Origin of the sequence: Rhodococcus aetherivorans (assembly GCF_025722975.1) — a bacterium.
GTDB classification, from domain to species: Bacteria; Actinomycetota; Actinomycetes; order Mycobacteriales; family Mycobacteriaceae; genus Rhodococcus; species Rhodococcus aetherivorans.
Genome location: NZ_CP106982.1, coordinates 1537963 through 1594596 on the forward strand (window position 1 = coordinate 1537963; position 56634 = coordinate 1594596).

The window sequence follows — 56634 nt, forward strand, 5'->3', positions numbered from 1 at the left end:
ACCTCCCGTGCCGAGATATTCATGCCTCCCCGGATGATGAGGTCCTTGATTCGTCCCGTGACCCGGAGATAGCCGTCCGCGTCGACGCGGCCGAGATCACCGGACGCGAGGAATCCCCGGCCGTCGACCGCCGCGGCCGTGCGCTCGGGATCACGCCAGTATCCGAGGAAGATGCCCGGTCCTCCGTAGAAGATCTGACCTTCCTCGCCTGCCGGCAGGACGGTCCCCTCTCCGTCGCGGATCTCGAGATCGACACCGTCGAAAGCCCGCCCGTCGGAGGAGAGCACCTTCTCGACGGGATCGTCGACGCGCACGGCCGTCACCAGAAGTCCCTCACTGCTGCCGTACACCGGAAGGAGGGTGCAATCGGGGAGCGCCGCCTTCCAATTCCGCAGTAGGGTTTCGGGGATCGGGGCCCCGGCGCTCACCCAGAGTCGCATCGAGCTCAGGTCGTGAACTGCGCCGGCCTCGATCGCCCCGAGCGCCATCTGGAGGAACGGCGTCGCAGCCATGCTGACCGTGGTCCTGTACTCCGCGATACGTCGAAGTCCCTCGTGCGGCTCCCACACGTCGAGAAGGTGAATTCCGCTTCCGAGGATCAACGGTGTCGCCACTCCCACGGCGAGCCCGGTCGCATGCGTCACCGGGGACGGCATGAAGACCACATCGTCGGAATTCAAGCCCATCACCTCGCGACCGAGACCGTAGACGGTGAAGGACAGGGTGTTGAACGTGTGCTGGCAACCTTTCGGGCGTGATTCCGTCCCGGAGGTGTAGATGATTGCGTGGGCGGCATCCGCCGACGGTGGCGATCCGAGCTCGTCGTTACCGGGCACATGGTCGCCGGCGATCAGCGAATCGAACGCGAGCTCTCCAACGCCTACCGCCCCGCGTACGACGACGACGTGCTCGAGTCCGGTCACCTCGCGGCGTACCTCGGTCAACATGTCGGCATAGCGGAACTTGCGGAATTCCTCGGTGACGAAGGAGATCTTGGCGCCGGAGTGCTCGAGGACGTAGCGCACCTCGTCATGTCGGTAGACCGGCATCGTGGGCACCAGAACGGCGCCGATCCGGGCCACGGCCACATAGATGACGACGAATTCGTTCCAGTTCGGCAGCTGCACCTGCACCCGGTCGCCAGGGGCGACTCCGAGTTTTCTCAGGGACGCCGCGAGACGGTACGCCTGCGCGCGAAGCTCGCTGCGGGTGAGCACGCCGTAGCCGTCGGTGACGGCGACGAAATCCGGATCTGTCTCCGCCCAGCGGTCGATGTGCTCGGTCAGGCATTCGTCGCGCCAGTAACCGTGCGACCGGAACGCGTGCAGAGTGCTCGCGCTGTAGCGGTCCTCGGGGAGGATTGCCCCTGAGTGCTCCATGACATCCATGTGCAGATCCTTGCTTTCAGGTGCCCCTCCGCAGCGGGAGGCGGGCCCAAGTTGGTGGTCGAATCATGATGTCGACCGGAATGAGGGAAAAGAACTGTTCGGCCGCGATCTCAGCCTTCCGGGCGAAGGAAATGCCTCGATGGGATGAGCCGTCGGGTGTGGGCGCGGATATGCCGCATCCCCACCCGCGTGGTCCCAGGTAGATCGACTTCGGGGGAGGTACGCCTCGACTGCTTCGGGGCCCAGCTCGCCTGCACCCGGTGTATCGGTCCCGCCGGGACTACCCGGTCGGATCGTCGAGCGCGCGCCCTGCCGCGTCCACGTCGGCCTCGGCGTCTTCGGGGCCGTGCCAGACCACGTGTACGTCGTTGGGAGATTCCTCGGTGGTCATGACGCGCGAGGTGGGTGCGCGCCACTTACCTCCGATGAGGAAGGCGTAGTTGTTCTCGGTCATGGCCGGTCCCTGTCGTCAGTTCGAGTTGTTTTGTGAATACGCACTTCTGCGGCAGAAGCGACGTGTTCGCGCGCCCGTCCTCCATGTCGGTCCCTTGGCGGTGGTCGTGCACCTTCCGAGGGACGGCGATGTCGAGCTCGGCTCGACACAGGGTCTTGTCGGCTGCTAGTCCTGCATCACACCGGATCCCGGGGAGTGCACCTCGGCCGTCACCGGTCGACCGGCCGTCGTGCGAGTCAGGAAGCGCTCGCGGGCAATAAGATAGAAAGGGAAGGCCATCGACACGCCGATGTAGGACAGGAGCACGAATACCACGCCCCACTTCCGGCCCATGCCGATCCGAGCGGTGTCCGTGAGCACCCACACAACGAATACCGTCCACGCGATCAACATGTCGATACTCAGGAAGGCAGCTGTTCCGCCAGGTGCGAGACCATCACCGAAGAATGCCACCGGGTTGAGGATGTTGCCGCCGTCGCCGATCCAGTCGAACGCGAATGGCCACGTCAAGAGTACTGCAGCGATCCCGACGACGAGGTAGAAGGCGTGCCTGACGTTCATCGTGGTGTCCCCGCGCATCCGAGTCGTCATCGACTCACCTACTGTCTGCGACGCGGATGTGAATCTCGTTGTCGCTGTCGTCGACGACGAGCTGGCAGGACAGGCGGGACTCGTCGTCCGCGGCGTCCAGATACGCGATCAGATCCGTCTCTTCGTCGGTCGGTGGGGTGAAGCAGTAGCTGTACTTCTTGGGGAGGTGAACGTGGCAGGTCGCGCATGCACAACTGCCGCCGCATTCGGCGACGATGCCGGGAAGATTGTTGCGCAACGCGGCGTTCATCAACGTCTCGCCGGGTTCGACGTCAATCCGCGCCGATGTCCCGTCCGGCAGATGGTACGTAACTTTCGTCATGTGCTCCGGGTGCTTTCTCACTTGAGGGTGGTGCGCCGAGTGCGATCATCGCCTCTGCACACCCCCTGGTCAGGCGAAGGTCAGATGGACGGGAAGGTGCCGTAGCCCGCCGACGAAGTTGGTCTGGATCATCTTGGGCTCCCCGGTTACCTCGACGCGGCGAAGCTTCGGCAGCAGTTCCTCGAGCATGACCCGCATCTCGAGCTTCGCGAGATGTTGTCCGATGCACATGTGCGGTCCGTACCCGAAAGCGATCTGCTTGTTCGGACGCCGGTCGATGTCGAAGGTATCGGGGTCGTCGAACACTTCTCCGTCGCGGTTGCCGGACTGAAACAACAGCATCAGGCGGTCGCCGGCTTTGATCGTGCGCCCGCGGAGTTCGTAGTCGCTGAGAGCGACGCGGGTGAACTGCTTCACCGGCGATACGATGCGCAGCGCCTCGTTCACCAGGTGCGGTACCAGGTCGAGATCGCCCCGCACTCGATCGAGGACGTCGGGACGCAGGGCCAGTTGTTGCAGGCATCCCGCGAGTGTGCTCGCTGTCGTGTCGTGGCCCGCGGTCGCAATTGCAACAAACCATCCGTAGGCGAACGTCTTGGGGAAATACTCGCCGTTCGCATCCTTGGCAACCGCGATGAGGGTCGCGAGATCGTCTCGCGGTTCGGCTCGCCTGTTCTCGACGAGAACATCGAAATAGGCGTAGAAGTCCGAGATCGCGGCCGCCCACTGCTGGGCTGCGGCATCGGGAGACACGTTTTCGATATCCTCGCGCGTCGCTTCCGGGTCTGCGACCCCGAAGAGGTCCTGGGTCAGCGCCATCATGCGCGGTTCGTCCTCGACGGGGACACCGAAAAGCGACATGATGACGTGCAGCGGGAAGAACACCGCGAATTCCTGCACGGCGTCCAGATCGTGGCTCCCGGACACGAGGCGATCGACGGAATCCTTCGCGGTCTCGCGAATGCGTTCTTCCCACTTCTTGAGGTTCGCCGGTCGGAACCAATCGAACGCGACATCCTTGATGGTGGTGTGTTCCGGAGGGTCGAGATAGGGCAACGCATCCAGGATGCGGAGACTTCCCCCGGTGAGCTTCTTTGTGAACTCGTCCCCGGCCTGGTTGGCGAGAATGGGATTGTGGGAGCCCTTGGTCTCGCCCCCACCGGCACTGAATATGTGCGGTTGTCGCTCGATCTCCATCAGATCGGCATGCTTGCTGACGAGCCAGAGTGGGTCGTATCCCTCCACCCGTCCCTGCGCGAGCGGCTGATTCTCGCGCAGCCACCGGTAGGCTTCGTGCAGCTTCGTGTCATCGCTGTGTCCCTCGGGGAGCACGATCTGTCGTGCGATCTCGTCTGGAATCGATGCAATTTCTGCGGACTCGATCGTCGTCATGATCAACCTTCTCTCTGGGTGGGGGTTGAACAGTGTCAGGACGTACCGGCGCTCTCGTTGCACGTCCTCTCGTGCTGGACTCGAGTCTCATGCAATTGCGGTGCCGTCGCGTCACCCAGGTGAGGGGTTTTGCCCCCGCTTCGGAGGCAGTTCTCAGGCCGCGGATATTCCCCCGTTGACGCTGATGGCCTGACCGGTGAGCCGTCGTGCAGCGGGGGAGGCGAGGAAGACCGCGAGTGCTGCCAGGTCCTCGGATTCGGGGACGCCGAGGTGCGCTTGTTGGGCGGCCTTGGCGAACAGTTTGGCGCTGAATCCGTCGGAGGTGATCCGCTCGGTCGAACCGGTGCCGGCGACCAGTGACGGGGTCAGGACGTTGGCTCGGATCCCGTTGCGTTTGGCTTCGATGGCGAGGGTTCGGGTGAACATCACGATCGCCGCCTTGGCTGCTCCGATGACCGCTTCGCCGGGCGTGGCGGTCTTCGCGGCATCCGAGGCGACGTTGATGATCACCCCGGACTTCCTTGCAGACATGTGCGGAACGATTTCGCTCGCAAGGTACATGCACGGCAGTGCGAGTTGGTTGAAGATGCGTGCGATGTCGTCGGTGGGGATGTTCGCGAAGAGTTCCGGCCGGGTGTCGGCGGCCGTCGTGGAGACCAGGATCTCGACGCCGTCCAGGACCCGTTCGGCCTCGGACGCGATGTGCGTGGCGCCGTCGACGGTGGTCGCATCGGCGGACAGGAAGGTCACGTCGCACGACGAGTTGGCGGACGAGATGCGTTCTCGGGCAGCAGCTCCACGTTGCGATCCGCGACCGACGATCATGATCCGCGGTACGCCGGTCTGGGCGAGACCCACGGCGGTCGCCAGGCCGATTCCGGCTGTGCCTCCCACGACCAGGGCGCTGCTGTCCTTCAGTTCCTTCGGTGCTGCAATGTCACGCGTGTTCATTCGTGTAGTCCGTTCGGGAGTGGTGGGTCAGAGCGATACCGTGCCGCGGGCGAAGATGTCCTTGGCGATGATGCGCTTCTGGATCTCGGCCGTGCCGTCGGCGACGAGGTAGGCGGTGACGTCGCGGTATCTCTGCTGCAGAGGTGATTCGGTCGAGTAGCCGAGGTTTCCGTGTACCCGCATGGCGAACTCGATCGCGTTCTTGGCCACGACGGGCGGCCACCACTTGCTCATCGACGCGAGGGCGGTGTGCGGTTGAGCGGTTTCCCGAAGCCACAGCGCCCGATAGCAGATCCAGCGAGCGCCCTCGAGGTAGGTGGCGTGTTCGGCGAATTGGAACGCGAGGCCTTGGTGTTCGGAGAGCGGCTGCCCGAAGGTTTCCCGATGCCGGGCGTAGTCGGCGGCCTCCTCGAGGCTCTGTTTCGCGGCTCCGAGACACATCAGCCCGAGGGCGGCACGACTGAAGTCGAAGTGCTCCATGACCGAGTGGAAGCCTTTGCCGAGTTCGCCGACGAGATGCGATTCGGGGACGAAGACGTCGGACAGGTGGATGCTTCCCCAGCCCAGCGGGAGGCAACCCATGCCCGGCATGTGGCTGAGTGTGACTCCGTCCGCGTCGAGCGGGACGACGAAGCAGCTGACGCCCCGCGCCCGCTCCGATCCGGGTTCGCGGGCATAGACGAGTGCCGCGGTGGCGTTCATCGCCCACGAGATCGCGGTCTTCTCACCGGTCAGGCGCCACCCGCCCTCCACGGCGGTGGCGGTGGTGCGAAGGGCGCTCGCGTCGGATCCCGAGCCCGGCTCGGTCAAGGCTATGGCGACGGTCTGTTCGCCGCGAATCAGGGGCGGGAGGTAACGCTCCTGGACCTCGTCCCGGCACAGCGCCAGCTGGGAGGCGACCAGACCGATCTGTACGGGAGCCGATGCCATGTTCACGTCGCCGTATGCGAGAGTCTCGGTGGCGATTCCGAGCAGAATCGGATCTTCGGTGCCGGTCCCGCCGTATTGCTCGGGTAGCCCGATGCCCAGCAGGCCGATGTCGCCGAGTCTTTTCAGGATGTCGAAGGGAAAGTCCGTCGATGCGGCTCGGTCGCGGTAGCCGGGGAGGAGGACGCGGTCGCTGAACGCTGTCAGCGTCTTTCGGAACTCCTCGTGCTCGTCGGTGAATGCGAAGGAAACCATCGGAGTGTGCTCCTGTGCGTGATTCGATCGGGGGTGATCACGGCGAGGGAAGTGCTGACGCACAATGTGAAGGCGAGTGGACCTGTTCCCTGCCGAAAAGAACTCTAGGTTTGAATAGTAGGTCGACAAAGTTCAAGTGGCAAGAGGTGTGCGGTCGACGCAGGGGAGCGCGGCACTCGACGGCTTCGGCCGCGAGGAGCTCAGTCGTTCAGTGGCCGGTCTCGATGTCGCCGACGGCGTGGCGGACGAGTTGCAGGTGTGCGATCAGCGATTCCAGAGTCTCGGTGTCGACCGAGGTGAGACCGAACCGGGCGCCGGCGAGTCGATCGTTCGCTTCCTCGACCACGTCCAAGCCGGCCGGGGTGAGAGTGGCGAGGACGGTCCGGCGATCCGTCGCATGAGCATGACGTTCGACGAGGCCGGCCTTCTCGAGTTGGTCGACCGCCATCGACACCGTGGTGGGATGGACCATGAGGTACTTGCTCAGCTTTCCGAGTGGGCGAGTTCGATCCTCCGAGAGTTGCAGCGACGTCAGAATGAGATAGGCGTTGCGCGACAATCGAAGTGAGCGCAGTTCCCGGTCCATGGCGCGGACGACCCACTGATGCGTACGAAGTAGGGCCATCGTGGTGGCGAACTCCAGTTCGGCCGAATCCCGCCGTTCCGACCACTCGGCGCGCATCCAGTCGATCACGTCGCGGCTGTCGCGGGCAGGCGTCGGCCGTTCACTCGCCACTACGCGTCCTCTCGTCGTCGCCGAACCGTGTCTCGCACCGACAGTCAGTTGTATCGGGATTCGATGATAGCGACAGGGGCGTCGACTGCCGGTGCGCGAACGGCTCTCAGCTGTGCGAGAGAACGATCTTCCCGAACCCGCTTCCCTGCTCGAGGTGCTTGTGTGCGGCGGCCGCTTCGGCGAGAGGGAACACCGCGCTGATGGGCAGTGGGGGGACTGTTTCGGCGTCCAGCAGACGGAGGAGGCCCGTGAAGTCGTGCGGGCTGCCCATCGTGGTCCCGATCAGTTCGTACTGCCCGAAGTAGAACGGGCGGACGTCGAGGGTGGCGTGTTCGCTGCGTGACGCCCCCAGCACGACCAATCGGCCCCCTGGTCGCAATGCGGCGATGGACTGTTCCCACGTCCCGACGGAGTCCAGGACGAGATCGAAGCCCTGGCCATGGGGTGAGAGTCGGCGAGCGGCGTCCGGCCATGTGGGGTCGGTGTACAACACGCCGTTCGTCGCGCCGAGTTCTTGCGCCTGCGCGATCTTGGACGTGGACGAGGAGGTGACGGTGACGCGCGCGCCCACGGCGGCCGCGAGCATCACGGCCATGGTCGCGACGCCGCCGCCGGCGCCGAGGACCAGGAGGTTTTCGCCGGAGCGGAGGCGGCCGCGTGTGAACAGGGCGCGGTAGGTGGTGAGGCCGACGAGGGGCAGTGCAGCGGCCTGTTCCCAGGTGAGGCTGCGCGGCTTGGGCGCGACGCAGTCCTTCGGGACTCGGACCAACTCGGCGTAGGTGCCGCGCTGGTGATCACCGAGGATCTCCCACTGTGCGCCCGGGGCGGCTTCGCGATCGCCCCACCACAGCGAGGGGAGCACGAGGACCTCCTCGCCGGTGTCCGTGCGGATACCCGCGCCGTCCGCGCCGAGGATGTGCGGCAGGGGTGACGAGTACTTGCCCTGTCGCACCAGGACGTCGTGCCAGTTGAGTGCGGCGGCCTTCAGCCGGACGGTGATCCACCCGGGGCCGGTTATCGGATCGGGGACCGATTGCCACCTCAAGACATCAGGCCCCCCGAACTCCTGCATCACCACGGCGTCCATAAAGATCCTTTCGGTCGTACCATTTGCACGATACTGCATACCCCCGGGGTGTTGTAATGGGCAGGCTGCATTCGTCACCGGCGCCGATCTGATGGACGAACCGGTGGATACCGCCGGGATCGGTTTCATTCCGGCCCTAGGCCCGATGGCTACGGGAATCTCCACAGCGGTCGCCGGTGTCGTTTGCGCTCGCTCTCGGTCAGGCCGCCCCAGATGCCGTACTGCTCGAAATGCGCCAGTGCATGCTTTCGGCATCGGAGAAGCACGGGGCATCGCCGACACACGCTCTTCGCCTCAGTTTCGCGCAGCGCTCGTTCGTGACCGCCTTCGTTCTCCGGTCCGAAGAACAGCGAGGGGTCCGCATCTCGGCACCGGCCGTGCCTCTGCCAGTCCGCGCCGGCGACGACGACCGAGGCTGTCATGAGCACTCCCTGGGGCTGTTGCGGGTCGAAAGGGGTGTCCTCGCCGGTCAGTGGACGGCACTGCAGGTGATGGTGGCGGCGGTGCACGTCTTCCCGGCTGCGTTGCGACTGGAGACTTCGACGATCCCGAGGCTGCGACCCCGGTGCACAACCTTCGGTGCGAAGGTGACGGGTTCGTCCGACGGGCACGGCCGCAGATACGAGATGTGGATCGAAGTGGTGCGGAAGTCCGCGTCGATGGCCAGCGCAGCCGAGCCGGCGATCTCGGAGGCGCACAGAAGCACACCGCCGTGGATGTTGCCCATCGGATTCGCGAGCGTCGGAGACGGGCCGAACTCGATCCCACTGGCCCCACACGCGTGTTCGGCTCCCAGCAGTTCGACGATCGAGCGGGCACGGACTCGAGAGTCCAGATCGTCGGGGGAGACCGCTGGTGCGCCCGGTGGGTCGGTGAGCGGCACTGTCTGGAGGCGGGTGGACCCGCAGGCGATCAGGCGGCCCTGCGCGTCGACGACCCGACCACCGGCCAGCCCGGTCCGTGAGCCTCGACCGAGAACCCGGCTCTCGGCGCGCAGAACCGAGCCGTCGACCGGTGGATCCGCTACAAAGTCGAGGTGGATTTCCGTGCTCACCGCCCAGAATCCCTCGGGCGTCATTCCATTGACGGGATGTCCCATCACGTCGTCCATCACGACACCGAGAGTCCCTCGGCACGCTCGTCCGAATTTGTCGGCAAGCCATGGTCCCGTGACCATTTCGGTGTACCCGTGGGTGTCGTCACCGGTCACGTCGGCGACTCGAAACAGCCGTTCGGCGCCGGTGGAGAAGAACCGGAGCGCGGTGGGGTTGTCGGTGGTCATGGCTCTCCTGACGGCCGTGCGGTGTAGCCGAGTGCGGGAACGCGCCCGAGAGCCTTACCGCCGGAGAGTGATTTCCGGCGGTAAGGCCCGTCGGGCGGGGAGCTCAGACGCCGCGCTGGGCCTTGGCGGCCTCGCTTGCGGCTTTGCTGCGTTCGCGTGCGGAGGCCCAGTCCGCATCGGTCATGGAGGTCAGACCGGCGAAAGTGCCGGGTCCGGCGAGCATCTGGCCGCCGTCCATGGCGATGGTCTGACCGGTGAGGTAGTCGCAGGCATCCGAAAGCAGGAAGATCGTCAGGTTGGCAAGCTCCTCGATGGTGCCCATCCGCCCCATCGGGACCTGGTCGGCCTGCGTGGCGCCGACCGAACTCTTGTCGGTGGGGTTGAGCATCTCCCAGGCATAGTCGGTGGGGATGGGTCCCGGGGCCAGGGCGTTGAGGCGGATGCCGTAGCGCGCCCATTCGACGGCGAGGGACATGGTCATCGAATGCACGGCAGCCTTGGCCATGGCGGAGGGGACGACGAACGCCGACCCGCTCCACACCCAGGTGGTCAGCGTGGACAGGACCACGCCCTTCGTGCCGCCCTCGATCCAGCGTCGACCGGCGGCGTGGGTGGTGTTGAACGAACCGTTCATCACCGTGGACGTCACCGCTTCGAAGGCCCGCGGGCTGAGCGATTCGGTCGGTGCGATGAAGTTGGCGGCGGCGTTGTTGATCACGCCGGTGAGCGGGCCGTGCAGGGTCCAGATCTCGTCCATCGCGGCGGACACCATCTCAGCATCGCGGACATCGACGGTCTGCCAGTGGACCGAGCCGGGCCGCGAGACGGACGCCTCGGTGGCGGCTTCCTCGAGGACGGCGGGCCGGCGACCCCAGAGGTGAACCTCGGCGCCGTGGTCGACCAGGTGGCGGGCGACGCCGCGACCGAGGCCGGTTCCGCCGCCGGTGATGAGGATTCGCTTGCCGGCGAGGGCCTCGGACGTGAACGGGGAGGTAGTCATGCCATCGGGTCCTATCGGTCGGGGAACGGGAATCACAGTCCCAGGCTCTTGCTGATGATTTCGCGTTGGATCTCGTTGGTGCCGCCGTAGATCGTCGGTGCGAGGGATCGACGCACCTGCTCTTCCATGCCGTATTCGCGGGTGTAGCCGTAGCCGCCCATCATCTGCATGGCTTCGAGGGTGGTCTTCTTCGCGATCTCGGTGCACTTGAGCTTGGCCATCGAGCCCTCACGGTTGAGATTGTCCTCCTCACCGGCATCGATGCGTTCGGCAACTTCGTAGACGAAGGACTTCGCGAAGGCGATCTCGGTGGCGAGATCGGCGATGCGGTGGCGGATCGCCTGGAAACTGCCGATCTTGCGACCGAACTGCTCACGTTCGGTGACGAACGCGATGACGTCGTCGAGCGCGCGTTCGGCCGCACCGAGCGACATCGTGGCGATGATGAGCCGCTCGACGCTCAGACCGCGCATCAGGTGACGCCACGCCTGGTTCGGGGTGCCGACCACTGCGGTGACCGGGACGGCCACGTCGGTGAAGTAGAGGTCGTTGCAGGTGCGGGCCTCCATGGTGGCGATGCCGTGGATCTCGAGGCCGGGGGTATCGGTGGGCACCATGAACAGGGTCAGACCCTCGTGCTTGGAGCCGGAGGAATCGGTGCGGGCGAGCAGCAGGATGTGCTCGGCGACGTGGGCCGCGGAGATCCACGTCTTCTGGCCGTTGATCACGTAATGGTCGTCGACGAGCTCGGCTTTGATGCGGACGCCACCGAGATCGGATCCTGCGCCGGGCTCGCTCAGGGCGATCGCCTCGAGCTTGCCCGCGGCCATGTTCGAGACGATCGTGCGCTTCTGCTCCTCGGTCCCGTAGCGCAGGTACGTCTGGGCGGCGGTCAGGCCGGTCGAGTAGCCGGTGATGGGGGCGAGGCCGCGGGAGGTCTCCTCGAGGAAGATGCACTCCTCGACCATCCCGGCGCCGCCTCCGCCGTATTCCTCGGGCAACGACACCGCGAGCCAGCCGAGCCCCGCAAACTTGTCGAGGATGACCTGGCTGTTGGCCACGGTGCCACCCTCGGTCAGCGCATCGCGTTGTTGAAGAGTTTTGCACTCGGCGTCGCAGAACTCGCGGACCGCGACTGCGAACTCTCGTTGTTCTCGGCTGAAGCGCATGTCGACAACTGCTCTCTGTGAAGGACCGGGGAGGGCGACGGAATCTGGGGGCAGGTCACCGGGCGGCGGGACGGTGGTGTCCCGCCGCCCGGGAGCAAGGGATGGTCAGGCGCCGCGGAACTTCGAGAAGTCGGGCTTGCGCTTCTCGTTGAACGCGCTGATGCCCTCGAGTGCCTCGGCGGACTCACCGAACAGCTTGAGCGTGGAGTAGGCCATGTTGCCCTGGGCGATGAAGTGCTCGGTGTCGGCGTTGAGTGACTGCTTGAGCACCTTGAGCGAGGTGGGGGAGAGCTGCAGGATCTCGTCGGCCCACGCCCGGACCTCGGCGCGGAGCTGGTCGGCGGGCACGACCTTGTTGACCAGACCCCACTCCAGGGCCTGCTGGGCGCTGTAGCGGCGGCACATGAACCAGATCTCCCGCGCCCGCTTCTCGCCGATGGCGCGGGCGAGGTAGCCGGTGCCCAGGCCGGCGTCGAAGGATCCGACCCGTGGGCCGTTCTGTCCGAAGATGGCGTGCTCGGCGGCAATGGACATGTCGCACAGCAGGTGCAGTACGTGTCCGCCGCCCACGGCGACACCGTTGACGGCGGCGATGACGGGCTTCGGGGTGTCCCGGATGACACGGTGCAGGGCCTCGACCTCGAACAGGCCGCTGTCGGACGGGCCGTAGTCGCCGGTCTCCATGCGCTGCTTCTGGTCGCCGCCCGAGCAGAAGGCCTTCTCGCCGGCGCCGGTGAGTGCGACGGCGCCGACCTCGGGGCTGCCCCAGGCTGCCTTGAAGGCCTTGACGAGCTCGTCGACTGTGCGGGCGCGGAAGGCGTTGTAGCGGTCCGGCCGGTTGATCGTGATCCAGGCGAGCCCGTTGTCGACCTCGTACGTCACGTCCGTGAATGCGGTGAAATCAGTCATCGACCTGCTGGTCCCTTCCTGCTCGGGTGGCTTCGCCGTCGCCGCGAGAACAGGTCGCGGGGACGGGGTCGTCGGGTTTGGTCCGACCGTATGACAAATGTATCCGCGTTAACGATCGTTTTCAAGGGCGAGTTGCTTGCCGCGTCCTGAGCCCGGGTGGGAACCGCGCAATCTGCCCACAGCGAGGCGGGGGGAGGGACGATTCCGGTCGAACTCTCGCACGGGATTTCCGGAGAAGTCGGCATCCGCGACCGGCGCGAGATGCGAATGGTCGTGGGCGACATGCTCGAGCGGCTCGTCCGGCGCAGCCCGGGCAAGGATGCACTGGTCGGCTGGGCCGGGGCGTACGCCACCGATGACTTCCGGCGCCTCGCCTCGGGCCGGGGACCGTGCGTGGACGCTGCTCGATCAGGAGTGGCCGCCGGGCGGCGACGAGGTCACGGCCACGATGAAGCTGCGCCGGCGCGTGATCGCGACAAGTATGCGTCGGTCATCGACCGGCTCTGTTGCGCTGTGACCTGATCCCCATCACGCCGCACACCGGCGCCGGCCAGTCGACCCGCTCGGTGATCGCGAGTTCCCGATCGACCGCCTCCGCGACGTCCGGGGCGAACGGAACGACGCGACGGGTGGTGAGGTCGACATGGGGTGCGACGACCTCGAGCGTGTTCGCCAGTGCCTCGGTCGTGTCGTCGACGAGCAGGGCCATGCCGTGGATGATCTTGTCGGAGCGCTCGACGATCCGGAAGTAGGCCGAGACTCTATGGCCGACGTGCACTTCCGCGTAGTAGTTCAGGTGATGCTCCGCGGTGAAGAAGCCCTGCTTGCGAGTCGCCCGGTAATCGTCGGTGAGGCCGATCCGGCGAAACGCGATGTCGATCGCTTCGGCACCCAGGTCCAGGTAGTGCCGGATATTCATGTGGCCGTTCGCGTCCTCGAACTCCGGCGGGACGACCAGTGGGCCGTACTCGCGGGGAAGACGAACGACCTGGTCGTAGGTGGGCAGGGTGACAGTGTCGGTCACGGGATCTCCTGACGGTTGCGGTCGGTTGCCGGCGCATCGAGATCTGCTCGGCGCGACTGTCGGCCGGCGCCGTTCCTGTCGCCCGGGTCGGCGCCGCATGGCGGGGAGCGTTCCCGGAGTATAACGATCGTTCACGCATCGTGCTAAACTCGCCGAGTGGACAGGAGCCGGAAGATTCTCGATATCGCCGCGGAACTGTTCTACGAGAAGGGATTCCATGGTACGAGCGTCGACGAGCTGGGCGCTCGCGCGGGCCTCACCGGGCCGGCGATCTACCGTCACTTCTCCGGCAAGGACGAGATCCTGGCCACCCTGTTCGACGAAGCGATGGACGAGCTGATCCGCGCCGCGGAACCCGTGGACGAGGACGCCGACTCCGACTTCGAGCGTCTGGTCCGCCATCATGTCGAGTTCGCGATCCGGCACCGGCACCTGGTCAATGTGACCCAGCGTGAAGACCGGTCACTGGTGGACCCGTGGCGTCGCAAGGTCAACCGCCGGCGCAAGCTCTACGTCGGCTGTTGGGAAGCCGCGGTGGCCCGGTGCCTCCCTCGGGCGACGCCGGCGGAGGTCGCCGTCGCGACCCAGACCTGCTTGGGCACGATCTTCTCGATCGCCTACTGGCCGAGCAAGGTCAGCCGCACCCCCGGACTGGCCGACCTCATCGTCCGTCTCACCAACGAGGGGCTCGACGCCTTCCGCGGCTGACTACCGCCACCACCGTCCGCACCCTGGGGCCGATGCGCTTCGGTGCCGCGGCGCTCGGGAGCGGCGCGCACCGAAGTCGAACATCCTGGCGGCGTATGGCGCGACTCCAGATCGTCCAAAGCTCCGGTACCGCCTACGAGTTGACCCAGGTTCCCTCGGCGGCGAGTTTTCGGCTCTGCTCGAGATCTCGCCCCCGGCGCTTGTATTCCTCCGCGTCGAGGACGGTGGTGGCGGCGTCGTCGAGCACCGTGCGGACCGTGGTGAGGGCAGTTCTCTGCCGGACAGTGAACTCGGCGGTGGGATCGGCATCGGTAAGGACGAGGAGGCGAGCGGTGCTTCACCGTCGTCCGACTGTCACAGTAAGCCGCCCGGGCGACGCCGGGGCCGTCGAGGTCGGTTCCGGACAGCGATCGGCCCGATGCGTGGACGGCGTCGGAGGAGTTCAGTGCGCGGCGCACGAGAGGGCAGCCCGAGCGAACGCGGCGCGGTGTCGACACGGATCTGGTGCCGGGTAGGAGCACCCCGCGGGAGTCGTCTGCGACAAGCACGCCGGCGGACGCGAAGCCGGCGTGTGCGGAATCGGAGCCCGAGGTGCGGCGCGATCAGCTCTCGACGAGCAGCTTCCGAACGGCGGCGGCGTGCTCGACGGATGCCTCCATGGAGGTGGCGGCGGGGATGAGCGTGATGCTGTCCGCTCCTGCGTCGACGAACGCGCGCAGCCACTCGGCCACCTGTTCGGGCGTGCCGGCCGGTGCCAGGTGCCGGAACTTGTCCCGGGGCAGGCGGTAGAGCGTCTGCATCTGCTCGCCCACCAAGTGGTCGGCCGTGGCGGCGTCGTCGTCGAGACCGCACCAGACGGTGACCCCGAAAGTGCTCAGAGTGCGGTTCTCGCGAGCGGCGGCCTCGAGAATCGCGGTGCGGGTTTCGCCGAATCGGCGGGGGGTCGAAAAGATGGCGAGCCACCCGTCGCCGTACTTCGCGGTTCGACGGATCGCGGCGTCTCCTCGGCCACCGATGACGATCGGCACGGCCGGTTGGGGCGGGGGCAGGATCCGGGCGCGCTCGAGGGTGAAGAACTCCCCGGTGTGGGTGACCTCTTCGCCGGAGAGCAATGCTCGGAGAACCTGGAGTGTTTCGTCCAAGCGGCGCCCCCGGGTGCGGGGGTCCACCCCGGAGTTGGAAATCTCGGAGCGGTCCTCGCCGCCGACTCCTGCGCCGAGGACCAGCCGCCCTGGGGCGAGCTGCGCGATGGTCGAGATCTGGCGCGCTGCGAGCATCGGATGCCGCAGCCCCAGCAGATAGACCCCGATGACGACGGAGAGCGTGTCGTGGGCCGCGAGCACCGAGGTGGCGGAGACCATACCGTCGAAGCCGGTACCGCCGTGGAAACTGATGTGGTCCCCGACCGTGATGTGATCGAGCCCGGCGTCGGCGGCCGAGTTGAGCAGTCGCCGTCGCGCGGCGGGGTCGGGAACCAACAGGGAATCGGTGATCGACAAACCGACTTGGACCGCCACGAGGACCCCTTTCCGAAGTATTGGACTGACCATAGGTCCGAAATCGTCGAGTGGCAAGGGGGTGCCTCGGGGGCCGAGCTTTCGCGACCTTGACACGCGTCGTTGCCGCGCCCAAACTGACAACGTGCGTAGTCAAAGTGAGCTCGTGCCACTCGGCCCCGACAGCCTGACGTGGAGGTACTTCGGCGGCTGGCGCGGAATGTTGTTCGGCCCGTGGGCCGGATCGATGCAGAACATGCACCCGGGCCTCGGCGCGGCCGTGGAGGAGCACTCGCAGTTCTTCGACGAGCGCTGGGAACGCCTGTACCGGTCGCTGTACCCCATCTACGGCGTCGTCTTCGACGGCCCGCGCGCCCCGGACACCGCCGCCCAGGTGCGTGGCTACCACGACACGATCAAGGGGATCGACAAGAAGGGCCGGCGCTACCACGCCCTCGACCCCGACACGTTCTACTGGGCGCACGCGACGTTCTTCTACAGCCTCGTCGTCTCGATCGAGTGGTTCGACGGCCCGCTGTCCCTCGCCGACAAGCACAGGCTGTTCGACGAGCACGTCCGGTGGTACCGGCTCTACGGGGTGTCGATGCGGCCCGTCCCCGGCAGCTGGGAGGACTTCCTCGCCTACTGGGACCGCATGTGTCGGGAGGTGCTCGAGGACAACAAGGCGACCCGCGACGTGCTGGACCTGTCGCACCTCGACCGGCCGCCGTTCCTGCGGTGGGTGCCCGCGAGCGTGTGGACGGTGCTGCGGCCGCCGATGACGCGCGGGTTCGTCTGGCTCACGATCGGGCTGTACGACCCACCGGTGCGCGAACTCATGGGCTACACCTTCTCCCCACGCGAACAGCGGCTGCATCGGCTCGTCGGCCGCTCGATCGGATTGGGGGAGAAGCTGATTCCGCGTCGTTATCGCTACCACCCGCGGGCCCGGGCGGGCTGGGACCGCGCATCGGGCCGTATCCCGGCGGACGCGCCCGTCGTGCACACGCCCGATCGCAACCTGCCGCCGGCGCATCTGCTGGACAGTCCGATGCACTACACGGGGGCACACGAGAATGTGAGCGGCGGCACGCGCTGAACCGTCGCGGGCGGTGGCGTCATGGCTGGACCGCTCGCAGGGGTGCCGGAATCCGGTCAGGGGCGCAGTGGGACCTTGGTGGCGCGCCGCTTGTCCATGGCTGCGTAGGCTTCGGCGACCAGCGCGAGGGGCGGGGTGAGGTCGAAGACCTTGCCGGGCTCGATGCGTCCGTTCCAAACCCGGTCGAGCAGGTCGGGGAGGTAGGCCCCGCACCGGGGCGGGTCCGCCGCGCAGCCCGACGTTCTTCTCGAGACGGAATCACGGACTCGATAGAAGGTCTTGTTCTTGAGCATTGCGTAGAGGACGTCGCAACGTCGCCGGGCCAGGTAGATCAGGGCGACGTTGTGCTTCTTACCTTCGGCGTGTTTGCGGTCGTAGTAGGCACGGCTGGTCGGGTCGTGCAACGCCGCGAACGCGGACAGGAACAGCGCTCGTTCGAGCTTGTGGTTGCCCGACCGCGCGGGGTGCTCGCCGCGGATCGAGGGGCCGGACCGGTGGGTGACCGGGGCGATGCCGGCGTAGGCGGCCGGATGGGCCGCGGAAGTGAACGCCGAACCGTCGCCGACCTCGAGCAGGATGCGAGCTGCAGTGCTGACACCGATGCCGGGCATCGACATCAAGACTCGGGAAAGAGGGTGGTCGTCGAGCATCCTTTCGACGTCTTCGGCGATGTTCTTGCGCTGTTGCAGAATCTCTTTCGGCGTGTCTGCGCGTTTCGGCAGGACGATCTCGGCGGCGTTGCTGCCTGGCACCGTCACGGTTTGGGCAGCGAGGGCGGCGAGGGACGTGGTGGGGCAGGTGAGCACGCCGCTGACGGTGATCGGTGCGGTGGCCACCTCGTACACCGCCTGCGCCGTCGCCGCCAGGCCGGCACCGGGTGGTGCCGGTATCGGGCAGGTCCACGCGCGCCTCGCCGCGGCGCCACCGACCTCGAGCCAACTTCTTTCCCCAACGCGACGGCGGCGCCCGACCGACCGTGCGAGGCAAAGACTTGTTCCTGAACGTGCTCGCGATCAGTTGGGTGCGGGAGGCCGCCTTGGCCGATGAGACGTCCGGCGGCGCGCTCGAAGACATCATGCGGGCGGGTTGGGCCACGTGACCTCACGGTCAGCGGTCTCGACACGCCTTGTCACGTCGGTCGAGAAGCTTTCGGGTTGCGACCGACAACGCTGCCCGCGGTTCTGGGGGCGGTCTAGAGCCTCGACCGCGCCTGCGGTCCCCTTGCGTGCGGGGCGCGGCGAGATGGTGAGTGACGTGCAGGCCCCCAGCGCAACGCATACCCGCGTAAATGCAGAGCTGGACGTCCGTAGCCTCAAGTGTCATGTACGGCGCAACTCCTCCCGCGCAATGGAGTTGAGGGTGCAGTTTCCGGTGGGTGGGGGTGGTGTGGTCGTGCCGACGTTGGCGGTGTGGGCCCGGTGTCCGAGGTTGTCGGGGCGGTGAGGATCGGTATCGCCGCGCCAAGGCCGTGCTCGTCGCCGGCCGCCGGTGTCGGTGGGGTGTCGGGGGTGCGTGGTCGGGGGCTGGGCGCTTGTCATGAGCGCACGTGCATGCGTTCTCCTTGGGGGCCGAAGATTGCGAGCACTTCGCAGGGGGTGGGTCCGGGGTTGCCGATCCAGTGCGGTGTGCGGGTGTCGAATTCGACCACTTCTCCGGGTTCGAGCACCAGGTCGCGGCTGCCCAGGATCAGGCGCAGTCGGCCGTTGAGCACGTAGAGCCACTCGTAGCCTTCGTGGGTTTGCGGCGTCGGGTGGGCGACGTCGTCCACGGTGGGCAGCACCATTTTGAAGGACTGGAGGCCCCCGGGGCGGCGGGTCAAGGAGAGGAAGGTCCGGCCGTGCCGGGTCACCGGCTTGGACCGGATTCTGGGGTCGCCGGTGTCCGGGGCGTCGACGAGTTCGTCCAGTGCGACCCGGTGGGCGCGGGCGAGGGGGAGCAGCAGCTCGAGGGTGGGCTTGCGCTGTCCGGATTCCAGTCGGGAGAGGGTGCTGAGCGAGATGCCGGTCTCCTCCGCCAGGTCGCTCAGGGTGGCTTCCCGTTCGAGTCGGAGCTGTCGTAGTCTCGGGCCCACGTTCTTCAAGACGTCCTGGTCTTCCATGTCGCTCAGTGTGCCGGAGTTTTGCCAATCCGGCAAGGATGTTTGCCATATCCCGGGAGGGGTCTGCACCCTGGAGGCATGACGGAGAACGAGAGTTTCGATGTGGTGGTGGTCGGTGGCGGCGCTGCCGGTTTGAGTGGTGCGATGGTGCTGGGGCGGTCCGGTCGCCGGGTGCTGGTGCTCGACGCGGGCGAGCCTCGCAATGCCCCGGCCGAGCACGCCCACAACTATCTCGGCCGGGAAGGGGTGCCCCCGCTCGACCTGCTGGCCGACGGCCGGGCCGAGGTGGCGGCGTACGGGGTGGAGCTGGCGAGCGACCGCGTGACGGCCGTGACCCGCACCGAGCACGGTTTCGCCGTGGCCACCGGCAGCGGACGCGAGGTCACCGCCCGGCGGGTGCTGGTCACCGCCGGGGTGGTGGACGAGCTGCCCGATGTCCCCGGCCTCGCCGAACGCTGGGGCCGCGATGTGCTGCACTGTCCCTACTGCCACGGCTGGGAGGTGCGCGGTCGAGCGATTGCGGTACTGGCGACCAGCCCGGTCGCGGGACACCAGGGTCTGCTCTGGCGCCAGCTCACCGACGACGTCGTCCTCGTCGTCGCCGACGGGGTCGAGCTGCCGGCCGCCGACGTGGAGCGGATGGCCGCGATCGGGGTGCGGATCGAGCACGGCACTGCGCGGGAGGTCGTCACCGACGGCGACCGGCTGATCGGGGTGCGCCTGGCCGACGGCTCGCTGCTCGAGCGCGAGGCGATCGTGGCGGCCTCCCGGCCGCAGGTACGCCTCGACTTCCTGACCTCCCTCGGCCTGGAGCCGCAGCACGTCGAGTGGGGCGGGGCGCCGGTGGGGTCGGTGATCGCGGTCGACCCGGTGGGGGCGACCGCGGTGCCGGGCCTGTACGCGGCCGGCAACGCCACCGACATCGGCATGACCCTGATCGGCGCGGCCGCTCACGGCACCCGGGTGGGAGCGTTCGTCAACGCCGACCTGGCCGCCGAGGACGCCGACCGCGCGGTCGCCGAGCGCCGGGCCGAGCTGTTCGAGCAGCCCGCCTGGGAGGATCGCTACTCCGGGGAGCGGGTCTGGAGCGGACGCGTCAACCCCCAACTCGAGGCCGAGGTCTCGTCCCTGACACCCGGACGGGCCCTGGACGTGGGCTGTGGTGAGGGCGCCGACACGGTCTGGTTGGCCGGCCGCGGCTGGTCGGTCACGGCCCTGGACTTCGCGGTCGCCGCCCTGGAGAAGACGGCCGCGCACGCAGCCGAGGCCGGCGTCGGTGACCGTGTCACCACGGTTGCCGCCGACGTCCGCAGCTGGCAGCCCGGCCAGCAGCGATGGGATCTGGTGTCCTCGCAGTTCCTGCATCTTCCCGACGGCGGGATGGTCGAGCTGACCCGGCGCCTCGGCTCCGCGGTCGCCCCCGGTGGCACCTTGCTGGTGGTCGGTCACCACCCCGACGACCTGGCGACCGGGCTGCGCCACGGTCACCACTGGTTCCTCTTCACCCCCGAGTCGCTGATTCCGGCGCTCGAGGACGGTCAGTGGGAGGTCGAGCTCTGCGAGGTCCGGTCCCGGACCACGGCACACCCGCACTCCGGGGAGCAGGTCACCGTCCGCGACTCGGTGCTGCGGGCGCGACGACGCGGCTGAGCCGGAACGGTCGTGACGAGACAGGCCATCGACCGTGCGGTCGACACCCGCGCCGGCGCACCGACGGCCGCCGTTGCCGAGCCCGTGGCACCGCGCGACGGTGCCGCTCGTGTCGCGGCGGACCTCGCCCACTTCGACGAGGTGACCCCACCGCCGGTACCTCCGGCCGGCGGTGCGACCCGCACAGCAGACCATCGCGCAACTGCTGGCGTTCCTCGACAGCGCCGACCTCGCTCCGGTCGTCAAGGCGGCCGCCCAACTCGAGATCACCCACCCGGAGTGGACCTTCGCGGTCTTGGCCGATCAGACCGGGGCCAAGGCGACGAGCACAGCCTCGCACCGGTACAAGAAGGCCAGGACATCGCTCTCGCCGCCGGATTCAGCATCCCGCCGCTGCCCGACCTGGGCGAAACCCTCGCCGGCAAGGGCGTCGTCGATGTGGACGCGATACCGTTCCGGGCGTGCGCGGAGCTGGTGGTGCGCTGACGGCCGGCACAAGAATCCCTATGCCGCCTCGGTGTCCGTCCACGACGAGGACGACTACCGGCGGATGCGGCTACTGGTGACCGACGACGGCAAGGCCGGCGCCGCCCTGCACGGCGACGAGATCGTCTCGGTGTCCGCGCACCGGGACTGCGCCCACCCGCGCGCGGCACGCGCGATGGTCCGGTACGCCACCGCGCTCGATGGCCGCCGTCTGGACTGTGTCGACACCGTGCTGCCGGACCTGTATGCCGACGCCGGGTTCGTGCCCGCCGCGCGAGTGCGGTGGAACGACGACTACGCCCCTGCCGGCTGGGACTACGACAACTTCCGCGCCTTCAACCAGGGCCGCCGGGACGTGGTGTTCCTGGCCGACGACCCCGACCGGGTCGGCGGCAGGTATCCCCGGGGGCTATGAGCTTGCGTCTGCCGTGACGTACCCGCCCGTACCATCCCCCCGTGCACTCGATAGCCGTCCTTCACGCAGGCCAGGTGCGATCGCAGTGACGGGTTCGGGGGGCCGCAATCGGCGACAAGCGAGACCGGACACGGACATGCCGGAGGTGGTTCCTAAGCTGGAGTTGCCCGGTTTCCGTCGACGGGCGGAAGGACGTCCGCAGGGTGAGTGGAGTGGGTGTGGAGCCGAGGGTGAGCGAACCTGAACTCAGGGATCGCGTGCAACGCCTGCTCGCCTTTCTGGCCGAGCTCGTCAAAGCACGGAGCGCACCTGTCCGCACCCTCGACAAACACCGTGCCGTGCTGTCGCTCGACGAGAAAAACCTCGACGTCGGCCTGAGCGCCGATGCCGCGGCAGGAGACGTCGTCCTCCGCGCACGGCGCGTTGTCCTCGAAGATCCACCGCGTCCCCCCGCGCTGGTCGCGAAGTATGTGCAGGGGGCAATCGACAACTCCGCCGCCGAACCCACACTCGACCCACAGGCCCCCGACGCCGTCGACGGTGTCGAGATCTGGTTGGCGCAATGGCGGGCGTGGGCGGCTGTGGATCGGGAACGACGGCCCGCGTCGCAGCTGTACACGTTCCTGCAGCACGCGATGCTGGACCTCGACGCCCAACCGGAATCGCTCGAGCTCGTCGTCGCATCGGGGTTGCTGCACCTCTCCGACGATGTCGCAGGCGCGCGGGTGCACACACACTTGATCACCCAGTCCGCCCTCATCGAGCGGCACGAGGAATCCGGCGACCTGCTGGTCCGGCTGAATCCCGACGCCGTCCCGTCGCTCGAAGACACCCAGCTCCTCACCGGATTGGAAGTGTTCGATCCATCGAGTACCCGCGACCTGCACCAATCCCTCGCGACTCAGGTCGCGTCGCCCCTCGACCCCGCGGCTCGGGTGTTTCTCAAGGACTGGACCGACCGGGCACTTACAGTGCGCGTGGACGTCGTCGACCAGGCGGAGGAGGCATCGTCGCCCGAGGCGTTCGTGAGACCGTCGCCGGCTCTGGTGCTCCGCAAGCGCGGCGCCTATGCGCTCATCGAGTACTACAACCGCATGAGCGAGGCCGTCGCCGACGAGTCGAACCAGGTGCCGCTGGGTCTGGCGCAACTCGTCGAAGCGATCGAACCGGCCGACCGTGTCGCATGGCTCGACCGCATCGGCACACCGTCCGCGCTGTTCGCCGATGATCCGTTGTTCCCGTTGCCCGCGAACGATGAGCAGCGCGACATCCTCGATCGCCTCACCGGCGACAGCGGCGTCGTGGTCGAGGGCCCACCCGGTACTGGTAAGACACACACCATCGCCAACCTGGTGTCCGCGCTGCTCGCGGGTGGCCAGCGCGTGCTGGTCACCAGTGAGAAGGCTCAGGCGCTGCGTGTACTGCGCGACAAACTTCCGCTCGAACTGCAAGAACTGTGTGTGGCGGTGACCGACCCGGCGCGGGGAGGGTCTGCGGAGCTCAACCGCAGTGTCAGCGAGATCGCTACCCGCAAGGCGCAATTCAACGGGCGGCGCGCAGCGCAGCGCATCGACGAACTCACCACGCAACGCAACGACGTGCTCAACCGTCGGGCGATCCTGACGGAACAGATCCGGCAGACGCGCGCGCAGGAGACGGTCGTTCACACCGCGGTCGCCGCCGGTTACGAGGGGACGGTCGCGTCGATCGTCCGGAGGGTCCGCGCACAGGAATCCGGACAGGGGTGGCTGCCCGCACCGCTGTTCACCGACGCCCCACCTCTGAGCGTCGACGAATTCGTCACCCTCCATGCGCTTCATCAGCGGTCGAGCGTCGAGCGGGCGCGTCGCCGGCACCAAGCGTTCCCCGACTTGTCCCTGCCCACCCAGACAGAGGTGCAGGACGCGTGCGCCGCGGTCGCACAGGCATCGCAGGACGTGACCGGCGAAATGCCGGAGTTGCTGCGGGTACTCGAGGGCGCCTCCCCCGACATACTGGCCCGTATCCGCGATCTCTGCGAACAACTGCAGGGCGCTCTGCACGATGCAGAACGGCTCGACCTGGGATTTCAACGCGTGGCCGACGATGTCCTGTCGGGGAGGGCGCAGCACCTGTGGGGAAAGACCGCCGAGTTCGCAGGTCTCGTGCAGGCCGCGCAGGAGGCCGATCGCGTCGTCGGTGCCAGCACGGTGGCAACGCCGGTGACCGGGCGGCCCGCGTTCGAGGCGTATGACGCGCTGGCTCGCAAGCTGGAGGCGGGGGACACATGGCGCAGTGGCCTCTCCCGGTTCCGGAGGAGTGACGAGCAGTCGGCGGTCGAGGCGCTCGGCGAGCCTGCGACCGTCGACGGGGTCGCGGCCACGACCGCCCACTCGGTGCGTATCGTCGCCGAGCACCTCCGTGCGCTCGACGCGGTGCGGGTCGTGGGGATCGTCCTGCGCGATCTCGGTATCGACATCGCACTCGACGAGTCACGCAGCCGTGCCATCGGCACCCTGGCACTGATCAACCGGGACCGTGGCATCGTGGACAACCTTGTCACACGGGTACGGGATGTCGAATCGGCGTTACGAGACATCCACCCTGGTGCGCCGCGGCTTGTGAGTGTCGAACAGGCGCGGTCGGTTGCGGAGTCGGCGCGGGCAATCGCCGCGGTCGGCACTGCGCAAGCCAGCAAGGCCTGGCTCGAATCCGTCGGCCTGTATGTGCGGGGCCAGATCGCCGGGGGAGCGTCGCCCGAAGGGCGCGCCCTGGCACGGGCCTTCCACGATGCGGACTTCGACGGTATCAATGCAGCTTTGGATGCATGGGATCGTGCGGCCGGTGAACAGCGGGAGGAGCTCGAACTCTTGTCGCTGCACGCGCGTTTGACCGACGCCGCACCGGCGCTCGCGCAGGCCATCGCCGAAGATCCGTCGTGGCCGCAGTGGCCGGTTCGTCTGGCAAACATCGAGAGCGCGTGGGCGTGGCGTCGCGCAGAGCAGTGGGTGCGGAACGTCAACGAGGGGCGTGAGGACGGGCAGTTCGAACGTGACCTCGACGCGGTCGAGAAAGACATCTCGCGGTTGACCACGCAGCTCGTCGCGGAGAAGGCGTGGAGCGCGTGTCTCGACCGCACGACCGCCGAGCAGGTCCAAGCCCTGCACTCGTACCGCGACCATGTCGCGAGTATCGGAAAGGGTACCGGGAGATATGCAGAGCGTTATCGGGCTGCAGCGCGTGAGGCCATGCAGGTCGCGCAGGGTGCGGTGCCGGCGTGGGTGATGCCGTTGCAGCAGGTGCTGTCTTCGGTTCCGCCTGTACAGAACCTGTTCGATGTCGTCATTGTCGATGAAGCAAGCCAGGTCGACATCAGTAGCTTGTTCCTGCTGTGGTTGGCGCCGCGTGTGATCGTGGTCGGGGACGATAAGCAATGCGCGCCGAGTGCGGTGTCGTTGGGTGCGCTCGACGGAGTGTTCCGTCGTCTCGATTCATCCCTGCCCGACATCCCGAAGTACTTGCGCGATAGTTTCACTCCCCGCTCGAGCATGTTCTCGTTGTTGCGGTCGCGGTTCGGGAGCATCGTCCGGTTGCGTGAGCATTTCCGATCGATGCCGGAGATCATCGCCTGGTCGAGCGAACAGTTCTATGCAGACGACCCCCTGGTTCCGTTGCGGCAGTATGGGTCCGACCGCCTTCCGCCTCTGCGCACCACCTACGTCGACGGTGGTGTCGTCACCGGACAGAACTCGACGTTGACGAACCGTGTCGAGGCCGGTGCCCTCGTAGACACTGTGGTGCAGTGTGTCGAAGACCCCGCCTACGATGGGAAAACCTTCGGCGTGGTGGTTTTGCAGGGGCAGTCGCAGGTCGACGTCATCCAGAACGAACTGCTCGACCGGCTCACCCCGCACCAATGGGACGAACGCAGACTCCGTGTCGGCACGCCTCCGGATTTTCAAGGGGACGAGCGGCACGTGGTGTTTCTGTCCATGGTGGTCGCGCCCGACCAGAACATCGCGGCGATGACGAGGACCGAATACCAACGACGGTTCAACGTCGCCGCATCGAGGGCACAGGACCAGTTGTGGTTGTTCCATTCGCGGACCGTCGACACGTTGCGGCCGACGGACCTGCGGCATTCGCTGCTCACCTACATGCAGTCGACGTCGCCGATGCCTGCGGCGCCGATGCCGGCGGGTGTGACGGGTGAGGAGCGGCACGAGGCATTCGACAGTCTCTTCCAGCAGGAGGTGTTCCTCGACATCGCTGCCCGCGGATATCACGTGAACCCCCGGGTGGAGGTGAACGGTCACGTCATCGATCTGGTGGTGACCGGCGCGGCAGGCAAGCTGGCTGTGGCGTGCGACGGCGAGCAGTGGCACACCAATCCCGACCGGCAGCGCGCCGACCTCGAGCGTGAACGTGAACTGCGCCGGAGCGGGTGGAGGTTCTGGAGGGTCCGCGAATCCGAGTACTACCTCGATCCGGACGCGTCGATGTCGGGGCTGTGGGGCGAGCTCGAGCGGCGCGGCATTACCTCCGAGGGTGCGGATGTCGTTGCTGTGTCCGACGCCGAGCCTTCCGGATTCACCGAGTCGTCGGTGGCCACGCCGGTGTCGTCATCGCTGGCTGACACCATTGTGGAGGCACTCGGGAGTGAGGAATATCCGGTCGTCGAGCTTGCCGATCGGCTCGAGATGGACTGGACGGTCGTTCTCGCGGTGCTGGAAGAGCTCGTCGTCGCGGGGCGGGTCGACGCGTTCGTTGCGCCAGGGCAACGGACGAACTATCGGGTTGCGGGTGTAGTCGATCGCACTGCCGACGATGGTGCCGGCTTCTGACCGAATCGGATGATCGGACGATTCGTAGGTCGGGTTTCGAGACGTTGGTGCCGCTGACCTCGCGGGGATCGGCGCAATGCCGGAGTTCGACCTCGTGGAGTAGGAGTGGTGACGACCAGTTCGTCCCCCGGCGCTATGTCTTCGTGTCTCGTACTCGAGGCACGCGGGTGTGGACCTACGGTCGTGCCGGTTTCCTGAGCTCAGGACGCGGACGGTCCACCACTGTTTTCTGCTGGCCAAGCTCGACGCCGAACCGGACCGGCGGTCGGTCGGGGACGTCTTCGGCGCCCAACCCGTCCCGGGGTCCGGTCCCGACGACGCGTCAGCAGGCCGAAGCCGAGATCAAGGCCCTGGCCGGCGCCCGGCCCGGGAATGGGTCATCTGGAAGGTCTACGACCGCAGCCGCCGCCAGTTGGCCAGCGTCGTCGCCCGGGACCTGCGCACCGGCAGGATCGCCGCGGTGCGCAGATCCGGGCTGCACATCGACTCCCGCGTCACCCCGACCGCGGACGGCCGCTTCGTCGTGGAGATCGCCCGCACCGCCGAGAACGCTTCCTGAACAGGGAAATGCACGTCCCCTCGCCGTTCGGGGCCAGACCGTCCCCTCCGGGCCGCAGGACAACGGCGCGGGACGTCGGGTGCGGCACCCGGTGCGGGGGTACGGCACACTTTCGGGCATGACTTCTGTGGGAGCCCGGTGTGGAACAGCAGTGCGCCGATGATCATGGACCTTCGCCGAGGGGCTCGACTTCGCCGGCACGAGGGTCCACCCGATCACCACCCACACCGTGAGCGGGCTCGGGAGCGTCCCGGACGATTACGAATATGCTTGTCGCGGAGCAACTCTCGGTGAGGGTCTGGCCGTTCGGGGCGAGGAGGTCCGCGATGCCGGCGCCGCAGTCGACTCCTGGCTGCAGCGCACCGGCCTGCTCTGACTGCCTGTCGCACCCGCGGCTGTCACATCACCGCTCGCAGGGCGAGCCGGATCGAAGGAAACGGAAGATGCGGATCGCCCCGCGTACCCCCACCACGAAGAACCCGCCCGAACAGTTCCACGGCGACGTGTGGCTGGACCCGATTGCCTTCCCCCGCGAGGACGGTCAGCGGATGATCGTCGCGAAAGTCCGGTTCGCGCCCGGCGCCCGCGCCGCCTGGCACTCGCACGCCCGCGGCCAGACGCTGCACGTTACACAGGGCGTGGCGTGGGTGCAGTCCCGTGGCGGGGAAAAGATCGAGGCGTACCCCGGCCGGACGATCTACTGCCCGCCCGGCGAGGAACATTGGCACGGTGCGGCCGCCGACTCGTTCATGGAGCATCTGGCGATGCTCGACAACGCCGACGACCCGGCGACGACCACGACGTGGCTCGAGCACGTCACCGACGAGGAGTACAACGGCTGATGAAGGCGGGGAACGACGTCGAGGCGGCGGTGCGCGACTGCAAACAGCAGCGCGACGCGATGGTCACCGGCGATGCGGTCGCGCTCCGCGAACTGCTCGATGAAGATTTCACGCTCACACACATGACCGCGTACGAGCAGTCGAAGGCCGAATGGTTGGCCGACGTCGCCTCCGGCCGGACGCGGACGGAGGCCACCATCCGGGGCGGGCACGGCACCTGGCCGCTGCAGCTCGAGATCCACTACACTGCCCGCGACGGCCGGTGGGTGGCGGCGTACACCCTCGCGTCCACCTGGGTGGGTCAGCCGCGGCGTAGGGCGCGGCCATCGGGCAGGGTTCGGCCGCTCAGAAGCGCCACCAGGCGTCCGCTGTCGGTCCGCACGACCTTCCCGCTTCCCCAGCTCCAGTCGATGTCGGCAGCCTCGAGCCGGACGTCGGTCAGGTCGACCCCGAACAGTGCGCCGTTCGCGGCGGTGAGCTGGTCGAGGACGGCTATCACGGCCTCGACCGGCGCAACCGTCGGCCGGTCGAGCGCGACCGTGACGTCGAGGGAGTGGATCACTGCATGGCTGAGCGCCCCGGCCGCCCCGCCACCCGGCGGCTGCCACTCGTGCAGCAGCGGCGACCGGAGGTGGGCCAGGTGGTCGGCGACCGGCAGGGAGGCGTCGCGGGCGGCTACGGTGTTGGACAGCAGGGTGAAGTCGCCGCCTGCCGCCGCCATCTCGGCTCCGAACTGCTCGGGTGTGAGCCGCGCCGGCATCGTTACGTGCGCGACCACGTGGCGGACCTGCCACGTCGCGCAGAGCGACGGGGTGTCCCAGGTCTCGGTGGGCGCGGAGTCGAGCAGGTCGGCGAGGCCGTCGTACGTTGGCGGTACCCCGGACTCCAGGTTGTTCACGGTCGGTCCCCTTTCATTCAGTTGAGCAACGTGCCCCGCCGCCGAGCCGGACGTCCTTGCATCGCGCCGCCTGCAGAGGTTGAGACTCCACGGGCCGGTCAAACTCATCGGACACGATCATGCGCTGCAGTACCCACAGGCGGGGAATATCAGGGACCGCAGGGTGCCTCACGATCCTCTGGATGGGTGAGGTGACGACGTCGCCGGATCGCTGTTCTCGACCGCTCAGGGAGAGCACTGCCTCCGCCAACGCCTGCAGGGATTTCGGTAGCCAACGTGGTGTCCCGGTCGGCGGTCAGCCGGCGCACAACTGCTCGCGCACGATTCTCTCGTAGTGCTCGGCCGTCAGGCATGCCTGACGACGCAATCGGAAAGGGGGCCAGAGCCGACTCCGGCCTGCCGTCGACAGGCCGGATCTACCATCCGGAAAACGGCATCGATCTGGTGACCGGACTACGTAGCGACACGCCGTCCTGCCGACACCGGACTCGTTGCACGGCCGCGTAGGTATCTCTCAAACACGGAGGTGAGGGACGTTGTCCGACGAGACGCAGCGGGATATCGGGTCGATCAGACTGCCGCAATGGGGCCGTGTCGAGCGAGGCGGTGGCATTGTGGGCTCTTCACAGTTGAGGGTGTAATCGCTGGCTGGATGTTGGCTGGCGCGTCGGTCCCGGGGCAGCGATGCGCAAACGCAGCCGGAGGCCCGATCTTGTGTCACCGTTCGCAGTGGACTTCTTCGAGTACCCGCTCAGATCGGTCAACGGCGCACCCGATAGCGCAGGTGAAGCACCCGGTTGCCCTGAATCACCACGTCGGGATCCTCCAACAGGTGCTGTACGTGGACGGACCCGAAGTAGCGCTTGCCGGACCCGAACACGACGGGTACGACGTCCATGCGCACCTCGTCGACCAGGCCCGCGGCAAGCACCTGGCCACCGACGTCGCCACCGGCGACCTCGACGATGCGGTCACCCGCGAGCTCCTGCGCCTTGGCCACGGCTGCCTCGACGCCGTCGACGAAGTGAAACGGCGCCTCGGGGGCCCAGCCCTCGGGCTTCGGCCGGTGCGTCACGACGACCACGTGGTCGACCCCGCCCGGAGGCGTCCCCTCCCAGCCGTCCGTCATGTCGAAGACGTGGCGGCCGACGATTGTCGCCCCGATCTGGTCCCAGTACGGCCGGGTGTAGTCGTAGGACGTCTGCGACACCTTCACCTCGCCGCTCTCGTCCAACGGGACGTCACCGCTGGACAACCAGTCGAACAGCGGTCCGGGCTGGTCGTTCTCGTCCGCGACGAAGCCGTCCACCGACACCGAGCTGTACATGACCACCTTGCCCACGGGGCTCTCCTTAGACCTCGACGTGCTTGACGCTACCCCTGGGGCGGGCTTTGCCTGCCCTGATCTGACCGTGTTCTGCCGACTCGACGAGCTCGGTCTCGAAGTGACCAGGCCGCGGTTCGAGCCGGATCGTGCTGTCTTGGCCTGTCGCGTCGTCGAACCCGACGGGTCGGATGAGAGGTGGTGTCGCCGCTGCCGATGCGAGGGATCGTCGCGCGACACCGTAACCCGGCGTCTGGCGCACGAGCCGCTGGGTTGGCGGCCGACCACGCTGGTGGTCCCGATCCGTCGCTATCGGTGCTCCAGCTGCGAGCATGTGGCGCCAGGACACCAGCCTGGCTGCTGAGCCGCGGGCGAAGCTCTCGCGAGGTGGTCTGCGGTAGGCACTCGAAGGCGTCGTGCGCCAGCACCTGACCGTCGCGCGTGTCGCTGAAGGACTCGTGGGCGCCTGGAACACCGCCAACGACGCCGTCCTGGCCGAGGGCAAGCGGGTCCTGATAGACGATCCGCACCGGCTCGACGGCGTCCAGGTTCTCGGCGTCGATGGATCCCCGCAGCGGTCGCGGTGATGGATCCCTTCCACGGGGTCCGCGTAGCCGGTGACGCGCTCGACAAGTGCCGGCGTCGGGTCCAACTCGCGATCCACGGCCACTGCGGTCACAAGGACGACCCGCTCTACGCCGCCAGGAGGACCCTGCACACCGGCGCCGACCTACTCACCGACAAGCAGAAGGACCGACTCACCGCCCTGTTCGCCGCCGAAGAGCATGTCGAAGTCGAGGCGACTTGGGGGATCTACCAGCGGATGATCGCCGCCTACCGTCACCCGGATCGAACGAAGGGGCGCGAGCCGATGCAGAACCTGATCGGGTCGGTCAGCGCCGGCGTTCCCGCTGCGCTGAGCGAGGTGATCACGCTGGGCCGAACGCTGAAGAAGCGCGCCGTCGACGTGCTGGCCTATTTCGACCGACCCGGCACCAGCAACGGCCCAACCGAGGCGATCAACGGACGACTCGAACACCTCCGCGGCTCCGCCCTCGGGTTCGGCAACCTCACCAACTACATCGCCGGCCCGCTACTCGAGACCGGTGGCTTCAGGCCGCTGCTACACCCTGGATTATGAAGAGCCGCATTGTGCCCTGGCTCGTTTACGACGATGTGGGCGAGGTGATCGAGCCAGTTCGGCGGTATCTGGCTGATTGTGTTGCCCCATCGAATCAATTTTCGCGACAGTGCGTTTGAGGAGCAAGGTCACCAAGGGGCCAGGCTCGCGGACGGCCGGGCTCGCGCTGGCGTTCACGGTGATCGAGGCCGCTGAGGCACGCTGGCGCGCCGTGAACGCGCCGCACCTGGTCGCCCTCGTTCGGGCCGGAGCCGTGTTCGAGAAAGGAAGACTCATAGAACGACCGGTTGATGCGTCAACTACGAAGGAGGTCGCCCGACGCTCGCCCATCCACAACGATTTGACAATAACTCGTGTGGTGTCGCGATGAGTTCTGCCCTCCGGTGCAGTCTGAACTGCATGGGCAAACTCATCTATGGCTTCAACGTGTCGGTGGACGGGTACATCGCCGATGCACAAGGCAACATCGACTGGACCGATCCGAGCGAAGAACTGCACCAGTACTGGAACGACTTCGAGCGGGAGACCGCCCTGTCGTTCTACGGGCGGCGGCTCTACGAACTGATGTCCGCGTACTGGCCGACTGCCGACAAGGCCCCGGACGCCACCCCTCTGATCGTCGACTTCGCCCGCATCTGGCGCGACATGCCCAAGGTCGTGTTCTCGCACACCCTGGAGTCCGTCGACTGGAACTCCCGCCTGGAACGCGGCGACCCGGTCGAGGTGGTGACGAAGCTGAAAGCCGAAACCGACGGCAGGCTGGAGGTGGCCGGCGCGACGCTGGCAGCACCGATCGTGCAGGCCGGACTGGTGGACGAATACCGGATCGTGGTCGCGCCCATCGCCGTGGGCGGCGGCACCCCGTTCTTCCCGACCCTGCCGTCATGGATCTCGCTGCGACTGTTGGAGAACCGCACCTTCCCGGGTGGCACGGTCCTCCTGCGCTACGAGGCGAAACACGACTGATCGGACATACACAGCCAGGCGAGCTGCGGATGCACTACGAGATACACGACTCGAACGGCACGCAAGTACTGCTGCTGCACGGCAGCCTGTTCGACATCCACCAGCAGTTCGACGAACTGCTGCCCGGGAAACTCACAGAACGACCGATCGACCCACCAACCACCCTGGAGGTCGCCTGAAACTCGCCCATCCACAGGTCTTGACAATATCTCGATCCTAGGAGCGCGCACTGTCGGACTCGGAAAGACCGGAGCGGATTGCGCAAGGCCTACTACGACGCATGGTCCGAGGTCGCATCAGCCAAAGCAATGCGACGACGGTCGCGGCAAAGACCACTGTGGAGAACCCGAATTCGGCGATCGACGGCGGCTTGTCCCACCACGGCACCCCGTAGCTCGACACGTACCACCAGCCGTTCGGCCCGATGAACGACATGGTCACCACGAACGACACCGCTGCCGCGAACAGCGCCCGATTGCGCCGCGAACGCAACACCGCGGGGCCGGTCGCCACGGCAGCGAGCATCGCCACGATCGCCACCAGCAGGCACAGCACCAGGGTGAAGACCGCGAACCGGCGCGCCAGGGACCCGTCCACGGTGATCTGCAGCAGGTACTGATAGCGCAGATACTCCTGGAACCACGGCACATTCGGGCCGACCTCGTGTGCGGGCTGCATCTCCAGCACAGCCGCAGGGGTCTGGTCCGAGAAGACCGGCACCAGCACCACCAGCCCGGCCGCGACCATCGGAGCGAGCAGTGGCAACCACCCCATGTTGCGAGCCGGTGATGGAGGATGCGGGGCGATCGGGCGGGCGCCGGCGATCAATGCGGCGAAGCAGATGATGCCCGACGGGCCGGCGGTGACGGTGATCGCGCCGATGAGGATCGCGGCGGCGGGCAGCAGACGCCGGGCGATCGCGCGTTCGACCGAACACCAGGTCAGCACGACACCGGTGGCCCCTCGTCTTCGTTGCCCGCGGCTTGCGGTGTCCTGGCGCGGATATCGACTCGGCGGGAGGTGCGCGCACGCTGTGGCCATCCCGAGTTGCCGGGGTGTGAGGGCCGGCACAGTGAACAATATAGGTCAAATGACCTATATTTTGGCCATGGCTGACACGCTCACACGAGACCACGAAGGTCCGGTCCTGATCGTCGGTGGATACGGAACCGTGGGTTCCGCACTGACCGAACTCGCCGCTCCGCACTGGCCGTTGCTGCTGACCGGGCGCAATCCCGAGAAGGGCGCGGCGCTCGCCGACAAGCACGGGGCTACGGTGCGGCGCTGGGATCTAACGGATCCGGCGCCATTTCGGGCGGCGGTCCGAGCGGTGATCGGAACGGTCAACGATCCGATCGACCGGGTCTTGACGGCTGCGGTCGGCGGGGGCGTTCCGTACGTCGACATCACGCGATGGACCAGCCGCATGACCCGCGCCGTCGCCGCGGCAGCCGTGATGAGGCCACGTGCGCCGGTGCTCTTCTCGTCGGCGTGGATGGGCGGAATCACGAGTGTGGTAGCCGCTGCCCTGATATCCGAGCGCGGCGGAGGTGCCACCTCGGTCGATATCGCAGTTCGCTGGGACATGAACGACATGGCCGGCATCGATTCGGTCGACTTCATGGATCGGCTCGGATACGACTACGAGGTTCGTCGGGGCGGACTACCGGTGACGGTGGCGCCGTTGACAGATCCGCGGATCGTGAATATCGCCGGGTCGCGCACCAAGGTGGTCCGAATCGACACCCCCGAACAGCTGACGCTGCCGATCACCCTCGATGTCGGCACCGTGTCCACACGCATCGGCTTCAGCTCGGGCGCGGCCACCACGGCGTTGCTCGCAGCGAAGAAGGTCGGGTTGTTCAGGTGGGGCAAGGGGGACCGGTGGACATCCGTACGCCGGTCGTTGTTGTACTCGCCCGGCGAGGGAGGGAACGCCGAGATCCGGGTCGACGTCGACGGCGAGGGCGGAAGGACATCGGCAACGGTCGTCGATCCGCGAGGCCAAGCTCACTTGACTGCGCTCGGCGGCTTCCTCGGTTTGCGAAGAGTGCTCGATCCGACGGGGTCGGAGCCCGGTGTCACCTACCCCGAGCTGCATCCGGATCCGGCCTCGATCCTGCGATCGCTACCCGAGCACGGAGTGGAAGTATTGCGGGAATGATCTCGACGAAGGGCGGCCAACGGCAGGCCGAACTGCTCGATGCCGCCGAACGGGTACTCACGACCCGCGGCAACGCCGATGCGTCTCTGCGTGACTTTGCCGCTGCGGCGGGCGTGCGTATCGGGCACCTCCAGCACTATTTTCCGACTCGCGCCGATCTGATCCGGGCTGTGCTCGAGCGGGCGCTGCAGCGTTCGCTCGAGCGGCTGTCGTCCGCACTGGGGCCGGTCGAGGAACGGGGTGAGCAGCCGGCCCTGACCAGGTCGGAAACGACGAGTCTGTTCGAGATCCTGCTCGCAGAGCAGGACGATCCGTCGTGCGTGCGGTTGTTCGTGGAGGTCTGGGCCATTGCCATGAGCGACGAGAGCACGGCCGCGGTCGTCCGCGACTTCTACACCGGATACGTCGGTCACGTGGCCGACCTCGTGGCCTGCGTTCGCCCCGATCTCGACCGGTCGCGGAGCTTCGCGGTCGCGGCGACCGTGGTCAGCCTGGTGGAAGGTGCGGCCATTGTCCACTCGACGGTCGGCGTCGGTCGTTCGGCGGAAGCGAGGAGCGAGATTATCCGGGCCGCAGTCGGATTGGTACATGGGTCCTGAGCCGTCCGGGCAGGCGCCGGCTGTGACCGCCCGCCCCGGTGCCGGCGTCGTCGATGCGGTCCGGCGCGGGGCGGGGTCGCTATTCGGGGTGAGCCGAGCTCCACGCCTGCCAGATGTCGGGACGGAGCCGGCCCCGATCCGGCACCGGGAGGCCTTGGGCACGTGCCCAGGCCCGAACCTCGGCGGTGGACGGCGCCGGCGGTGCCCCCTCCCCGGCGCCGCTCGCGGATTCGGCGATGTTCCCGGATTCGGCAGCGGGCGCGTCGACCGGGCGCGGTGCCGCAATGCGGGCGATCGCCGTGTTCTCTGCCTCGGCCCAGACGTAGGCCGCCGCCAGATAGCGGTAGGTCCACTGCTCCGCCAGGGCGCGGTTGTCGCAGAACACGATCGGCACGTTCGGCCAGCGCACCTGCAACTCGGCCAAGCCGTCGGCGACGGTCGCCGGCCGCACCCGCTCGAGCGCGAAGATCGCCGAGTACCGGTCCTCGACCACGATCGCGGCCCGCGGTAGGGCCGCCAGTTCGGCCAGCGCGTAGCGCAGCGTGCCGTTCGTCAGGCTCGAGACCAGGTCCGGCACCGACTTGCGTTCGACCGAGGCCACGAGGCGGTCCTCGACGAAGACCCCGTAGTCCCCGCACGGCAGTGCGCGCCTGGTGAGACCGACCTGCTGGTCGGCGAACCGGTAGGCGTAACGCTCGTGCGAGTCGACGACGATGGGCAGCTCGGCGATGCCGGCGGCCCGGGCGGTGGGTGTGCGCACGTTCGGCCGGGCCTGTTTGCGGGTCCGCGGGGACTGCCAGAACACCACGTCGCGCCCGCGCGCGGTGGTGTACACGATCTGCGATCGGTTCTCCCGGCCCCGATCGAGTACCAGATCGATTGCCGCGCCGCGCCGCGCACACGACCGCACGGCCACCCGCTCGACCACCTCGGGGTCGTCGGGCCATTCGTCGATCGGCACCGGATGGCAGTACAGCGCCTTCGTGCGCGGCCAGGTTCCCGAGGTGCGAAACACCAGCCCGCCGTCGAGGGGTACCCGCAGCAGGTAGCCCAGCTTGGACGCCGGCTCCGGATTCACCGCGATCACCATTTCCACAGCTGTCAGGGTCTCATCGCAACGCAAGGACGTCCGCGGGTGCCAGAAGTTACCCGCCGGTACACCTACCGGGGTCCGGTCGCAACCGGCATCATCGATCGTAATTGATTGATCGATTACTCAATGAGCGCGCGCAGCGGTGTGCGGTCCCGAGCAAGGAAGACGGACGTGAACTCTGTGAACGGTGAGACGGCGCTGGTGACGGGAGCGGGTCAGGGAGTGGGACGCGGCATCGCCCTGGCGTTGGCTGCGTCCGGAGCCCGGGTGGCCGTGGTGGGGAGGACGGCCGACAAGATCGAGAAGGTGGCGGCGGAGATCGAGGAGCGCGGCGGCCGCGCTGCCGCCTTCGTGTGCGATGTCACCGATGCGGCCGGGATCGATCTCCTGGTGGAGCGGGTGATCGCGCGATTCGGCGGCCTGTCGATCCTGGTGAACAACGCCCAGTCGACGGTCCACGGGCGATTGCTCGACCTCGACGAACAGGTCTATCAGCGGGGGATGGATTCCGGGCCGACCGCGACACTGCGGCTGATGAGGGCGTGTCACCCGCATCTGAAGGGCGGCGGCTCGATCGTCAATCTCGGGTCCGCGGCGGGGGTGCGCTGGGACCCGTCCGGATACGGTGGCTACGCGGCCGCCAAGGAGGCGATCCGCGTCCTCACCCGCACGGCGGCGTGTGAGTGGGCCGCCGACGGGATTCGAGTCAATGCGATTCTCCCGTTGGCCAATTCATCCGCCCTCGAGATGTGGGCGCAGGAGAGTCCGGACGAAGCGCGGGCGTATCTCGACACCGTGCCGCTCGGGCGGCTGGGCGACCCCGAAACCGACATCGGTCCGGCGGTGGTCTTCCTGTGCAGTCCGGCGGCACGGTACATCACCGGTCACTCGCTCCCCGTCGACGGCGGTCAAGCGCTGATGCGCTGAGACGTGCGACGGACATCGCTACTCGTACCTTGTCGCGGAAGAGAGAAACGTCCAGATGCCCGATGTGCTCGCACCGGCCCGGTCCGGCCCGGCTCGGTCCCGTGGCCATGTGCAATCGAATCATCAAGGAGGAGAAGGCCGAAGGGATGTTCCGCCCTGATCAACCATGCCGGGGCATATCGGTCCGCCACGACGGTGTGCTGTCCCTGCCCCCCTTCTACGTTATACACGATTCGAGGCTCTCATGAGGCCCGGAATTGTGGCCGATAATCGCCTGCGGAACGCCGGAACCTACAGGTGAGGGGCAGGGGAATGGGATATGTACTGGACTTCCGGGAGATCGATCGGACGCAGGTTGCGGTCGCCGGCGGCAAGGGCGCGAACCTCGGAGAGCTGTCGCGAATCGAAGGCATACGTGTGCCGGCGGGGTTCTGCGTGACGACTGACGCCTTCCGGCGGGTCGTGGCAGAAGTGCCGTCCCTCGACGATCGGCTCGATCGATTGTCGCGTCTCGAGGCGGCGGATCGGGATTCGATCCGCGTGCTCAGTGCGCAGATCCGCCGTGCGGTCGAAGAGTGCGTCATCCCTGACGATGTGGTGTCGGAGATCGTCCGCTCTCTCGCCCGGCTCGGTGAACAAGCCGCATATGCGGTCCGATCCAGCGCGACGACCGAGGATCTGCCGACCGCATCCTTCGCCGGTCAGCAGGACACGTACCTGAACGTCTCGGGCCCAGCGGCGATTCTCCGGCACGTGAGCCGGTGCTGGGCTTCGTTGTTCACCGAGCGAGCCGTCACCTACCGTCTGCGCAACGGTTTCGACCAGCGGAAGGTTCACATGGCGGTGGTTGTCCAGCGGATGGTGTTCCCGTGGGCGGCCGGGATTCTGGTCACGGCTGATCCCATCACCTCCAATCGGAAGGTCGCGTCGGTGGAGGCAGGCTTCGGACTCGGCGAGTCCCTCGTTTCCGGCTTGGTGAACCCGGACGTCTACAAGGTGCGTGACGGCAAAGTCACGGACAGGACCGTCGCCACCAAACAACGCGCCGTCCAAGCAGCGCCAGCCGGTGGCACGCACATGCAGGGAATCGAGCAGGAGCAGCAGAACCGATCGGTGCTGACAGATGAGCAAGTTGTGCAACTCGAGCGGCTGGGCAGAAGAATCGAAGCGCACTTCGGCAGTCCTCAGGACATCGAATGGTGCCTGGTCGACGACGGTTTCCGAATCGTGCAAAGTCGCCCGATCACCACGCTGTTCCCGGCCCCCGTGGTCGACGACGGGGAGAACCGTGTGTACGTCTCTGTCGGCCATCAGCAGATGATGACCGACCCGATGAAGCCCCTGGGGATCTCCCTGTGGCAACTGACGAGTCCGGCACCCACGAGGGAGGCGGGAGGTCGGCTGTTCGTCGATGTCACCCAGGCTCTGGCTTCGCCGGTGAAGAGAACGGGACTGCTGGACGCTCTCGGCAAGTCCGATCCGCTTCTCGGGGATGCGTTGGCGACCATCGTCGAACGCGTCGACTTCATCAGGTGGTGTCCGGACGACGGGGCCGGCGGTGTACCGGCCGGCGATGCACCTGCCCTGATCGAGGCCGACGAAGGCATCGTCGCCGAGTTGATGGCGCAGAGCCAGGCCTCTGTCGCGATGTTGAAGCGCGAGATCCGGGCCAAGTGCGGAGCGGCGCTGCTCGACTTCATCTCGGCCGACCTCAAGGAGCTGAGGCGGATCCTGTTCGACCCGCGGAGCCACCAGGTGATCACGGCGGCGATGGAAGCAGCCTGGTGGCTCAACGATCGGCTTCAGGCCTGGCTGGGCGAGAAGAACGCAGCCGACACGCTCACGCAATCGGTCCCGCGCAACGTCACGTCGGAGATGGGCCTGGCGCTCGTGGGCGTGGCCGACGCGATCCGGCCGCACCCGGACGTGGTGGCCTTTCTGCAGCACGTCGAGGACGCGGGCTTCGAGGAGGGGAGCTTCCTGGACGAGCTGGCGAAACGCGCCGGCGGCCCGCAGGCGCGCGCGGCGATCGAGGCCTACCTCGACAAGCACGGCATGCGCTGCGTCGGCGAGATCGACATCACGAGACCGCGCTGGAGCGAACGCCCCACCACCTTGGTGCCGATGCTCATGAGCAACATCAGAAACTTCGGGCCGGGCGCTGGAAAGCGACGCTTCGAGCACGGGCGGCGAGAGGCTCGCAAGAAGGAACACCAGTTGCTGGAGCGTCTGCGCGCCTTGCCGGACGGAGAGCGAAAAGCCTGTGAGGCCAAGCGGATGATCGACCGTGTCCGCGCCTTCTCCGGGTATCGGGAGTATCCGAAATACGGCATGGTCAGCCGCTACTTTGTATACAAGCAAGCCTTGTTGGGCGAGGCCGAGCGGCTCGTGCAGGCGCGTGTGCTTCGCCGCAAGGAAGACATCTTCTACTTGAGGTTCGACGAGCTGCGCGAGGTCGTGCTCACGCACCGATCGTGTGACCAGCTCATCCGTGAGAGAAAGGCCGCATTCCGCTCGTACCAGGCGCTCACGCCGCCCTGGGTGTTCACATCGGACGGCGAGGTCGTCGCCGGAAGGTATCGGCGCGAAGGCGTCCCGCCTGGAGCGCTGGCCGGTACGCCGGTGTCCGCCGGGAGTATCGAGGGGCGAGCCCGTGTCGTGTCGGATATGGCGCAGGCCGATCTCGAGGCGGGCGACATCCTGGTCACCGCCTACACCGATCCGAGCTGGACTACCGTGTTCGTCGCGATCAAAGGCCTGGTGACGGAGGTGGGCGGACTGATGACCCATGGGGCGGTGATCGCGCGGGAGTACGGATTGCCGGCCGTCGTGGGTGTGGAGGGTGCCACCCGGTTGATTCGCGACGGGCAACAGATCCGCGTGAACGGAACCGACGGGTACGTCGAGATCCTGCCCCAGCGGGACGTCTGAGGGGCAGGAACTGCGGAGCCTGTTCCAGGAGATGCAGGTCCCGATACGGGTAGACCTTCGGTGCGAGCTTGCCGAACAGTCGGACGCCGAGCGTGACCGGTTGGGGCATCACCTTCGCGAAATCGCCGACCGGTGAGCGGTGGTGCGCGCCCCGCTCGTTCTGCTCGGCGGAGTCACCGACCCGGCCGGCACGCACACCGGCACGCGATGCGTCCTGACCCCGGTCCCGAATCCCGCCTCGGAAAAGGTGTCCCGTTGAGCTGACACCCCGCAGCCACAGCGCGGGGAAATTCCTACGCTCGAGGTACCCGAGGAAGGAAGTGATCGATGCAGTCGCTCGACTGTCATGCGTGTGGCAACACCGTGTTCGTGGCGAAGTACAGCCCCGTGCACACGAGCATTCAGTGGACAGGGCCGGCCCGCGACACCTGCCGCGAGTTCGCCGCGGCGGCCCGTCCGGGGGAGACCACGACCTACCTGCCCCGCTGCGGAGCGCTGCACGAGTCGGTCGATCGAGCCGTGCGTGACGGCCGGCTCGTGCCCTCGCAGCGGGTCGAACCGTAGTCGGTCCGGCGTCTGTCGCCGCACCCGGAAGCACATCACCTGGAGGACTTCATGACTGTTGAACCCGAGACCATCGAGGTTCGGAGCATCGAGACGGGCAGCAACCCGACGCGGTACGCCCGCGGCTGGCACTGCCTCGGACTGGCGAAGACGTTCCACGACGGAAAGCCGCATCAGATCAAGGTATTCGGGACCGACCTGGTGGTCTTCGAGGATTCGAAGGGCGCCCTGCACGTCCTCGACGCCTTCTGCCGGCACATGGGCGGCAATCTGGCCCGGGGCGAGATCAAGGGCGACACGATCGCGTGCCCGTTCCACGACTGGCGATGGGGCGGCGACGGCCGGTGCGCGGAGGTGCCGTACGCCCGCCGCACCCCGAAGATCGCCAGGACGAAGTCCTGGATCAACATGGAACGCAACGGCTTGCTCTTCGTGTGGAACGACCCGCAGGGCAACCCGCCGCCGGCGGACGTGACCATCCCCGGGATCCCGGACTACGGGACCGACACCTGGAGCGAGTGGACGTGGAACACCTTCCACGTGACGGGATCGAACTGCCGGGAGATCGTCGACAACGTCGTCGACATGGCACACTTCTTCTACGTGCACTTCCAGATGCCGCAGTACTTCAAGAACGTCTTCGAGGGTCACATCGCCGCACAGCACATGCGTTCGACCGGCCGTGACGACATCAAGACGGGTGTGCAGCTGGATCTGCCGGATTCGCAGACGATCTCGGACGCGATGTACTACGGACCGTCCTTCATGCTCGACACCGTCTACACGGTCGCTGGAGACGTGACGGTCGAGACCAAGCTCGTCAACTGCCACTACCCGGTCACGCAGGACTCGTTCGTGCTGCAGTTCGGGACCATCGTCAAGAAGGTGGACGGGGTCGGGGACGAGGAAGCCGCGGCGATGGCGACGATGTTCACCGAGGGTGTGGAGACGCAGTTCAAGCAGGACGTCGAGATCTGGAAGCACAAGACCCGGATCGAGAACCCGCTGTTGACCGAGGAGGACGGCCCGGTCTACCAGTTGCGTCGCTGGTACAGCCAGTTCTTCGTCGACGTCGAGGACGTCACTCCGGAGATGGTGCAGCGCTTCGAATTCGAGGTGGATACCAGTCGGGCACTGGAGAACTGGCAGAGGGAAGTGGACGAGACCATGGCACTGCGCGGCTGACCCGCGAGCGCCGGCCCGCGCCGAGCCGTACCGTCTCGGCGCGGGCCGGCGGCGGTCGTCAGCCGGTGCGCGGCCGGAAGCCGTCGACGAAGATCCGGGTGATGTCGCGCGCGAGGTCGGCATTGGAGCGCTGCGCGCTCGGTCGGTGCCAGCGCGGTGCCTGCCAGACGGCATCGCGGATCAGCTGGTAGAACACCTCCGGATCGATGTCGTCCCGGAAGATTCCCCCGGCGACACCCTCGGTGATGGCCTCCCGCCACGCCTTCTCCACCTCGTCGGCAATCTCGGCCAGGTCCGCCTCGACGAGGCGGTCCCGCATGTACTCGCCCTCGCGCTGCCAGATCGTCGTGGCGCCCCGGTAGTTCTCCGAGGTGGTCAGGGCGAGCAGGACGAGCGCTTCGATCCGCTCGACCGGCGGCAGGGTTCGGGACGTGATCTCGCGGCACCGGGCGGACAGGTCCTCGATGTATTCGCGGATCAGTTCGGTGACGATCGCTTCCTTGGACGGAAAGTAGTGGTAGAGCGCCCCGGAGTAGACCCCGACCTCGTCGGCGATCTCCCGGATGGTGGTTGCCGCGATTCCCTTGGTGGCGAACAGTTGTGCGGATCTGTCGAGGATCTGGCGGCGGCGCTCGTGCGGATCCATGGCACTCCTCGGGGCTCGGTCGTCGACGGCCGGTTCATTGTGGCACATCCATTGATCAAACGATCAGTGGAGCCTCAGACGGCGTGCTGTGAGTCCGCCGACCGGAGTCGGGTGAGGCGACGCCACGTCGTGAGGGCGGCCATGCGCACGGGGCCCGCCAGGGCGGCGGGGCGGATCGACGAGGTGGGGCCGCTGACGGAGATCGCGCCGACACACTTGCCGGCGTGACCGATCGGCGCCGCGACACAGGAGACGCCCGGGGCAGCCTCGTCGCGGTCGTGCGCCACGTGCTGTTCCCGGGTCCGGGCGAGCTCGCTGCGCAGCCGGTTCGGGTCGGTGACGCTGTGGCGGGTCCGGGCCGTCGGCGGGCGCTCGGCGAACAGCGCGTCGAGGTCGGTTCTTCCTTGTGCCAGAAGCGCCTTGCCCAACGCGGTGCAGTGTGCCGGCTGGCGTCCGCCCACGCGTGACGGGATGCGCATCGAATAGGGGCCGCCCACCTTCTCCAGATACAGCACCTCGGCGCCGGTGAGGACCGCCAGGTGGACGACGAGACCGGTGTGGCCGTGCAGTTCGTGCATGACGGGCAGGGCGGCCCGGTGCAGGGTGTCGTTGTGCTGGACGAGGGACCCGAGCTCGAGCATCTTCGTGCCCAGCGCATACGCGGGAGCGTCCCGTCGCACCCAGCCGATCTCGACGAGCTGGGTCAGCAGGCGATGCGTGGACGAGCGGGGCATGCCCGTCAGGCGGGTGAGCTCGGCCAACGTGAGCCGCTCGCTGTCGCGGAATGCCTCCAGCAGCCGGGCGGCGCGATCGATCACCGCCACCGGCACATCGCTGTGCGTCATGCTCTGCCTCCCACCGCCGAAGTGCGGTTACCTCTACTGATCAAGCGATCAATCAATGACTGTGGTGACTGTAACAGTTCGCCCGAGGGGCGGGAAGTGGAATCGAAGACCGAAACGCGGTCGATGGGGGCGGATCACCCGAGGGCGGCGGCCTCCTGCGAGGTGGCCGGCGGCTTCGCAGCGCCACGGTGACACCGACGAGCCGGCCCCGCGGCGACCGCCAGCGACGCCGCGGAAGCGACGGCACACGTCAGGTAGGACGGCGCCCTGCCCAACGCCCTTCGAGGGCCTCGCCCACCTGCCGGGCGAGGTGGTCGAGGTGCCGGCGGGTCACGGTGTCGTGGTCGGTGACATGCTCGCGCAGGCGATCGAGCTGGTCGGTGATCGCCGTGCGCTGCTCGCCGGTGGCGGCTTTCCATGCCAGCTCCCGCAGCATCGACAGCAGCGCGTCCAGCACCATCGGATCGTCGGCGCCGTAGAGCCGCGGCTGGGTGCACACCAGATCCAGCAGCTCGGCGAAGGTCGGCCGCGCCAGCACCACCCGTACCCGATCGTGCTCGTCGCACTGGGTGTGCGGGCCGAGCCGAAGGTCGAGAAGGTCGGTGAGGACCGCGGTGCACGAGATCAGTCCGTGCACGGCGGTGGTGGGATCGTTGATCCCGGGCGAGAGGGCCCGCACCACCACATCGGTCAACTGCCGCAGTCCGTAGCCGATGTCCTGGACGGCGGTGCGTTCGCTGCCGGTGCGCAGCGCCGCGCGTACCCGTTCGCTCAGCCGGTGCGCCGCGTCCTCGGTCAACGGCTCCTGCGGGCGGACGGACCAGGAGAACGCGACCGGTGTGCCCGCCAGGACCGGGCTGCCCACCGGGCGGTTTACCCACACCACCGCCTCGGCCCGCTCCGCCGCGGTGAGCAGGGCGTGTTCGTCGATCTCGACGAGGAATCCGGACGAGGCCGCTTCGACGAGGTGCGGGTGCGGCGGTGGCACGGGCACCGGCACGGCAGGTGTGTCCCGGCGTGCGGGAGGCAGGAGACGGGTGGCGGTGGCGCAGGTGTCGGCCCGCACGTGCTCGAGCACGGCTTCGACGCGGATCTGCCGGACCAGATGTCCGAGGAACAGCACCAGCGCGACGACGCTGGCCACCGCGAGCAGGTATGCCGTCGTCACCGCCATCTGCGGGACGAACGTGGTGCCGTCGGTGTCGCTGCGGACGGTGCGCAACACGGTCAGCGCGTAGATGAACGTCGCCAGGAACAGCGCCAGGGTGCGTTGGACGACACGGTCGGCGGCGAAGGTGCGCAGTAAACGCGGGGAGTACTGGCTGCTGGCCAGTTGCAGGGTCACCAGTGTCAGCGAGAACGTCAGCGCCGTGACGGTGATCAACGAGGCGGCGATCGCGCTCAGTACCTCGCGGGCGGCGTCGGCACCGCCCCCGAACAGATATCCCGCCACCGTCGGTGGCAGCCGGTCATCGAGGGCGGCGTCGAGCTCGGGCACGCCGATGCCGGCCAGCACGGCCAGCAGCACCGCGGCCGTCGGGACGGGCCACAGCCGGGAGCGCACCGCTTCGACGAACACCTGTCGACGCTTCAGTACGGAGGAGATCGGTCCCCGTCGCCTCCGGGCCCCGGGGCCGCCGTCGGTCTCGAACTTCACGGACACCGCCCGGAACCACATTCCTCGCGCATACCCCCGCCCGCGGCCGGGTAATCGCGCACCCGTCACTGCGCCTGCCGGAGTGCGGCGGATCGGTTGGAACGGCCTCGGTGGCCGGGCCGAGGTGGATACGATGCCGACACCTGTGCAGGACTGGTGCGACGAACGGAATCGGTCATGACAAAGCTGGTGAACTCGCTGTCCGAGGACGAATTCGTGTTGGTGCGGCAGACGAAGAAGACGGAGATGGCAGACCTCGACGAGGACGGCCTGATCGATCTGCACACCCGTATCCGCCGATCCCGCAACAAGTACGTCAAGCTCTACCGGCGGCAGGGTGCCGAGAAGGTCGGCGCGAAAAAGTCTCGTGCGGCCGGTAAGTCGGCGAACGAGCGGAACGCCGGCAAGGCGGAGGTGTTCGAGGATGCGCTGGCCCGGGTCAGCCGCCAGCTGGGGGCGGTGGCCCGCCGCTCGGCCGAGGAGCTGAAGCAGGAACGGCTCGCTCGCGCCCGCTCGGATGCCGCCGCGCCCGCCGAGGATGTCGGTGCCGAGGGCAAGGTGCGGTCGAAGGGCAAGACCCGCGTCGATGCCACCCGTAACTCGGCCGGCCGCAAGAAGTACGAGGCGTCGACCATCGCCGCCGGGGCGCGCCGGCAAGCCAAGAAGGACAGCAAGAACCGCTGAACGTCCGGGATCCGCCGCGACGACGTCGGTGGAGCAGGCCCGGGGTGCCGGTGCATGTGAAGCACACCGGCACCGCCGAGCCGGTCAGTGAGTTGCCAGCGCGACGCGCCGGCCGTCTCCTCCGCGACCGGGCTGCCCCGGGACGCGGGGCGGTCGTCAGGCGAGAGCGGTTGCCGAGCGTCCCTCGAGGGCGGATTCGACCAGGTTGCTCTTGGGTAGCGTCGAGCCGGACTGCACGGCCTCGATCCACTGGGTGGTCGTGGTGACCGCGGCGAAGTTGGACTGCAGCAGCACCATCAGGGTGGTGTGCAGGGACTGCGCGGAGACCTGCCCGGCGGCGTTCGCGAGATGGATCGCACCGGTGGCGTCGGAGAGGATCTCCGTGGCGAATCCGAGCGCCTCGGCCTCCGCGGCGGTGGCGAGATCGCAGTTGTTGGTCATGTATCCGACGATCGTGACGGTGTCCACCTCGCGGGCGCGCAACCAGCCGGCCAGGTCGGTGCCGGCGAACACGCTCGCGTACTGCTTGTGCACGCGTTTGCACGTCGGGTCGATGCGCCGCTCGAGATCCGGGTGCAGCGACCATCCTCGCGAACCTTCGACGAAGACGGGGGCTCCGTCGGGCATACGGTGCTGAACGACGACGACCGGGACGTCGTGGGCGGCGGCAGCGTCGAGGGCGGCCTCGATGTTGGCGAGCGACTGCTCGCGCGGCGGGTACTGGATCTCGAGTGGTCCGTCGAAGTACTCCTGCTGGACGTCGACAACGACGAGGGCACGGCGGGGTGCGGTCACGGGTTTCCTCCCTGGGAAATCATTCGGGGTGTCGCGCCCACGGGGTGAGCGCCTCACTGCCCGATTGTTCGGCAGGTCTACCCTGGCCGGAAGTGGCACGAATGCACACTTTCGATGAGATCGGGCCAACCCGGGAGAACAGGATGCGAATCGCTGTCTACGCCTTCGACGGGATCACCATGTTCCACCTCGCGGCACCGTTGCTGGTGTTCGCCGAAGTGCGCCGTCTCGGTCCGGCCCCCGACTGGCAGACCCGGCTGTGGTCGGACCGGGCCGGCTCGGTCTGTACCGCCGAGGGATACCCGATCGGTGAGGTGACCGGACCCGAGACGGTCGACTGGGCCGACATCGTCATCGTCCCGTCGTGGCCGATGCCCCCGAGGCCGATCGGTGCAGAGTTGAAAAGACAGCTGCGCCAGGCACATGCGCGGGGTGCGGTGATCGCCGGGTTGTGTCTGGGGGCGTTCGCCGTCGCCGACGCCGGGCTGCTCGACGGTCGTGCGGCGGTCACCCACTGGGAGGCGATGCCGCTGCTCGCCGAACGCTGCCCCGGCACCGAGGTGGACTCCTCGGTTCTCTATATCGACCACGACGACGTCCTCACGTCCGCAGGTACGGCCTCGGCGATCGATGCCTGTCTGCACCTGGTCCGCAAACACCTCGGGTCGGCGATCGCCACCCGGGTGGCCCGATACCTGGTCGTGGCTCCGCACCGAGAAGGGGGACAGGCACAGTACATCGAACGTCCCCTCGCGCGGCCCGCCACCGACACCGCGATCGCCGAGGTGCTCGAATGGGCGCTGACCCGGCTCGACGAACCGCTCGCGGTCGATCGACTCGCGGATCGGGCCCGGATGAGCCGGCGCAGCTTTGTCAGGCACTTCCGGCAGGCCACCGGCACCACGCCGGCACGCTGGATTCTCACGCGCCGACTGCAGGAGGCACGCGCTCTGCTCGAAACCACGGATTGGAGCATCGATGCCGTCGCGTCCGCGTGCGGCTTCGGCAGCAGCGCCACCTTCCGGCAGAACTTCACCTCCGCCTTCGCAACTTCACCCACCGCCTATCGTCGGCAGTTCGCATCCCGGCCGCAACCGCTGGTACCCAGGAGGACGTGAAAGTGACACGAGGTGCGAGTCACCGGCGAGGGGCCAAGTCCCGTGAGGTGGTGTACGACGTCGCCGCGTGATTCCTCGGCGGGAGGTCAGGTAGTCAAGGCCGGTGCAACCTCCTCGGCGGGTTCAGTCACGGTTCTTCGGCCGTGTTGGTACGGGAGCGGGCGAGCACATCCAGTCCGAGGTAGCGGCGCCCTTCGATCCACTCATCGTGCTCGCTCCGCGAGCACCGCCTCGACGAGACGGATCAACGCGGTACGATCCGGAAAGATCCCGACCACATTGGTTCTCCTACGGACTTCTTTTGTTGAGGCGCCCCCTGCGGATGATTGCTCCAGATCTGCTTCCAGATCTGTTTGGGAAATACCTTGAACCCCAACAGATCCGACACTGCGGCGTCGAGGTGGTCGGCGGCCTTCGCCGACTTCCCGGATTGGTGCCGGGTCATAGGCCTGCCCGGTTGAGACGTTCGATGAGGCGTGGTTTGCGCGCAAGCGTGTGACGTAGTGCCAGGATGCGCTGGGTGAAGGTGTCACGTCGGCGTCGCGTTCGGCGAGCGTCCGGAGATCGGTGAGCAGTGCGGCGGCGGCGTCGTACTCGCCGGACTTTCGGGTGGCGATCATCGCGTCGATGCGAGACCACGGGCCTTGTGCCGGCGGGCTTCCTCCCCGGCGCGCCGGGCAGCTGCCCGGCGCTCATGGTCGCCTCGGCGACGCGCCGCGGCCTCGAGAAGATCGGCCACGGTCCGGCGAGGTGGGGCGGGCAGGTTTGTGGTGTGCTCCGTTGTGGAATCGACGAAGCATCTCCATCCGGACGGTCACCGTGTGATTTTCGGCGACCCGCAGCAGGAGTCGAACGGTGCGCTCGTGCGGGCCGCGATGGCGAGCAGGTCGTCGTCGAGGCGGAGAAGTTCGGCCAGGGCGCGCTGCGCCGCGCTGAGGGTGGCCAGTCCGGGGCGGCACGGGTGACATCGGTGCGCCGGCGTCCGGATCGACGTCGCCGGACTCGTCCTCGCTGGTCAGGTCCAGCACGAGGAATTCGCTCGTGGTCCAGGCAGTTACCCGCTCGTCGACGCAATAGTCCCCGACGACGTCGAGGTCGAGCAGGCCGCGCGGAAGGCGGAGCAGGATCCGCCGTGTTCCCCAGTTGGCCAGGTACAGGTGCGCGGCGTAGTAGCGCTCCATCATCCGGTTCGGATCGTCCCGGAAGCTGCCCAGCGGAACTCGTTGACGAAGCTGGTGGCCGTGATCCTCGCGCGGGTGGACAGGGAACGCACTTCGGCCTGCTGACGCTCGTCCAACGGCCGGTCGACGGTGAGGAACTCGTAGTGCTGGTACTCACTCATCGCCCCTCCCGCCGATCGGCGCGGTCGTAAGGCTCCGCCCGGAAACCCGAGTCGTCTCCCCGATGGATGAACAGGTGTCCCTCGAGTGTGGCGTCCTGCGCCAGGGCGGCCCAGCCGCGGCCGCTGACCTGGTCGCCTTCGTCGTCGCCGTCCCAGCTGAACTCCACGGCGGTGCGGCCGTCGCGTTCGATGGTCCGGCAGTCCATCCAGCCGCGGACGGCGATGAAGCCGAACTGGCCGGTCCCGTCGGCGGCGAGCTCGATGAAACCGGGTTCGACGAGGTCGATCGCGTCGCGGTCCCACAGGTCCATCTCCACGATCCGCCACCGACCGGTCAGGCGCCTCACTGGTCCTCCATACTTGTCGCGAGTGCGGTGTCAGGGTAGCGACCGCGGGGGACCGATGCCGCGCGTCGCCGGCGCAGCGGCCTGCCTGAGATTCCCCTGAACCAGTGGACACGGAGGTCGGGGGCTCGGTGAGGGGTTGACCACGGCGCGGCCTCGCCGAACGTGCAGCCCACGTCCCCTTGACCTACTTGACTTGACCTACTTGACCTACTTGACCTACTTGACCTACTTGACCGAGGACGATCGAGGTATGAGCACTCCATTGAAGAAGGTTGTCGACGACCAGCTGGACGCCAGCGGGATGGCCGCGGAAGAGCTCAGCGACGACGACGCGCGGTACGTGGCCGACGGCGTGAGACGTATGCTGTCGAGCCTCAAAGCGCGCCGAGCGTGGGAAAAGCACATCGGCCCGATCCTGACCCACAAGCAGACCCTCGAAGTGACCGGCTGGTCGAAGCAGGCGCTCAGCCAGGGGGTCAGGGACAATCGCGTGTTGCGCCTGACCGCCGCGGAGGGCACTGCCGGCTACTGGTCGGATGGCTTCACCGAGACTGCCGCCGGCTACCGACCGATCGCGGGGATCAAGAACGTCCTGGGCGCCTGGGCCCATGCCGACGTCGAACCGTGGACGATTGCGTCGTGGATGTCGAGTGCGCAACCCGAACTCGACGGCCGGACACCGCGGCAGGCCCTGCTCGACGGTGACAGTGCTGATGTCGAGAAGCTCGCCCGCCAGGCGTCGGAACGGCTCGCTTCGTGAATGTTTCCCGCGCACAACAACACCTGAAACCGCCACCGTCCCCGGACACACTCCGGGGACGGTTCCCTGAGACTGGGCCGGCTGCCCGTACGACGATCTACCGCAGTCATGCCGCCGGCCTGGGGGCGTGGTGGTTCAGCAGCAATGGGGGCGGCCGTTTCGATCTCACCGGGTCCGAGGGAACCTGCTACACCGCGGAAACCGAGCTCATCACCTTGCTCGAGGCGTGGAGCGGCATCTACGTCATCCCACGTCCGGAACTCGTCAAGCGGGACATTTCAACGGTGATTGTCCGTAGGGATCTGCGTCTCGCCGACGCGACCTCCAACCGGGCGATCCAGTTCGGATTGACCTCCGAGATGTTCACCACCACCGACGATCCGCTGACCCAGCAGTGGGCAAAGGCGTTGCACGAAGCGGGGTTCGACGACATTCGGTATTTGGCACGGCACGATCTCAAGCACGTCGATGCGTGCATCGCGGTATTCGCGGCCAGCGGCGATCAGACCGGCACAGACGAAGAGCCCAGCGATTTCGCGGTGCTCGGTACCGAGAACCTGCTCGACCGCCCGGACCTGTGGGAGGCGCTGGAGGAAGAGGCAGGGATCGTGGTCCTCGACATCCCCAGGAGCTTCTGACCCTCCTCGCGAATGTCGGACGTGGGTCCTACGGTTGATGACTATGACATCGCGTCTCGCGGTAGCTGGTTGCGTTCCCGAGTCGATCATTGACGAAGTGCAGCGGTGGTACTCAGCGCCCGGTGTGGGTCGCTGGATGGACTCCGAGTTCGACGTCAGCGCCCTCGTCAAGCAGATGGCCGGCTCGGGACGGTTCGTCGGCAAATACCTGCTTGCTTCCTGGGGATGTGTGGGATTCGACAGCGAACATCAGCCTGTGGCATTCATGGGCGCCGACGTGTTGGTCAACCGTTCAGAGCAATCCGACTGTGGCCGGCCCGGAACTCGGAGGAAGCAGGTCCGCGACAACTGAGGTGAACCGTCTCGGGATTGATGCCGCTTTCCATTCTCGAGAGATGATGCACATCATGTTCTAGCGTTACCCGGCGAGGTCCTCGACGTCGTGATGAAACTCCGCCACCTACTGCGTATGGTTGCGGACCATCGCCCACGTGCGCGGCCCGTCGCCGGGCAGGGTCACGGAACCGACGACGTCGAAACCGAGCCTGCGGTAGAACGCGACGTTCCGCTCCGACGACGTCTCCAGGTACGCGGGCACCCCCGCTTCGCGGGCTTCCCTGAGTCCGGGTTCGAGGACCGCGCCGCCCAGGCCCGAGCCCTGCCGGTCCGGATCCACGGCGACGGTCGCGAGGAACCACACCGGCCCGACGGGCCGCAGTGGCGACAGTGCCTCCTCCGCGGCCGCCGCCGCGTCGGCCCGATCACCGGACAGCTCGGCGACGCGTCCGGAGATGCGTTCGAAAGCCTCTGGGATTCCGGTGGACTCGGGGGTGGTCCACACCGCGACGGCCGACGCGTCGTCGGCCACCCACACCCGCCCACAGCGCAGGCCGATCTCGGTCAGGTACAGCCGCTGCAACTCCTCGACGCGACGCAGGTGGTCACGGGCATCGACGGTGTGGCGGGTGAACGGGTAGTCGGCGAAGGCGCGCGCCAGGGTGCGGGTCGCGCGGTCGACGTCGGCGGGCTCGGCGGGACGTATCTCGGTCATCGCGACCCACCGTAGAGCCGCGCCGGGTCCGGCCGCGAACCGTTTACCGCGCGGCCCGGGTGGTGGGCCGGATCTCGAACCGTTCGGGGATCCGCAGCCACGCGGTGCTCACCGTCGACCAGTCGCCCACCCCGGGCCACGGCCCCGACTGGCTGTGCCGGTAGCCGCCGGCCTCGTACCGGTCGTACGGCACCTCGGACAGCCGGGGGTGGGCGCACAGCAGGCCGAGGGCCGACAGGTGCACGGAGTCCCACTCCTCGGCGATCGACGGCCAGTCCGGGACGCGCGCCCCGCGGTACTCGAGCGGATGGTCGGCGATCAGGGCCGCCCAGTCGCCGGCGGTGTCGATCCGGACGATCCGCGCGACGTCCGGATCGAAGTGCACGGTGTAGCGGGCGGGATCCTTCAGGCCGCGCAGGTTCTCCCCGCTGGCGCTCCACGTGTCGCTCGCCCCGTCGTGCAGGGGCGTCGCGGTCCAGAACGCGCCGTCGGGCAGCGCGCCGGGTCGCTTGCGGTTGCGCACCCGCGGCAGACTCAGCTCGGTGATCGTGCCCTCGTGGGTCTGCGGGGAGTCGAGGGTGTTCCGGCGCGGGTGACGCAGCGCGGCGCAGATCGCCTCGGCCATCTCGATCGTCGCCGGTGCGGTGAGGGCCATGTCCAGGACGTCGTTGGCGCCGTTGCCGTAGAGGTACTCGCCGATGATCAGCACGAGGTCGTCGACGAAGTCCTCGAGGGTGTCGGCGTCGACGAATGCGGCGACGGACGGCCGCGGATCCGCGTCACGGTAGGCGCGCAGGTACCACTGGACGAGCATGCGTCCCGGAATGGTGTCGAGGAGGTTCGCCGCGGCATCCGAGCACATGCCGGACATGTTGCCGTACGTCGGCTCCCTGCCCGCTGACCACACGCCCTGCCGGCTGAGCACACGCCCTGCCGGCTCACCACACGCCCTGCCGGCTGAGCACGCGCCCTGCAGCGAACCGTTGCTCAGGCGCCGGCTCTCGTGGTGCGCCGCTCGATCGTGACTGCGGGTGCCGGGACCGGTGGCGTCAGGGCCGGCGGCAGCGCGAGCACGACGATCTTGACCCAGACGGAGCCGATCTGGCGGCCCAGCCCGCCGGTGTTGTAGGGCAGGCGGTACTTCTCGCACAGAGCCTGCACCTCGGGCGCCATCGCCGGGTACCGGTGCGCCGGGAGATCGGGGAACAGGTGGTGCTCGATCTGGTGCGAGAGGTTTCCGGACATGATGTGGAACAGCGGGCCGCCGGTGATGTTCGCCGATCCGAGCATCTGCCGCACGTACCACTGCCCGCGGGTCTCGTCGGCGGTTTCGTCCTCCGTGAAGGTCTGCACGCCGGACGGGAAGTGGCCGCAGAAGATGATGGAGAACGCCCACATGTTGCGGACCAGGTTGGCGGCGGCGTTCCCGGCCAGTGTCGGGAGCATCAGCGGCCCGGACAGCAGGGGAAAGACCACGTAGTCCTTGAGGACCTGGGGGCGGGCCTTGCGCCACCAGCCGCGGACCAAGGGTGCGATGTCGCGCCACGGGCGTCGGCCCCGGAGTACGCGGTCGGTTTCGAGGTTGTGGAGCATCACGCCCCACTCGAAGGTGAGCATCAGCACGAGCGCATACAGCGGGTTGCCCAGGTAGTACGGGTTCCAGCGTTGACCGGGGTCCATCCGCAGGATGCCGTACCCGATGTCGCGATCCCGCCCGAGGATGTTCGTGTAGGTGTGATGCATGTAGTTGTGCGAGTATTTCCACTGGTCGGCGGGACAGACGATGTCCCATTCGAAGTCCTGGGAGTTCACGCCGGGCTCGCGCATCCAGTCGTACTGACCGTGCAGCACGTTGTGCCCGATCTCCATGTTGTCGAGAATCTTCGAAATCCCTAGTGCGCCCACGCCGGCCAGCCACGCCGGCGGAAACACCCCCAGATACATCAGAACTCGGCCGGCCACCTCGGCGCCCCGCTGCACCTTGATGACGCGAAGGAGGTAGTCGCGATCCTGGGCGCCGAGGTCCGCGGTGATGCGGGCGCGCAGCGCATCGAGTTCGCGCCCGAGTTCCTCGACCTGGTCGTGGTCGAGCACGACCACGTCCGCGGGTGGCCTGCTCGCCGGGGAGCGGCCCGGCAGCGGGAGGGTCGGCAACGATGGCATGGGCAACTTCGGTCCGAGCATCTCGGGCCTCCTCGTGCTGGTGCGGTGCTGTGACCGTGGTCGAACGGAACTCCTGTCGTCGGCGTACCCGCGGAGACACCGCCGCGATGTGCGGCGCGCGGGGGCACTCGGCGCAGTAGCGCCATACCCGAGAGGGTGCGTGGTGGGGCGGTGGGCCGCCACCTCTGTCCTGTCAGTGCCTCCTCTGCATCGATCGGCACTCGATTCATCCAGTGTCGTGGCTTCGGATCTCCGCGGCATGGCCGCCACTTGAACATTGGGTTTCCGGGGCAGTTCCCCCAGGTCCTGGTGATCGAGTGGTTGCGGCGTCGGTCGGAGAGTCTCGACGCGCGGGGCTTGCGCCGTCACTATTCAGCGTTACTATGTACCAGTAGTCAGTAACGCTTAGTAGTTGAGGAGGTGTTCCGTGAGCAAGCAGATGACGGAGATGCTCAAGGGAACGCTGGAGGGCATCGTCCTCGCGATCGTCTCCAACCGGCCCGCATACGGCTACGAAATCACGGCATGGCTGCGGGAGCAGGGCTTCTCCGACATCGCCGAAGGCACCATCTACGCCCTGCTCGTCAGGATCGAGAAAAGAGGCCTGGTCGACGTGGAGAAGGTGCCGTCCGAGAAAGGGCCACCGCGCAAGGTGTATTCGCTCAACGTGCAGGGACAGGAATACCTCGAAGAGTTCTGGGGGACATGGAGCTTCCTCGCAGAACGGCTCGAACAGCTCCGCGAAGGAGGCAGATGACCATGTCCATCTCGAAGATGATCGGCTACAAGCGGCGATGGCGGCAATACAAGGCGCGCACGAAACAGCTTCCCGCGGACTACCGCACGGCGATCGATGCGCTCGAGCGGTACCTGATGCACTTCGGGCCGGGGGACCCCGCCAGCGCGGCTTCGATGTTCGAGGACCTCGCCGATCTCTTCGAGCAGAGCGCGGCGGACGGAACGCCGATCCGCGCCGTCGTCGGGGAGGACCCGGTCGAGTTCGCCGAGGCATTTCTCCGGAACTACCCGGAGGGTCAGTGGATCAGCAAGGAACGGGAACGGCTGACCGACACCATCGATCGCGTCGCGGGCTCCGAATCGTGACGCACGAGAGAACGGATATCCGGATGACAACCGATCAGGTGCAGTTGCCCGCGATCCGCGTGCAGGGCCTGGAGAAGTCGTACAAGGACCTGCAGGTGCTGCGCGGCGTCGACTTCGACGTGGCGCGGGGCAGCATCTTCGCCCTGCTCGGCTCCAACGGGGCGGGCAAGACCACGGTCGTGAAAATCCTGTCCACGCTGCTCGAGGCCGATGCAGGGAGTGCCGGCGTCAATGGCTTCGACGTCGCTACGCAGGCTGCGGATGTGCGAGAGTCCATCAGCCTCACGGGACAGTTCGCCGCCGTCGACGAAATCCTCAGCGGACGTGAGAATCTCGTTCTGGTCGCCCGGTTGCGGCACGTCGAGGATCCGGGCAGGATCGCGGATGATCTGCTCGAGCGCTTCTCACTGACCGACGCGGCCGCGCGGAAGGTGTCGACGTATTCGGGCGGCATGCGCCGCCGCCTCGACATCGCGATGAGTCTCATCGGGGATCCGCCGGTCATCTTCCTCGACGAGCCGACGACCGGGCTCGACCCCCAGGCGCGCCTCGAGGTGTGGCAGGCCGTCCAGGAACTCGCCGAGCACGGCACGACGGTGCTGCTCACGACGCAGTACCTGGAGGAGGCCGAACAGCTCGCCGATCGGATCGCGATCCTCCACGAGGGCCGGATCATCGTGAACGGCACCCTCACCGAGCTCGAGCAGTTGCTCCCGCCCGCCACGGTCGAATACGTCGAAAAGCGGCCGACCCTCGAGGATGTCTTCCTTGCCGTCGTCGGTGCCGACGGCAAGGACGGCGACGCCGGCAACGACGCAGCGCCGGAACGGAAGAGTAGGGGACAACGATGACCAAGCACTTCTTCGGCGACACCGCCGTCCTGCTGGGGCGCTCTCTGCGCCACATCACGCGCAGCCCGGACACCATCACCACGACCACGATCATGCCGATCGCCTTCCTGCTGCTGTTCGTCTACGTGTTCGGCGGCGCGATCAACTCGGGGTCGAATTCGTATGTGAACTACCTGCTGCCCGGCATTCTGCTCATCACCATTGCTTCGGGCATCTCCTACACCGCATTCCGGCTCTTCCTGGATATGAAGAGCGGCATCTTCGAGCGATTCCAGTCCATGCCGATCGCACGCTCGTCCGTTCTGTGGGCGCACGTGGTGACCTCGTTGGTCGCCAATCTGGCCTCGGTCGTGGTCATCGTGCTCGTTGCCCTCCTCATGGGCTTCCGCTCGGCGGCGGGAGCGCCGGCGTGGCTCGCGGTCGCCGGCATCTTGATCCTGTTCACCCTGGCGTTGACGTGGATCGCCGTGATTCCCGGTCTCTCCGCGAAGTCCGCGGACGGCGCGATCGCGTTCTCCTACCCGCTCATCTTCCTGCCGTTCATCAGCTCGGCATTCGTGCCCACCGACACCATGCCCGGCCCGGTACGCGCCTTCGCCGAGCACCAGCCGGTGACGGCCATCGTCGACGCTATCCGCGACCTGTTCACACAGCAGCCGGTCGGTGCCGACATCTGGATCGCCCTCGCCTGGTGTGTCGGCATCCTCGTCGTCGCGTACATCTTCGCCATGGTCACGTACCGCCGCAGGATCGGCTAGGACGGGCGCCGCGGCGGGGAACGGTGGGCCACGAGCTCACCCGACCCCGCCGACGTGTGCGCCGTGGCCAACCATCTTCCCGTCCGGCCGGGCAGGGACTACCGTTCGCCCATGCGCGCAGCCGCCGTCGTCGTCGCCTGTCTGGTCGGCGCGGCCGCCTGCGCGTCCCCACCACCGCCGGACCCACCACCGCCGCCGCCGGCGGCGCGTGTCACGGTCGACGGGCGGGGCCTGATTCTGGACGGGAAGCCCTGGTGGCCGACCGGGCTCAACGCCTATCAGCTCGCCTCCGACTGGGACGTCAACGGTGGCTGCGGCGCGCAGGTGGACCTGGACGCGTACTTTTCGTCGCTGCCGCCGTCGTCGCTGACGCGGTTCAACGCCTTCCAGGCGCTGGCGTTGAACCGCGTCACGGGGACC

General features: G+C 67.3%; 55 protein-coding genes and 6 pseudogenes (2 of these 61 cut by a window edge). 29 read left to right on the forward strand and 32 right to left on the reverse strand.

Annotation, left to right across the window (positions count from 1 at the left end; all coding sequences use genetic code 11):
- The 15 genes from OCS65_RS07200 to OCS65_RS07270 form a co-directional block, all read right to left on the reverse strand.
- A protein-coding gene (locus tag OCS65_RS07200; protein WP_006941818.1) for an AMP-binding protein crosses the window boundary here: on the reverse strand, positions 1–1388 show its 5' portion. Its footprint begins 280 nt before the window's first position; the window shows 1388 of its 1668 coding nt (coding positions 1–1388); the start codon lies at positions 1386–1388; its stop codon lies off the left edge, out of view.
- A gap of 280 nt (positions 1389–1668) precedes the next feature.
- Complete coding sequence (locus OCS65_RS07205; RefSeq protein WP_006941816.1) at positions 1669–1842, reverse strand: hypothetical protein; 174 nt, start codon at positions 1840–1842, stop codon at positions 1669–1671.
- A gap of 165 nt (positions 1843–2007) precedes the next feature.
- A complete protein-coding gene (locus OCS65_RS07210; RefSeq protein ID WP_102799262.1) occupies positions 2008–2433 on the reverse strand; it encodes a DUF2834 domain-containing protein in 426 nt (141 codons plus the stop codon).
- A 4-nt stretch (positions 2434–2437) separates the two neighbouring features.
- Positions 2438–2755: a 2Fe-2S iron-sulfur cluster-binding protein gene (locus OCS65_RS07215; protein WP_006941812.1), complete on the reverse strand. Its 318-nt coding sequence runs from the start codon at positions 2753–2755 to the stop codon at positions 2438–2440.
- Between the two features lie 69 nt (positions 2756–2824).
- On the reverse strand, positions 2825–4147 hold the full coding sequence (locus OCS65_RS07220; protein WP_006941809.1) for a cytochrome P450: 1323 nt from the start codon (positions 4145–4147) through the stop codon (positions 2825–2827).
- Positions 4148–4300: 153 nt separating this feature from the next.
- Positions 4301–5098 carry an SDR family NAD(P)-dependent oxidoreductase gene (locus tag OCS65_RS07225; RefSeq protein ID WP_263509269.1) on the reverse strand — a complete coding sequence of 266 codons (798 nt, stop codon included), beginning with the start codon at positions 5096–5098 and terminating at the stop codon, positions 4301–4303.
- Positions 5099–5125: 27 nt separating this feature from the next.
- Positions 5126–6280 (reverse strand): acyl-CoA dehydrogenase family protein, encoded by a 1155-nt coding sequence (locus OCS65_RS07230; RefSeq protein WP_102799261.1) that lies wholly within the window; start codon positions 6278–6280, stop codon positions 5126–5128.
- A 208-nt stretch (positions 6281–6488) separates the two neighbouring features.
- On the reverse strand, positions 6489–7016 hold the full coding sequence (locus tag OCS65_RS07235) for a MarR family winged helix-turn-helix transcriptional regulator (RefSeq protein WP_006941801.1): 528 nt from the start codon (positions 7014–7016) through the stop codon (positions 6489–6491).
- A 106-nt stretch (positions 7017–7122) separates the two neighbouring features.
- Positions 7123–8103, reverse strand: a complete 981-nt coding sequence (locus OCS65_RS07240) for a quinone oxidoreductase family protein (protein ID WP_251549670.1) — start codon at positions 8101–8103, stop codon at positions 7123–7125.
- A 149-nt stretch (positions 8104–8252) separates the two neighbouring features.
- Positions 8253–8525, reverse strand: coding sequence for a WhiB family transcriptional regulator (locus OCS65_RS07245; RefSeq protein WP_029545720.1), 273 nt, complete (start codon positions 8523–8525; stop codon positions 8253–8255).
- A 47-nt stretch (positions 8526–8572) separates the two neighbouring features.
- Positions 8573–9385 (reverse strand): PaaI family thioesterase, encoded by an 813-nt coding sequence (locus OCS65_RS07250; protein WP_006941798.1) that lies wholly within the window; start codon positions 9383–9385, stop codon positions 8573–8575.
- Positions 9386–9488: 103 nt separating this feature from the next.
- Complete coding sequence (locus OCS65_RS07255; RefSeq protein ID WP_006941796.1) at positions 9489–10385, reverse strand: SDR family oxidoreductase; 897 nt, start codon at positions 10383–10385, stop codon at positions 9489–9491.
- Positions 10386–10417: 32 nt separating this feature from the next.
- Positions 10418–11554, reverse strand: a complete 1137-nt coding sequence (locus OCS65_RS07260) for an acyl-CoA dehydrogenase family protein (protein ID WP_006941795.1) — start codon at positions 11552–11554, stop codon at positions 10418–10420.
- Positions 11555–11659: 105 nt separating this feature from the next.
- Positions 11660–12463: an enoyl-CoA hydratase-related protein gene (locus tag OCS65_RS07265; protein WP_006941794.1), complete on the reverse strand. Its 804-nt coding sequence runs from the start codon at positions 12461–12463 to the stop codon at positions 11660–11662.
- 490 nt (positions 12464–12953) lie between these two features.
- Positions 12954–13487, reverse strand: a complete 534-nt coding sequence (locus OCS65_RS07270) for a thioesterase family protein (RefSeq protein WP_006941784.1) — start codon at positions 13485–13487, stop codon at positions 12954–12956.
- A 156-nt stretch (positions 13488–13643) separates the two neighbouring features.
- Between OCS65_RS07270 and OCS65_RS07275 the strand changes: the two genes are divergently transcribed.
- Positions 13644–14195, forward strand: a complete 552-nt coding sequence (locus OCS65_RS07275) for a TetR/AcrR family transcriptional regulator (protein ID WP_029545717.1) — start codon at positions 13644–13646, stop codon at positions 14193–14195.
- Positions 14196–14797: 602 nt separating this feature from the next.
- Here OCS65_RS07275 and OCS65_RS07280 read toward each other — a convergent pair.
- Positions 14798–15712: an LLM class flavin-dependent oxidoreductase gene (locus tag OCS65_RS07280; RefSeq protein WP_006941782.1), complete on the reverse strand. Its 915-nt coding sequence runs from the start codon at positions 15710–15712 to the stop codon at positions 14798–14800.
- A 124-nt stretch (positions 15713–15836) separates the two neighbouring features.
- Between OCS65_RS07280 and OCS65_RS07285 the strand changes: the two genes are divergently transcribed.
- Complete coding sequence (locus OCS65_RS07285) at positions 15837–16790, forward strand: oxygenase MpaB family protein (protein ID WP_037201133.1); 954 nt, start codon at positions 15837–15839, stop codon at positions 16788–16790.
- 266 nt (positions 16791–17056) lie between these two features.
- On the opposite strand, the pseudogene OCS65_RS07290 reads toward OCS65_RS07285, so the two are convergent.
- Together OCS65_RS07290 and OCS65_RS07295 are read right to left on the reverse strand one after the other, a co-directional pair.
- A pseudogene (locus OCS65_RS07290) lies at positions 17057–17572 on the reverse strand (IS110 family transposase); the annotation flags it as partial.
- A gap of 752 nt (positions 17573–18324) precedes the next feature.
- Positions 18325–18888 carry a helix-turn-helix domain-containing protein gene (locus OCS65_RS07295; RefSeq protein WP_251549668.1) on the reverse strand — a complete coding sequence of 188 codons (564 nt, stop codon included), beginning with the start codon at positions 18886–18888 and terminating at the stop codon, positions 18325–18327.
- Positions 18889–18966: 78 nt separating this feature from the next.
- Between OCS65_RS07295 and OCS65_RS07300 the strand changes: the two genes are divergently transcribed.
- From OCS65_RS07300 to OCS65_RS29920, 7 genes and pseudogenes are all read left to right on the forward strand, one after another.
- Positions 18967–20538, forward strand: a complete 1572-nt coding sequence (locus OCS65_RS07300) for a bifunctional NAD(P)/FAD-dependent oxidoreductase/class I SAM-dependent methyltransferase (RefSeq protein WP_251549666.1) — start codon at positions 18967–18969, stop codon at positions 20536–20538.
- A gap of 279 nt (positions 20539–20817) precedes the next feature.
- Positions 20818–21024: a hypothetical protein gene (locus tag OCS65_RS07305; protein ID WP_029545710.1), complete on the forward strand. Its 207-nt coding sequence runs from the start codon at positions 20818–20820 to the stop codon at positions 21022–21024.
- A gap of 31 nt (positions 21025–21055) precedes the next feature.
- Complete coding sequence (locus tag OCS65_RS07310) at positions 21056–21439, forward strand: hypothetical protein (RefSeq protein ID WP_232334157.1); 384 nt, start codon at positions 21056–21058, stop codon at positions 21437–21439.
- Between the two features lie 257 nt (positions 21440–21696).
- Positions 21697–26262: an AAA domain-containing protein gene (locus OCS65_RS07315; RefSeq protein ID WP_420833246.1), complete on the forward strand. Its 4566-nt coding sequence runs from the start codon at positions 21697–21699 to the stop codon at positions 26260–26262.
- Between the two features lie 412 nt (positions 26263–26674).
- Positions 26675–26821: a hypothetical protein gene (locus OCS65_RS07320; protein WP_006930801.1), complete on the forward strand. Its 147-nt coding sequence runs from the start codon at positions 26675–26677 to the stop codon at positions 26819–26821.
- Between the two features lie 443 nt (positions 26822–27264).
- On the forward strand, positions 27265–27663 hold the full coding sequence (locus tag OCS65_RS07325; RefSeq protein WP_006930804.1) for a (R)-mandelonitrile lyase: 399 nt from the start codon (positions 27265–27267) through the stop codon (positions 27661–27663).
- Positions 27663–27839: pseudogene (locus OCS65_RS29920) on the forward strand (nuclear transport factor 2 family protein); the annotation flags it as partial. The gene OCS65_RS07325 and the pseudogene OCS65_RS29920, both read left to right, overlap by 1 nt.
- Before the next feature lie 125 nt (positions 27840–27964).
- Here the strand turns inward: OCS65_RS29920 and OCS65_RS07330 are convergent.
- Together OCS65_RS07330 and OCS65_RS07335 are read right to left on the reverse strand one after the other, a co-directional pair.
- Positions 27965–28561: a maleylpyruvate isomerase family mycothiol-dependent enzyme gene (locus OCS65_RS07330; protein WP_006930806.1), complete on the reverse strand. Its 597-nt coding sequence runs from the start codon at positions 28559–28561 to the stop codon at positions 27965–27967.
- A gap of 760 nt (positions 28562–29321) precedes the next feature.
- Positions 29322–29903 (reverse strand): dihydrofolate reductase family protein, encoded by a 582-nt coding sequence (locus OCS65_RS07335; RefSeq protein ID WP_029545702.1) that lies wholly within the window; start codon positions 29901–29903, stop codon positions 29322–29324.
- A 22-nt stretch (positions 29904–29925) separates the two neighbouring features.
- Here OCS65_RS07335 and OCS65_RS07340 point away from each other — a divergent pair.
- The 4 genes and pseudogenes from OCS65_RS07340 to OCS65_RS07355 all read left to right on the forward strand — a co-directional run bounded on the left by OCS65_RS07340 (position 29926) and on the right by OCS65_RS07355 (position 32171).
- Positions 29926–31026: pseudogene (locus OCS65_RS07340) on the forward strand (transposase).
- Positions 31027–31111: 85 nt separating this feature from the next.
- Positions 31112–31396, forward strand: a pseudogene (locus OCS65_RS07345) (hypothetical protein); the annotation flags it as partial.
- 29 nt (positions 31397–31425) lie between these two features.
- Positions 31426–31992 (forward strand): dihydrofolate reductase family protein, encoded by a 567-nt coding sequence (locus OCS65_RS07350; RefSeq protein ID WP_006930815.1) that lies wholly within the window; start codon positions 31426–31428, stop codon positions 31990–31992.
- Between the two features lie 29 nt (positions 31993–32021).
- Positions 32022–32171 (forward strand): hypothetical protein, encoded by a 150-nt coding sequence (locus OCS65_RS07355; RefSeq protein WP_157127562.1) that lies wholly within the window; start codon positions 32022–32024, stop codon positions 32169–32171.
- A 124-nt stretch (positions 32172–32295) separates the two neighbouring features.
- Here the strand turns inward: OCS65_RS07355 and OCS65_RS07360 are convergent.
- Positions 32296–32952 (reverse strand): annotated as a pseudogene (locus OCS65_RS07360) (arabinosyltransferase domain-containing protein); the annotation flags it as partial.
- Between the two features lie 73 nt (positions 32953–33025).
- Between OCS65_RS07360 and OCS65_RS07365 the strand changes: the two are divergent.
- Together OCS65_RS07365 and OCS65_RS07370 are read left to right on the forward strand one after the other, a co-directional pair.
- Positions 33026–34156 (forward strand): saccharopine dehydrogenase family protein, encoded by a 1131-nt coding sequence (locus OCS65_RS07365; RefSeq protein ID WP_232334159.1) that lies wholly within the window; start codon positions 33026–33028, stop codon positions 34154–34156.
- Positions 34153–34755: a TetR/AcrR family transcriptional regulator gene (locus OCS65_RS07370; RefSeq protein WP_043798410.1), complete on the forward strand. Its 603-nt coding sequence runs from the start codon at positions 34153–34155 to the stop codon at positions 34753–34755. Before OCS65_RS07365 ends, OCS65_RS07370 begins: the two co-directional genes overlap by 4 nt.
- Before the next feature lie 79 nt (positions 34756–34834).
- Here the strand turns inward: OCS65_RS07370 and OCS65_RS07375 are convergent, their stop codons facing one another.
- Positions 34835–35851, reverse strand: a complete 1017-nt coding sequence (locus OCS65_RS07375) for an ERCC4 domain-containing protein (RefSeq protein WP_084648593.1) — start codon at positions 35849–35851, stop codon at positions 34835–34837.
- Between the two features lie 168 nt (positions 35852–36019).
- On the opposite strand from OCS65_RS07375, the gene OCS65_RS07380 reads away from it, so the two are divergent.
- From OCS65_RS07380 to OCS65_RS07395, 4 genes are all read left to right on the forward strand, one after another.
- The gene (locus OCS65_RS07380; protein ID WP_263509278.1) at positions 36020–36775 is read left to right on the forward strand and encodes an SDR family NAD(P)-dependent oxidoreductase; all 756 of its coding nucleotides are present in this window, start codon (positions 36020–36022) and stop codon (positions 36773–36775) included.
- A gap of 312 nt (positions 36776–37087) precedes the next feature.
- The gene (gene rph, locus OCS65_RS07385) at positions 37088–39706 is read left to right on the forward strand and encodes a rifamycin-inactivating phosphotransferase (protein ID WP_065922178.1); all 2619 of its coding nucleotides are present in this window, start codon (positions 37088–37090) and stop codon (positions 39704–39706) included.
- Positions 39707–40033: 327 nt separating this feature from the next.
- Positions 40034–40270: a hypothetical protein gene (locus OCS65_RS07390; protein WP_006930830.1), complete on the forward strand. Its 237-nt coding sequence runs from the start codon at positions 40034–40036 to the stop codon at positions 40268–40270.
- Between the two features lie 51 nt (positions 40271–40321).
- The gene (locus tag OCS65_RS07395) at positions 40322–41455 is read left to right on the forward strand and encodes a 3-ketosteroid-9-alpha-monooxygenase, oxygenase component (RefSeq protein ID WP_029545685.1); all 1134 of its coding nucleotides are present in this window, start codon (positions 40322–40324) and stop codon (positions 41453–41455) included.
- Between the two features lie 58 nt (positions 41456–41513).
- Here the strand turns inward: OCS65_RS07395 and OCS65_RS07400 are convergent, their stop codons facing one another.
- The 3 genes from OCS65_RS07400 to OCS65_RS07410 all read right to left on the reverse strand — a co-directional run bounded on the left by OCS65_RS07400 (position 41514) and on the right by OCS65_RS07410 (position 44624).
- Positions 41514–42101, reverse strand: coding sequence for a TetR/AcrR family transcriptional regulator (locus OCS65_RS07400; RefSeq protein ID WP_043798406.1), 588 nt, complete (start codon positions 42099–42101; stop codon positions 41514–41516).
- 74 nt (positions 42102–42175) lie between these two features.
- A complete protein-coding gene (locus OCS65_RS07405; protein ID WP_006936671.1) occupies positions 42176–42946 on the reverse strand; it encodes an IclR family transcriptional regulator in 771 nt (256 codons plus the stop codon).
- 250 nt (positions 42947–43196) lie between these two features.
- Positions 43197–44624 (reverse strand): DUF2254 domain-containing protein, encoded by a 1428-nt coding sequence (locus OCS65_RS07410; RefSeq protein ID WP_263509281.1) that lies wholly within the window; start codon positions 44622–44624, stop codon positions 43197–43199.
- 156 nt (positions 44625–44780) lie between these two features.
- Between OCS65_RS07410 and OCS65_RS07415 the strand changes: the two genes are divergently transcribed.
- Entirely contained in the window at positions 44781–45287 is a 507-nt protein-coding gene (locus OCS65_RS07415) for a hypothetical protein (protein WP_043798404.1), read from the forward strand.
- 156 nt (positions 45288–45443) lie between these two features.
- Here OCS65_RS07415 and OCS65_RS07420 read toward each other — a convergent pair whose 3' ends face one another.
- On the reverse strand, positions 45444–46082 hold the full coding sequence (locus OCS65_RS07420; protein WP_043798402.1) for an isochorismatase family protein: 639 nt from the start codon (positions 46080–46082) through the stop codon (positions 45444–45446).
- Between the two features lie 143 nt (positions 46083–46225).
- Here OCS65_RS07420 and OCS65_RS07425 point away from each other — a divergent pair, with 143 nt between their 5' ends.
- Positions 46226–47200: a GlxA family transcriptional regulator gene (locus OCS65_RS07425; RefSeq protein WP_043798401.1), complete on the forward strand. Its 975-nt coding sequence runs from the start codon at positions 46226–46228 to the stop codon at positions 47198–47200.
- An 86-nt stretch (positions 47201–47286) separates the two neighbouring features.
- Here the strand turns inward: OCS65_RS07425 and OCS65_RS07430 are convergent.
- The 3 genes and pseudogenes from OCS65_RS07430 to OCS65_RS07440 form a co-directional block, all read right to left on the reverse strand.
- Positions 47287–47624 (reverse strand): annotated as a pseudogene (locus OCS65_RS07430) (transposase); the annotation flags it as partial.
- Positions 47625–48380: 756 nt separating this feature from the next.
- Positions 48381–48542 (reverse strand): hypothetical protein, encoded by a 162-nt coding sequence (locus OCS65_RS07435; protein WP_232334161.1) that lies wholly within the window; start codon positions 48540–48542, stop codon positions 48381–48383.
- Positions 48539–48889, reverse strand: a complete 351-nt coding sequence (locus OCS65_RS07440) for a hypothetical protein (RefSeq protein ID WP_006936658.1) — start codon at positions 48887–48889, stop codon at positions 48539–48541. The genes OCS65_RS07435 and OCS65_RS07440 overlap by 4 nt, the downstream gene beginning before the upstream one ends.
- Before the next feature lie 250 nt (positions 48890–49139).
- On the opposite strand from OCS65_RS07440, the gene OCS65_RS07445 reads away from it, so the two are divergent.
- Genes OCS65_RS07445 through OCS65_RS07455 form a run of 3 tightly spaced genes read left to right on the forward strand, consistent with a single transcriptional unit; the run spans position 49140 to position 50639 of the window.
- Positions 49140–49649 (forward strand): hypothetical protein, encoded by a 510-nt coding sequence (locus tag OCS65_RS07445; RefSeq protein WP_065922180.1) that lies wholly within the window; start codon positions 49140–49142, stop codon positions 49647–49649.
- Positions 49646–50287, forward strand: a complete 642-nt coding sequence (locus tag OCS65_RS07450) for an RES family NAD+ phosphorylase (protein WP_263509284.1) — start codon at positions 49646–49648, stop codon at positions 50285–50287. Before OCS65_RS07445 ends, OCS65_RS07450 begins: the two co-directional genes overlap by 4 nt.
- A 43-nt stretch (positions 50288–50330) precedes the next feature.
- Positions 50331–50639 (forward strand): hypothetical protein, encoded by a 309-nt coding sequence (locus OCS65_RS07455; protein WP_144415045.1) that lies wholly within the window; start codon positions 50331–50333, stop codon positions 50637–50639.
- A gap of 108 nt (positions 50640–50747) precedes the next feature.
- On the opposite strand, the gene OCS65_RS07460 is transcribed toward OCS65_RS07455, so the two are convergent.
- From OCS65_RS07460 to OCS65_RS07470, 3 genes are all read right to left on the reverse strand, one after another.
- Entirely contained in the window at positions 50748–51338 is a 591-nt protein-coding gene (locus tag OCS65_RS07460; protein WP_065922181.1) for a GNAT family N-acetyltransferase, read from the reverse strand.
- Positions 51339–51381: 43 nt separating this feature from the next.
- Positions 51382–52200, reverse strand: coding sequence for a hypothetical protein (locus tag OCS65_RS07465; protein ID WP_263509287.1), 819 nt, complete (start codon positions 52198–52200; stop codon positions 51382–51384).
- Between the two features lie 125 nt (positions 52201–52325).
- Positions 52326–53522 (reverse strand): fatty acid desaturase family protein, encoded by a 1197-nt coding sequence (locus OCS65_RS07470; protein WP_263509289.1) that lies wholly within the window; start codon positions 53520–53522, stop codon positions 52326–52328.
- 406 nt (positions 53523–53928) lie between these two features.
- Between OCS65_RS07470 and OCS65_RS07475 the strand changes: the two genes are divergently transcribed.
- From OCS65_RS07475 to OCS65_RS07495, 5 genes are all read left to right on the forward strand, one after another.
- The gene (locus OCS65_RS07475) at positions 53929–54258 is read left to right on the forward strand and encodes a PadR family transcriptional regulator (protein ID WP_263509291.1); all 330 of its coding nucleotides are present in this window, start codon (positions 53929–53931) and stop codon (positions 54256–54258) included.
- Positions 54255–54605 carry a DUF1048 domain-containing protein gene (locus tag OCS65_RS07480; RefSeq protein WP_203329973.1) on the forward strand — a complete coding sequence of 117 codons (351 nt, stop codon included), beginning with the start codon at positions 54255–54257 and terminating at the stop codon, positions 54603–54605. Before OCS65_RS07475 ends, OCS65_RS07480 begins: the two co-directional genes overlap by 4 nt.
- A 23-nt stretch (positions 54606–54628) precedes the next feature.
- Positions 54629–55456, forward strand: coding sequence for an ABC transporter ATP-binding protein (locus tag OCS65_RS07485; RefSeq protein ID WP_276558398.1), 828 nt, complete (start codon positions 54629–54631; stop codon positions 55454–55456).
- Positions 55453–56214, forward strand: coding sequence for an ABC transporter permease (locus OCS65_RS07490; protein WP_006936634.1), 762 nt, complete (start codon positions 55453–55455; stop codon positions 56212–56214). The genes OCS65_RS07485 and OCS65_RS07490 overlap by 4 nt, the downstream gene beginning before the upstream one ends.
- Before the next feature lie 111 nt (positions 56215–56325).
- A protein-coding gene (locus OCS65_RS07495; protein WP_044475974.1) for a glycoside hydrolase 5 family protein crosses the window boundary here: on the forward strand, positions 56326–56634 show its beginning. 753 nt of this gene lie beyond the right edge of the window; only the first 309 of its 1062 coding nucleotides appear in the window; its start codon is at positions 56326–56328; its stop codon lies off the right edge, out of view.

Bases quoted from the DNA above. Each gene is read 5' to 3' on its own strand.
- OCS65_RS07425 (WP_043798401.1), top strand. From the start codon at position 46,226: ATGCGAATCGCTGTCTACGCCTTCGACGGGATCACCATGTTCCACCTC.
- OCS65_RS07390 (WP_006930830.1), top strand. From the start codon at position 40,034: ATGCAGTCGCTCGACTGTCATGCGTGTGGCAACACCGTGTTCGTGGCG.
- OCS65_RS07395 (WP_029545685.1), top strand. From the start codon at position 40,322: ATGACTGTTGAACCCGAGACCATCGAGGTTCGGAGCATCGAGACGGGC.
- OCS65_RS07455 (WP_144415045.1), top strand. From the start codon at position 50,331: ATGACATCGCGTCTCGCGGTAGCTGGTTGCGTTCCCGAGTCGATCATT.
- OCS65_RS07465 (WP_263509287.1), bottom strand. From the start codon at position 52,200: ATGTGCTCGGATGCCGCGGCGAACCTCCTCGACACCATTCCGGGACGC.
- OCS65_RS07325 (WP_006930804.1), top strand. From the start codon at position 27,265: ATGCGGATCGCCCCGCGTACCCCCACCACGAAGAACCCGCCCGAACAG.
- OCS65_RS07480 (WP_203329973.1), top strand. From the start codon at position 54,255: ATGACCATGTCCATCTCGAAGATGATCGGCTACAAGCGGCGATGGCGG.
- OCS65_RS07460 (WP_065922181.1), bottom strand. From the start codon at position 51,338: ATGACCGAGATACGTCCCGCCGAGCCCGCCGACGTCGACCGCGCGACC.
- OCS65_RS07265 (WP_006941794.1), bottom strand. From the start codon at position 12,463: ATGACTGATTTCACCGCATTCACGGACGTGACGTACGAGGTCGACAAC.
- OCS65_RS07205 (WP_006941816.1), bottom strand. From the start codon at position 1,842: ATGACCGAGAACAACTACGCCTTCCTCATCGGAGGTAAGTGGCGCGCA.
- OCS65_RS07230 (WP_102799261.1), bottom strand. From the start codon at position 6,280: ATGGTTTCCTTCGCATTCACCGACGAGCACGAGGAGTTCCGAAAGACG.
- OCS65_RS07295 (WP_251549668.1), bottom strand. From the start codon at position 18,888: ATGGAAGACCAGGACGTCTTGAAGAACGTGGGCCCGAGACTACGACAG.
- OCS65_RS07255 (WP_006941796.1), bottom strand. From the start codon at position 10,385: ATGACTACCTCCCCGTTCACGTCCGAGGCCCTCGCCGGCAAGCGAATC.
- OCS65_RS07415 (WP_043798404.1), top strand. From the start codon at position 44,781: ATGACAAAGCTGGTGAACTCGCTGTCCGAGGACGAATTCGTGTTGGTG.
- OCS65_RS07245 (WP_029545720.1), bottom strand. From the start codon at position 8,525: ATGACAGCCTCGGTCGTCGTCGCCGGCGCGGACTGGCAGAGGCACGGC.
- OCS65_RS07445 (WP_065922180.1), top strand. From the start codon at position 49,140: ATGAGCACTCCATTGAAGAAGGTTGTCGACGACCAGCTGGACGCCAGC.
- OCS65_RS07410 (WP_263509281.1), bottom strand. From the start codon at position 44,624: ATGTGGTTCCGGGCGGTGTCCGTGAAGTTCGAGACCGACGGCGGCCCC.
- OCS65_RS07225 (WP_263509269.1), bottom strand. From the start codon at position 5,098: ATGAACACGCGTGACATTGCAGCACCGAAGGAACTGAAGGACAGCAGC.
- OCS65_RS07215 (WP_006941812.1), bottom strand. From the start codon at position 2,755: ATGACGAAAGTTACGTACCATCTGCCGGACGGGACATCGGCGCGGATT.
- OCS65_RS07210 (WP_102799262.1), bottom strand. From the start codon at position 2,433: ATGACGACTCGGATGCGCGGGGACACCACGATGAACGTCAGGCACGCC.
- OCS65_RS07355 (WP_157127562.1), top strand. From the start codon at position 32,022: ATGCACTACGAGATACACGACTCGAACGGCACGCAAGTACTGCTGCTG.
- OCS65_RS07240 (WP_251549670.1), bottom strand. From the start codon at position 8,103: ATGGACGCCGTGGTGATGCAGGAGTTCGGGGGGCCTGATGTCTTGAGG.
- OCS65_RS07405 (WP_006936671.1), bottom strand. From the start codon at position 42,946: ATGACGCACAGCGATGTGCCGGTGGCGGTGATCGATCGCGCCGCCCGG.
- OCS65_RS07435 (WP_232334161.1), bottom strand. From the start codon at position 48,542: ATGAGTGAGTACCAGCACTACGAGTTCCTCACCGTCGACCGGCCGTTG.
- OCS65_RS07350 (WP_006930815.1), top strand. From the start codon at position 31,426: ATGGGCAAACTCATCTATGGCTTCAACGTGTCGGTGGACGGGTACATC.
- OCS65_RS07220 (WP_006941809.1), bottom strand. From the start codon at position 4,147: ATGACGACGATCGAGTCCGCAGAAATTGCATCGATTCCAGACGAGATC.
- OCS65_RS07370 (WP_043798410.1), top strand. From the start codon at position 34,153: ATGATCTCGACGAAGGGCGGCCAACGGCAGGCCGAACTGCTCGATGCC.
- rph (WP_065922178.1), top strand. From the start codon at position 37,088: ATGGGATATGTACTGGACTTCCGGGAGATCGATCGGACGCAGGTTGCG.
- OCS65_RS07490 (WP_006936634.1), top strand. From the start codon at position 55,453: ATGACCAAGCACTTCTTCGGCGACACCGCCGTCCTGCTGGGGCGCTCT.
- OCS65_RS07485 (WP_276558398.1), top strand. From the start codon at position 54,629: ATGACAACCGATCAGGTGCAGTTGCCCGCGATCCGCGTGCAGGGCCTG.
- OCS65_RS07470 (WP_263509289.1), bottom strand. From the start codon at position 53,522: ATGCTCGGACCGAAGTTGCCCATGCCATCGTTGCCGACCCTCCCGCTG.
- OCS65_RS07250 (WP_006941798.1), bottom strand. From the start codon at position 9,385: ATGACCACCGACAACCCCACCGCGCTCCGGTTCTTCTCCACCGGCGCC.
- OCS65_RS07260 (WP_006941795.1), bottom strand. From the start codon at position 11,554: ATGCGCTTCAGCCGAGAACAACGAGAGTTCGCAGTCGCGGTCCGCGAG.
- OCS65_RS07300 (WP_251549666.1), top strand. From the start codon at position 18,967: ATGACGGAGAACGAGAGTTTCGATGTGGTGGTGGTCGGTGGCGGCGCT.
- OCS65_RS07400 (WP_043798406.1), bottom strand. From the start codon at position 42,101: ATGGATCCGCACGAGCGCCGCCGCCAGATCCTCGACAGATCCGCACAA.